Origin of the sequence: uncultured Clostridium sp. (assembly GCF_934754915.1) — a bacterium.
In the GTDB taxonomy this organism is placed as follows: domain Bacteria; phylum Bacillota; class Clostridia; order Clostridiales; family Clostridiaceae; genus Clostridium.
In genome coordinates, this window is sequence record NZ_CAKVKB010000001.1 from 1 (window position 1) to 57,671 (window position 57,671).

Below are 57,671 nucleotides of genomic sequence, written 5' to 3' on the forward strand. Positions count from 1 at the left end.
ATTGATATAAATAATCACAATTTTTCTTATTTGCAATTTTTGAAAAATTATCTTTTATTATATCTTTATCAACTATATTGGAACAATCTATTATAAAATCCTTACTCTCTATTGTATCTGTTTTTATTCTTCTTTTAAGTTCATTCCTATTAGCAGGTGTAAATACTATAACCTCATGTTCATCTATTACACTTTTGAATTCATTATATTTATTTTTAGCATTTTCTATTACATTATTTCTGTACTGTGACAATACTCTACTTCTATATGACAATTCCTCAATTTTAAATAATTCTGCAAGTTCTCCTTCTTTTGTTAACCTTGCAAGTGGTGGTTTATCTTGAAAAGGTATCTTTATATTTAATTTATTTGTAAAGTAATTAGCATCCATTCCTTCAGATTTTTCATACATTTGATTTATAACATTTTTCTTGCAACCCTTATTAGCTAATTCAGTAATCATTCTTTTATTAATAGTATATTTCATTATAAGCTCCCCCCTCGGCTTATATATTGCATTTTTTATAATCTTATACAATATATAGTATACTATATTGTAACTGTTTTTTCATTTAACTACATTAAATTATAACCTATTATTTCTCTATATATGTTACTAGCTCTTTTTAATATCTCTTTATTACTGTGTCTATGTCGTTTAACCAATACATTTTTCTTTTTTAATAATTCTAATATATCATTATCCCATTTTCCCCCTTCATAAACTAAACTTTTTAATATCAATGAATATATATTTTCCCAGCAATATAACTTAATGTTATATAGTATTAATGTAGAAAGTGACTTCCCATTTCTTTCCACTTCAATCACTCCATATTTATTTTCCATATAATCAGTTATTTGAGCCAGTACACATTGTCTTCTAATCATTTTTTGATTTGTAAATGAAAACCTTCTTCCTAATGGTAAGTTAACTACTCTTATATGAATATTTTTTATCCCTTTCATTACTTTTAATCTATTAAGAATTTCTATAAATTCCTTTAATTCTCCACTAACACTTCTTACATCTACATCTGAAACTTCTATTCCTCTCGTCTTATTAAATCCCCCCTTATCGACAAAAGTCCTCCTATCATCATCTTCCCTAACAAACTTTTTAGTATTTTCATCTTCTATTTCACGTTTATTGACATGTCCTATTTTTTCTTTCTTAATCTTAGGAATATTTAAATATTCCTGTACTACAAGTTCATCCTTAATACTTTCAGCTCCTTTTGTAGAGCCATCAGTTTCATTATCAATAGTTCTTTCTTTATTAATACTATTACTTAAATTAGCATAAGACCATTTCTTTGCCTCATTACTTCTTTCATATTTCTCAAAGCTAGGATGAAACACCCTAATTTCATTAAAACTAATTCTTTTTTCTCTAACTTTAATAATCTCCTGAACCAAGTAACCATATTTAGTTTTTCTAACTCTAGCTGTAAATTTAAAATTATGGATATTAAAATCAAACATCATTTTATGCTTAATTGATGTATTATATCCTATAGCACTAACCATATTTAATATATCTTTATTACCAATAATCCAAGCAAAATGATTGTAATAAACATCCTTTAAATTTGTAGTTCTATAATTACTATTAAAATATAAATTTAAAATTCTATTGTTAATTTCATATGTAAAATAATCTTCAAACGTATCACTATATAATATTGTATTTAACATAAAAGTATTAGGAGCAAGTACTGATCTTACTATCTCCACTACTGGTATAGAATAGAGTTTATTATTCTTATAAAAATTAAACGTTCTGGATTTACTTTTATAACTACTGCCTTTTATTCTCCAATCATTCTCATTATATTTAGGTACAACATTACTTAAATCTATGTCTATAGTTTCTATAACTCCATCTTTATCTATTACTTCCCCTGAATTTAAATCTCCATCAGTATAGTATTTATCAATAGATAAGAAATGTATATTAGCCCAATCCTGAACTATTCTTTTAGTTACTTTTTCATCATTAAAATATGTATCAATCATCCATTTATTATTAAATTTAAAAGGCTCACCTATCCAAATAAGTTGAGCCTTCTTCCCCTTTTCAAAGGGCCAGTTTTTTATTTTAAGTTGCATTCTCCCCATTGTATCCCCTCAGCTCTTTTTCACTTATATACTTAATTAACTTCTCCTTTAGTTTATTAAATTCATTAGTTCTTATAGCTGCAATTCTCTGTACTTGCCATAGCTTTAATTCTTTTTCATCCTTTATTAATTGGTCTATTACATATTCACATCTTCTTAACTGAAATTCTTCTGTACTTTCACATACCTTATCTAAGAATTCTTTAGTCTTAGGTAATTTACTAATTTTATTTTGTATATTAACTAATATTCCTAGTGGTTTAGCTAATGCTGAATTTGTTATTCTAACTGGCTTTTCCATAGCTTTTATCTCATTATATTTTTTAGTAAGTATATCTAAATACTCATTATCACGTTCTTCCCAGTTAACTCTTTTATTTCCTATATCAGCTTTAACTTTCTTAGGCAGGTTACTAAATAGCCACTGTTTATCATATCTATAAAGATAGGTATACTCCTTCTTAAGCTTTTCTCTTAATTCAGTTCTTTTCATATTTTTATTTTCTTTAATAGCAGTTAAAATATTATTTTTGTACTCTTCTAACTTACTAACATCACAATCTTCACGATTATAATCTGTTTTAACTATTTCAAGTTTTCTAATTCTTATACTAAAAAACTTTTCTATATCATCACATAGAAATCCAATAAGCAGTAAATGCCTTAATGGATGCGTTGCTCTTTTAGTATTTCTAGTAACAACCTTTAACCAATTATATTCATTATTAAAATCTATGCTACAATTAAGTTCTTTTAAAAAATCTTCCCCATAAAAATTGATAAAACTTTCATATAATTTTCTTTGTTTTATAGTACCTGTAGCTCTTGCAAAATCTTTAGTGTATAAAAGGTACTTATATCTTTTTGTTAGACTCTCTTTATTGAATTTATCTAAATTATTACTTAATAAATAATAAGCATCCTTTGCTAATCTTAAATGTTTTTCATAGTTGTTTATTTCAACATCATCTAATTCAAAACATAATAAGTCATTTTCAAATTTTATATATTCTATCCTGCTTGAATCCAACTTATTTATAGGATATTCCTTCAATATACATCCATGATGTGGGCATAGCATTATTCCCTGCAATTGATGTTCTCTGTGAATATAGGCTTCACCATAAATCTCAACTTCTTCTTTAGCACAAACAGGGCAATAATAGATACTGTGACTTTTACATATAGACCCAGCTATTATTCCAAGTTCAGTATAAATAGAACTGCTTCCTTTAAATTTCATATAATTTAATACTTCAACTCTTTTCCCCTTATCTATAAATGGTACATAGTAAGGAAAAATAGTATTCTCATTAATTATTTTTTCTGCTGTATATCTTCCTCCAAGCTCCTTTGCAAGATAATCTAATCTGCCACCCAGTTCAAATGTTGATACCATTGAACGCTTTCCAAAACATTCTTCTATGGTATCTTTAAAATCTGCATTTCCTGAATAAAAATGATATCTAGCTATAGCCGAATATATAAGTTCATCTTTGTAGGGATCAGTAAAAAAATCAATCAAAGCATTATCTCCTTTTCATTTAAATTACTGTCCCATCCCCTATTTTCACTTTAAAACTTCATCTTTATAAAATATCAATATAATTTTATGGTTCTATTTAAATCCTTGTTTTAACAATTCACTTTGAACTTTTAATTTTTTCTTTTCATTATTTCTAATTTGTCTATCACTAGTATCTAATTGAGTTAATGGCTTATTTGCTTTAATAGCTTCTAGTTCTAATTCTTTATATTTTCCACATCCTAAAACACTTTTTTTGCCATTAATATTTTCTACCACACTAAATTTTAAAATAAATTGGTCATTTTCTATATCTCCTTTAGTCAATCCAAAATAATTAGGATCCTCATATAGAGAATATAGATGCACACCACATCTTGATGCAATCCATACTGACTCACCTACATATAGACAAATTTTCTTTTTAGTTTTTTTATTTTCTAACTCAACCATATATACTCCTGCACCTACAGCACGTGAATCCATTCCATTATCAGTTTCAAAAAAATCTATTTGCATTTATTAATATCTCCTTTCCTCAATTCACATTTAAAAATTCATCCACAGGATTCTTAATATATCCTTCCTCTTTCAACAACTCATATGGATGAATGTTTCTTTCTCTGGATAACTTATAAATTTCTATTAAGCCACCAGTTATTTTTACCTTAGGTTTCTTTTCTTTTCTAAGTTTCATCTTTTCATTTAATGCCATTGCTTCTTTCAAAGCTTCCATTTTTAAATTGCTATAATCCTCATTTGCACTTGAACCACTAACAATCTTCTCACATATTTTTCTTATGTTATTAAGCTCTAAATACTGAAATATATCCATTTCAGTTAAATCAACTATTAAACTTTCTATAGTACTTTTTCGCTGCAGCTCTATATCTTTTCTTCTTTCCTTAAAAGATTCTTTAATTATTCCTGTAAGCTCAATATTCCTTGCATAAACATTAGCTACTTCTTCATAATCTATTGATATATCTTCATACTTAATAATTTCAGCTAAGTTATTATTTCTTAATGCTTTAATCATAGGCTGTATCATATGTAAATCCCTTTTAGCTGTTTCTCTAATAATAGATACTGTTAATTCTTCTTTGCCATCCTGCAAAGCTCTTTCCTGTGCTAATAAGAATAAATTAACTGCAACTGCTGTGATTCCCTGGCATTCATCATAAAAAGCTTCTTTCATCTTATCAGTTAATTCACATACATTTTTAAGTCCTTGAAATTCCCATATTGAGCGTAAAAAGAAATCCCATTCATCACTATCTCTCTGCATTCTATCCCATATAATAGAACCATCACTGCCTGCTCTTCTTGCCTGCCTAAAGTTACCGTTAAATACCTTCTGTGCTTTACTTGTTCCAATTAATACTGTTGGAATACCTACTGTATTAGTTAATGTCACAAAGAAATTAAGCATTTCTTCTTTATCATTTTTAGTATTTAAAAGATGCTGTATTTCATCTATTACTAAAACACCTATACCATATCTCCAAGCTAGTTTTGTCATATTAATCATCATTGTTGATGTTATACGATTTGCATAACCGAACTTTTCTAGATACCTGGTACCCAAAATATCATCAATAGCTTTAAAAAAGTTTTTACACAAAGTCGATAAGCTGCCATCATAAGGGCAGTCAATTTTAAGCCATACAATCTGTGTTCTAGTAAAGCTTTCTCCTTTATATTCAAAATGTTTTATAACCTGTGGATACATAAGAAGCAGTCTTTCAATAGCTGTGGTTTTTCCTATTCCTGAAATTCCAATAATAGATATACTATCAGCAGTAGTTCTTATATTTTCTAGCTCATTCTGCAATTCATTTTCCTTTAATGATGTATCATCTAATCTATTTAATACTCTTAATTTACCTAAAAAGCTTTTGTCTAATGGATTTCTTCCTAAATATCCTCGTCTAATAAGCGTTGATAACTTTCTTTCCAATTCAATATGTATAGGCAATGGCTGAAGAAAATTCTTAGTTCTTTTTATAATGTGATATCTTAAGTTCTCTGTTTTATTTCTATCTACATCAGTAATTACAGGTAAAACAGTAAATCTATCAATAACATCTTCTGCTGTAAAAATAGGTGGTAAAGCTTCAATAAAAGGGTTATATGAGTATTCTTCAAGTTCCTGATTCTTATAAACAGCTTCTTGAAACTCACCTTTTAATATTGTTGTCCTTTCTCTATTTATCACTCTTTTCACCTCGCTTCTTCTTAATCAAATCCATTAACTTGTTATGACCTGTTTCTTCAGTATCTTTTTTAGCCGTAGGTAACTCAATTACTTCTGCAACTCTATCTGCTTTTTCAATATCTTTTCCTAAACTAAAACCTTCATCCTGCCTATTAAGTTCTTTCTCAACAGCCCTGTTTTTCTTTATTCCCTTAAGTTTTTGATTTGGTGATTTATTATAATTAATATCTTTTGCTTTTTCCTTCTTTGCCTGCTTAACTATCTTATCTATCTCTTTTTCTAAATCAATATTATTCTGATTCTGTTCTCTTAAAGCTTTATCTTTTAATTCTGAATTCAATTCCTCATTAAAGATTATTTCTTCAAGAAGACAATCCTTATATTGAAGACTTGCATCTATTAAATAACATTCATCATAATCCAATCCATTATTGTATGGAATGTAAATCTTGCTCATATTTCTTGGATCATAAACTACCTCAATACTTCTTACTTTTAAATTCACAAACCATTGCTCTTTAAGTGCTTTATCAGAACTATAATATAATCCTTTAAATCTTATACCTGCTCTTGAAACACTTGCTCTGCCTTTAGGAAGTATATTAAGTCTTAAAACTTCTCTATCAACAGTTTTTAATCTTCCTTTTCTGTTTTTAATTCCCCAGTTCCATAAATTTATTGGTGAAGCTGTTATTTCATCAGCTATCATTTCCTTATCCATAGGGTATTTATCTATTATTTTGCTATTATGATGAAGTACTATATTTATATAGATTTTAGTAAACTCCTCTAATGTCAAAGTAGCGTCAAGTCTATAATCTCTATCTCCACGTTTTCTAAATTCTTTTTGAATTGCACCTGGTGTTTTATGTTTTATTTTTTCATTAGTAGTTCTAAAACTTCTCTCTACAATTCCCTTTAAATCGCCTCTATAAGGTGATGTATTTTCTATCTTTACATTTAAATTATTAATTAAATTTTCAACATTGTAACCTTCAAATTCTCCTCTATCTGCAATAATAATTTCAGGAAGATGTCTACATGGCCATTGTTCTTCACTTATTTCAATCCCATACTCTCTACAAAACTGAACCTTATCAGCAATCATATTATCTAGGGTCATCATTGCTCCAATCCATGATGGACCTTCAAGTCCAACATATATTCCTGTAACCATTCTTGAAAATACATCTATAATTGCATATACTACTGGTCTTCCTATAACTCTGTTTCGATTTAATGAACTTACTAAATAGATATCTGCTATAGTTGCATCTACTTGAAATCTCGTACCTGGTCCATCAGTTTCCTGAGTAGAATTACTTAAAAGCTGTCTATGCTTTAGATTGAATTCTTTCTCACTTTCTCTAAATATAATATCTTTTTTTAAGTTTTCCTTCTTTTTAAACCAATAATAAAATTGATCATATGTTGGTATTTTTGATTCATCCCATACTCTATGCTTAACTTCATTATCTTCTATATAACTATCTGAATAAAAATCCTTTAACATTAACGTATATGTTTCTTTTAATGAAACTTTTTTATTATTTCTATAATACTTATCTATTACAAAAGCAAACTGCTTTTTTACATCATCAGTTATATTGATTCCTTCAATTTTATTTCCTAAATAATCAGCTCTTCTAGGTTTACCCGTTTTTATACTATTCAGCTTTTTCTCCTTTCCCCTTCCCCCTGATTTATCATAATCAGGAATTAGAGCATTCTTATTCATACCTCTTTGCCAAAACCTGCTGAATAATCTTTTTACTTTATTCATTCCTTTACCTGATTCATCACATATTGATTTAAATGCTTTTGAACGTTTTGTTTTATTTAAAATATCATCTTTATAAGTTTCCCAATACTTTTCTATAAATCCCCAATCTTCATTTCTCTTACTTAATTGAACTTGTGATAACTCATCATCTTCAATAATTTTTATATAAGGATCTTTTATCCTTATCAATTTATTGCATTCAATCTCTTCTATAATCTTATTAATACTTTCTTTTCTTGGCATTGATGTTACTGCATCTATATTCACAATATAAACATAGTTTTCATCTAGCTCTACAATTCTAATTCTTTCACCATCGTCAACATCAACGTATTTAAAAACAGAATTAATAGAAATCATATAACTTCCACCTTCTTTATCTCATCTCTGCTTATTGATAAAATAGGAATATTTTTGTTTACGTCAATTTTCTTTGATATGTCTATTTCTATAATCTTATTTATAATTAAATATTTAAAAATACTTAATCCACATCCACTTTCAAGACTCATATCATTATCAAATTCCAAAGATATGGCTCTCACACTTCGTTTATCATCTACCATTCTTCTTATAAATTCATAAACTAAATCCTGAATTTCTAAAGAGTCTAGATGAGTAAATCCATCTACATTTTTTATATCCCTATAAGCTTGAATAAAGCTTATATTATGAGCAATTGTTTTATCTATTTCTTCTTCTGTGACTATAGCCCAGTCAATGTTTCTCTTCTTCCAAAATACACGCTCAATTTCAAATTTTTCGAGTATCCTTTTATCTAATAAATCATCTTTAGATTTTATAGTTCTTGCTACTTCTTTGACTCCATCTTTTGTAGATACTGTTATTAAAAAATCCGTAGTCATAACAATATCTTCACCTGTTTCAGAATTCTTTGGATGTCTTAATCCAAGTTCATCTGCAATAGAAATAGTATCTTCCTGTGGAAGCAACGGAAATTGTTCTCTTATGTCTTTAACATTATCTGAATACTCTAATATGTAAAAATAATTTCTTTCCATATCTGATAGAAGCTCATGCTGTCTATTTGTCTTTATTCCTCTTACTCTCGTAACCCTGCCTAATGAAGGCACATCCTGTATCTTAATCCATGGCTTATATTCACTACCAATACCAGAGCCATAACCTTCTTTAATCATCTTCTCAATATTCAGCTTTCGTTTCCTTTTTGCCATATTTTCACCTCTTACAACTAAAAAAAGCTAGACACTTCGTATTCAAAATGTCTAGCCTTCCAGAGTCTATATTTGTTAATACTAAACATCTAAAGTTAGTATTAACTATATATTAATTTTTAATTCAACTTTCTTTCAAAAGATCAATCTTTTTTTCAAATAATCAAACATTCTTTCAAACAATCAATCTTTCTTTCAAAATGACAATTATAAAAAGTTATTCTATTAAATTATTCAACAGTAACTGATTTTGCGAGATTTCTTGGCTTGTCAATATCGCATCCCTTAGCTTTAGCTATATAATAAGATATTAGCTGTAAGACTGCAACACTCAATACAGGTGCAAACATATCTAATGTTCTTGGAATATATATTACTTCATCTAGCACTTCATCTAATCCCTTAGTTCCTTCATAGCATATTCCTGTAACTTTTGCTCCTCTAGCTTTAATTTCAACAATATTGCTTACCATTTTTTCTTTTAAAGCTTCTTGAGTTAATAAAGTTATTACTTTTGTTCCATCTTCTATTAATGCAATTGGTCCATGTTTTAATTCTCCTCCAGCATATGCTTCTGAGTGAATATATGAGATTTCTTTAAGTTTCAATGAACCTTCTAAAGCAACTGCATAATCTAATCCTCTTCCTAAATAGAACATATCCTTTTCTTTATATAACTTTTCAGCAATAGCTTTTATCTTATCCTTATCTTCTAAAACTAATTCTACCTTGCCTGGTAAATCTAATAATTCTTCTTTTAATTTATTTAATCTATCACTCTTTAATTTGCCTAAAATCTTAGCAAATGTCATAGCAATCATATACATACCTATAATTTGAGTTGTATAAGCTTTAGTTGAAGCAACTGATATTTCTGGGCCAGCTAATGTGTATAGCACATGATCTGCTTCTCTTGAAACTGAACTTCCAACAACATTTGTTAATGCAACAATTGTTGCACCTATTGTCTTACAATTTCTTAATGCTGCTAATGTATCAGCAGTTTCACCAGACTGGCTTACAACTATAACTAATGATTTATCAGTTACTAGCGGATTTCTATATCTAAATTCTGATGCAATATCTACTTCAACTGGTATTCTTGCAAGAGACTCGATGACATTTTTACCTACAAGCCCTGCATGATAAGCAGTACCACATGCAACTATAAATACTCTATCTGTATTTTCTAAATCTTCTTTAGTAATCTTTAAATCATCTAAAATCATGCTTTTTTCCATTGAAATTCTTCCAGCCATAGTATCTCTTATAGCTTTTGGCTGTTCATGAATTTCCTTTAACATGAAATCTTCAAATCCACCCTTTTCTGCAGCATCTTCACTCCATGTTACATGATATATATCCTTAGTAATTTCTTTACCATCAGTATCATAAAGTTTAACTCCATCCTTATTAAGAACAGCTATTTCATGATTTTCTAAAAGATATACATCTCTTGTATAGCTTAATACCGCTGGAATATCTGATGCAATAAATGATTCGCCTTTACCTAATCCTACAATTAGAGGACATTCTTTTCTTACTGCTATTAATTTGTCTGGTTCTTCTTTGCAAACAACCCCTAATGCATAACTTCCTTCAATCTTCTTAAGAGCTTTTATAACAGCTTCAAATAAATCTCCTTCATAATAGTAATCAATTAGATTAGGTATAACCTCTGTATCAGTTTCAGATTTAAAAGTATATCCTTCACCTTTAAGCCAGTTTCTTAATGGTAAATAATTTTCAATTATACCATTATGAACTACAGCAATTGTTCCTTTACTATTTAAATGTGGATGTGAATTTAAATCTGAAGGAGAACCATGAGTTGCCCATCTTGTATGCCCAATTCCTATATTCCCTTCTATTGGATGTTCTTTTATATTGTTAGCAAGATTATCTAGTCTTCCTTTAAATTTTCTAACTTCAATCTTTCCATCATTAACAACAGCAATACCTGCTGAGTCATATCCTCTATATTCTAATTTTGACAACCCATTAATTACAAATGATGTTGCTTTTCCACTTCCTAAATAACCAACTATTCCGCACATATTAAATCTTCCTTCCTTAAAATAACTTATTTAATAATAAGCTTTCTCTATTTATTTTTTGTTCTAAGTTATACTTTTGTTACAATGCATAAAATCACAAATTTCTACAAAATCATAGAACATTTTATGCAAAAAAGGGTATAACAATCCTGTAACCTAAAAGCATTAACTTTAGAAGGTTTTAACACCAAACTGGATTTGTACTCTAAATCACTTTAAAGTTTTGCCAGTTGTTAACGGTAGTGCAATACCGTGGGGCACCCGCCGAAGTTTCGATAACTCCCCAACCTCGTCAACTTAAGTGAGACTCCAAATCTTCGATTTGGTTAGTCGAACTTACACAGCGTGCAAGTGAGACTCCAAATCTTTGATTTGGCTAGTCGAACTTACTCAGTAAACGCATGTGCACTGAGTTTCCTTTGGAAATTATCTAAATCTAATTTCCCAAAAGGATTCTCAAGCCAATTTATTTACCTTTAGCTTCCACTTTAAGTTCTGGCGCTTAAATTTTTAATTAAAAAATCATTTTGTTAATTACTAATCATCCCCTTTCAACTACATTTTATACCCTGCATATATTTTATCATATAAATGAATTTTGTCTATAATATATAATATTGTATTTTTCTTAAATCTCTACAGCTAAATAAAAAAGATATATATAATCCACAATTATTACAAATTTCAAAGAATTTATCCACAATTAATGGTTTATATATATCTAAATATGTTAATAATTTATGCTATGTTATATAGGTCAATATATTTATTTTATTGTATAGTAAGTTTAAGCCAAGGTTTTTGAATATTATCTTTATACTGATTATATGCTTCTATATCTGTTCTCAATTCTGATTCTAAATCTAAGTTATTCTTTACAGCTTCATCGTACTTATCTTTAGTAATTTGACCCAAATCATATTGAAGCTTAGTATTTTTTAATTTTTGATTGTTTAATTCAATATTCTTTTTATCTAATTCAATAGTGTTTTCAGTATTTATCAATAAAATATAATACTGTCTAAGTGCTTCTTTAAATGCTTTCTTTTCTTCATTTAAAGTTGTTTGATCTGATATATTTGACAACTTAGATCCTAAATATTTTGCATAATTTGAAAGTTTAGATATATAATCTGATAATGCAGTTTTATAACCAGCAGCATCAAATTTTCTGCTTTCTGTTCCATCATCATTTGTCACTGTACTATAATACTCATCCTTTTTAGGAGCCTTATCAGAACTAGTTATCTTTACATCATCTCTAAGCTCATCTAAATAGTCTTTTTCATTATCAATCTGCTCCTGTTTAAGAGATTCTTCTATATATTGTTCAACAATATCATCTAAATACTCTTCTACCGATCCATCTATTTCAAATTTATCATATTCAATATCTCTATTTAAAGTATACTTAGAAACATCAATTCCTGTTAAATTTTTAAATTTATACTGTAAAAGCTTTAAGCTATCTTCTGAAGTTTTTATTCCATTTTTCATTTTCTGTATATTTAAGTCAAAATCTTCTGTATCAATAGATGTAGCTAAGCCTAAGCTATTTTTCAATTTCATATCAGAATTTCTCTTATTTTGAATATCTAGATTCAATTTTAAACTTTCCAATTCTACTTGCTTTGTAACAATTTGATTATATGAATCTCTTACATTTGTCTTTAAAATGTCCTCTTGATAATCTCTTTTCTGTTTAAGAGCTTTTATAGATAAATCATTCTTTTCTTCAGTATAATCCTTCTCATAATCTTCTATCATATCATTATCTTCTGAAACGTTATTTATCTTTTCAGTGACATCATTTATTTTTTCAGTATAACTTATAGTTTTATCTAATAAACTTAAGGTTTCACTATTAGAAACAGCAGTTTCCATTGCATCTTCTAATGATAAAACTGGTTTATTACTTGCTTGATTTTTCTGTTGATTAATAGTAGCTAAATCAATGTATGTCACTTTAGTTTCAGCCATTGCTGGAATTATACTTCCACTAATTACACTAACCCCAATTGCAAAAGCAACAATCTTATTTAAATTTCTTCTCATTACTCCACCTCTTTACTATTACTCTTCATTTCTATTACATAATTTTACCACAAAATAATCTTATAATCAGTTAACCATGAAAAAACTCTTTCTCCATGGTTAACAATACTTCAATCTATTTTTTTAAGTTTGGTTTATTACTATCTTTTGATTTATCATCATTATTAATATCTTTAGATAATATATTTACATCCATTTTTTCTTTTTTAAATCCAATATGAGGTAACTTTATTTTACCAAATATCTTTCCAAACTTATCTGATAATACATTTTGTATTTTTTCAAATATTAAGTATACAGTTGGTATTAAAATTAATGTTACCATTGTTGATACTGAAAGACCACCAATTATTACAACTGCAAGTGGCTGCATCATGTCCCCACCTTCACCAAATGCCAATGCACTAGGAACCATACCAACTATTGTTGTCATTGTTGTCATCAATACTGGTCTTAATCTGGCTGCACATCCTTTTGCAACTATTTCTTCAAGACTTCCTTGAACTTTAGCTTCTCTAAGCTGACCAATATAGTCAATTAAAACTATACCATTATTAACAACTATACCAACCAATAATATTGCTCCAAGCATACCAACTACATTTAATGTTATTCTTGAAATCAATAATGCAAGGACAACTCCAACAAATGCAAATGGTATACTGAACATGATTATAAATGGCTTACTAAATGACTCAAATTGAGCTACCATTACCATATAAACAAGTATTATAGCTATAAGCATTGCTATAGCAAGGCTGCTCATTGATTCAGACATCATTTCAGCTGTACCACCAACATCAATGCTATAATCTCTAGGCATATCAACTTGATTAACTGCTTGAGTTAATAATGCAGAAGCTGTATTAGTATCCATTCCATCAGCCTTAGCTGTAATAGAAATTGAATAGTCTCCATCTGTTCTAGATATAGATTTTAATCCATCAGCCATTGTTATATCCGCAAATGCACTTAATGGAACTTCTTGTCCAGTTGCTGATTTAATCTTTATCTGCTTAATATCGTCTATGCTGTCTATACTTGATTCTTTAAATTTTAAATTAACATCATAATCATAATCATCTATTGTTACTGTAACAGCATCTGTACCACTTATTGCTGTACGTAATGTTGAAGCTATTGATGCTGTATTAATTCCATATAATGTAGCTTTTCTCTTATCTACTTTAAATTGTGCTTCTTCATTAGAATCTGCAAGAGATGTCTCTACATTTCTGAATCCTGATAATTGTTCAACATTAGCTTTTGCTTGATTAGCTATTTCTTCTAATACATCCAAGTCTGGTCCTTTAATATCAACTTGAACATCTCCAGTTCCACCCATAGACATACTACTGCTTTGACTTACATTTATCTCACAGTCTGGAACTTCTTTTAGTCTTTCAACAACATCCTGTTCAACTTCATCAGTTGTTCTCTTTCTTTCTTTTGAAGATACTAAATCAAGACTTATACTTGCAGAATTTGAAGATCCAGAACTATATACTGAACCAGAACCAATCTGAGTAATCATTGTTTCAACTTCAGGAATATCTGAAACTTTTTCTTCTGCCATAGATACATAATAATCACTTGGTTCTAAATCTAATCCTTCTGGCAATGTTATTGATATACTTATCATACCTTCATCACCACTAGACATAAAGTCCATACCTATTGCTCCTGTTGCTACAACAACCATAGAAAGAATAAACATTCCAATACTTATAAGTACAACAACAATTTTATGTTTTAAAGCTAACACTATAACATTTTTGTAAAATTCGCTTATCTTATCAAATATAGGTGATGGCTTTTCCTCCATTTTAGAGCCATTCTTCCCACCACTTAATTTAGCAAATATACTTGGAACAAGAGTAACTGCAACAATAAGAGATAGAGTTAATGCAAAGATAAGTGTTTTTGCTAATGAACCAAACATTATTTTTGTAAATCCTTCTGTAAACAATATTGGCAAGAATATTGCTACTGTTGTCAATGTTGATGCCATTACTGCTGTTGACACTGTATTAGTTCCTTTAATAGCAGCATCTTGTATTGACAAACTAGGATCTTTCCTGTATTTAAATATGTTTTCAATAACAACTGTTGCGTTATCAACAACCATACCAACTGCAATTACAAGTGAACTCAATGTAACCATATTCAGTGTTTCGCCTGTAAAATAAAGCAATGCTATAGCACCAATTATTGATGTAGGTATTGAGACTGCAACAACAAACGATGCTCTTCCACTCTTTAAGAAAAGTAATATTACACCAAAAGCTATCGCAGCACTTAATGCTAAATTCTTCATTACGTCTTTTATAGAATCATTTATATATTCACTTGTATCATTAACTACTTTTAAATTAAATTGTGGATTTTCTTTATTAAGTTCTTCTATTTGTTTATTTACTGCTTTCATAACTTGTACAGTATTTGCATCTTGTTGTTTTTGAATATCCATAACCAAACTATCCTGGCCATTATATCTATAGATTGATTCTTTATCTACATTTCCATATTCAACTGTACAAACCTTATCTAAGCTGACAGTATCGCCATTAGATACTGGTACCTGAATTGATTTAATATCCTCTAAAGATTCTACCTTATCAACACTTCTTATAACAATTTTATCATCTCCCTGAGTTATAGAACCATATGGATAACTCTTATTTGTAGCTGATAAAAGTCCTTTTATTGTATCTAATGTAACACCATAATTTGATAAAACCGCAGGATCAGCAATAACATTTATTTGTGTTTTATCTCCTCCGTTTATATCTGCTGATGTGGTACCATCTACTGCTTCGAGTTTAACTTTAACAGTCTCTTCTGCATATTTCATAATATCATCTGAAGTACCTTCACCATTTACAACTACTTGAGCAATTGCCTGAGAATTCATATCCATCTTTAAAATACTTGGACTATCAACATCATCAGGCAAAGTCATTTTTACTGTATCAACTTTACTTCTAATATCATTTAATTTTTCATCTACATCTATTCCATATTCAAATTGCGCAACAACCAATGACACACCTTCACTTGACCTCGATACTGTTGTCTTAACATTTGAAATAGATGAAAGGCTCTTTTCTATAGGTTCTGAAATTTGGTCGTCAATATCCTGTGGGCTGGCTCCTGCCCATTGTGTCATTACCATTGCTACTGGTATATCTATATCAGGCATTAAATTTGCTGGCATCTTGCTATATCCAATTCCACCAAACATAATTACCACTAAGAATACCATTATTATGGTAAGAGGACGTTTGACTGAAGTTCCTGTTACACCCATTACTTTAGTCCTCCTTTACTACAGGGAAAAGTTTTGTATTGTCTGAAATTAATGATAATCCTCCAATAACAATTGTGTCATCAGCATCTACTCCACTCTTTATTTCAACAGTACTTTCTGTTTCAATTCCTGTTTCAACTTCCTGCTTAACAGCCCTGTTGTCATCTCCTACTATATAGACATATTTTGTATCATCTTCTTCTACTATAGCTTTCTTTGGTACAGTTACTACATCATCTTCCTTTTCTATGCTCACATTAACTTCAGCTGACATTCCTGCTTTAAATTGTCCATCAGAATTATCTATAACAACTTCAACTTTATATAGTGAGCTTGAAGAATCTGCAACTTCTGGAACATTAGTTACTGTTCCTTCAACTGTCTGTCCATCTAACACTACATCTACTGTTTGACCTTGACTAAATTTTCCAATATCTGATTGTGTAATATTTAAGTCAATTTGTAACAGATTTGTGCTTGAAATTACAAAAGCTGGTTGTCCCTGACTAACCATTTCATTTACGTTAAAATTCTTTTTTGTAATAACCCCATCAACTGGAGATTTTAAAGTCAACTTGTCCCTATTAGACATTGCATTATCTAATGCAACTTGAGCTGAATTTATAGCAGCCTTTGCTGATTCTCTGTTTCCAACTCCTATATCGTATGCTTTCTGAGCTGAATCTAAAGCTGCTTTTGCCTGCTCAACACTCTTTTGTGATTGATCTAAACCTGCTTGTGCCTGTTTATAAGCATCTTCTGAAACTGCACCTGCTTGATAAAGCTGTTCAGTATTATCAAACTGTCTTTTTGTTTCTTCATATCCAGAAACTGCCTTATCATAAGAAGTTTTTGCATTAGTGAGTCCAGTTTCTAATTGGTTTTCTGAATTAGCAACTGATACATCACTATCATTATAAGCAGCCTGTGCTGATTCTAATGCTGCTTGTGCAGTCTTTATCCCATTTTCAACATCTGTTCCTTTTACTCTCAGTAATGTCTGTCCCTTAGAAACACTATCTCCTAGTTCAACATCCATTTCTTCAATAGTTCCAGCCATTTCAACTGTAACAGCTGTTTCATCTTTTATTTTTGTAGTTCCTGAAAAAGTATTGGTATTCTCAATTTCTCCACCCTTAGCTGCCTGAACTGAAACTGCTATAGCTTTTTCTTCTTGAACTGGCTCAGCTTTTCCACAGCCTATTAATGAAATTGTACTTACTGTTAATAATAACGCAATTAAATATTTTTTCATCTTCTCCTCCTTGATTTTATATTGAAATATAATCGAATATATCCATTTACTATAACCTAAATAATATTATAGTAATATAAATATTCTTTTTCCTTATCATTTTCTTAAATTAAACTTAAATAGTTCGACCTTTTCATCAAATATACAAAAATAAGTATTATACTTATCTTTGTATATTTTTTCATATCATTGAATAAGCATGTATTTAATTATAATTTTATAACTATTCTAAGTCAATAACCTTCTTATTGTTTTAAGGTTAATTTTAGATTATAATAATTAATGAAATTTTGAGAATGAAAGGAACTGAAATAATGACAGACTATAAGCTTTCAAAAACTGCTGATTTAATGTTAAGCCTTCTTTCCTTAATGAGAAATGATTTGTTTCTAGATAACAATTTAATAAAAAATTTTCCTTTATGTGAACAGGAATTCAAAAAGAACATGTCATCGTTACCATTGCCTCCATCTCACATAAAAGTTATTCTTTATCTTGAAAAAGAAAAATCATCTCCTATTTCATACATTGCCAAAAAATTAAATATATCAAAATCAAATATGACTCCTATAATAGATAAGCTTATAGAATTAGATCTTGTAAATAGATATTCAGATAATAAAGACAGACGTATTTTGCGTGTGGAACTTACACCTAAAGCCAAAAAATTATTTGAAGCTTTTAAATCTTCTGCTAAGAAAAGTCTTAAAAATAAACTTTCAACTTTATCAGATGAAGATTTAACTTCTTTATCAGAGTCACTATCAACACTTATATTAATTTTGCAGAAATTAAATTAACTATAATTTCTGTAAACAAAAAGACAATATGAACACACTGCTCATATTGCCTTTTTACTAAATCTCTAATTCCATTTCAATACCATAATGATCTGATATTATTTCCTTATTGTTCCCATTAAATATTACATCTGCTTTTCTAACATTTAAAGATTTGTTACTTAATATAAGATCCAACCTAAGATTTTCCTTATTTTTTTCCCAGCCATCTATTTTTCCTTTAGCTGTAATGCACAATTTATCATCATTATTTCCCAGTAAATATAAATCAGTTAAATTGTTATTTATAAGATAGTCATATCCTTCATTTTTTATAAATGCATTATTATTAAAATCACCCATAAGAATTGTAATTCTGTCATTATCAATAGAACTTATTAATTTATCAGCTTGATATTTAAATGGTTCATCTTCATCATTCCACCATCCAAGATGGCATGAATAAAAATCAATTACTTTATCAGATATTTCTATTGAGCTTTTAACAATTTTCCTAGTCTTCCAGTAAGTTCTATCCTGGCCTTTTGTAACAAAAAACGATTTGTTATCTAAAAATTTATGTCTGCTCATTATTGTAAGTCCTTCTTCATATATATCATATCCTATATGAGAAAAGTCCCAATAAAATTCATAATTTTCATTACATAATTTATTTAATTCCTTTTTTAGTAATACTGCAAAGTTATCTTCTCTTATATTATTTTCTATTATTTTGCTTTTTGTTGATTGACTTATTTCTTGGAGAGCTATAACATCATATTTCTTTTCACTTATAACTTTTGCCAAATATTTAATTTTTTCTAACTGATTTTCTTCCTGCCATGAATGGCAGTTTAAAGTTAAAAGTTTCATTACACTACACTCCTAAAATATCCTGTATTTGTGATTTTATAACATCTGCTTTAGGTCCATATATAGCCTGAATACCTTTATCCTTCACCACTAATCCCATTGCTCCATTTTGTTTCCATTCTTTTTCATCTGCAACTAAAGATTTATCTTTTACAGTAACTCTCAAACGAGTCATACATGCATCAACATCAACTATATTTTCTTTCTCACCTAATAATGAAATTATCTTCACAGCTAATTCATTACCTGAAGTCTTAACTGTTGAAGCACTATTTGTTTCTTCTTCATCTTCAACATAATTACCTCTACGTCCAGGAGTAGCTAAATTGAATTTTTTTATCAAGAAATTAAATACAACAAAATATAAACCAAAGAATATAACTGCAACAATTGCAAAATTAACAATATCCATTATTATTCCTGCTTTTGCAAACATAGGAATACGAGTTAATAATTCAACAAAACCAAATGCATGAACTCTTACATGTATTATATCAGCAACTGCAAAACCGATACCAGTAAGAACAGCATATACACCATATAAAACAGGAGATACAAACATAAACATAAATTCAAGAGGTTCTGTAACTCCAGTTAGGAATACAGCAAGACCTGCAGATAAAAACATTGATTTATATTTTTTCTTTTTATCTTCATCAACATTTTTGTACATTGCTAATGCTGCACCAATTAATGAAGCACTTGAAAGTATAACCTGACCAAATTTAAATCTTGCTGGTGTAACTGTTGCTAATAAATTATTATATGCTGCAGTATCTCCTGCATCCTTTAAGTTTATTAAATCAGATATCCATGCGTACCATAATGGATCCTGACCTGCAATTGCATTTCCTGCATTTGTTCCAGTTAATACTGTATACACTCCACCTAATTCAGTATAATTTACTGGAATTGTAAGCATATGATGTAACCCAAAAGGTAATAATAAACGTTCTAAACATCCATATACAAATGGAGATAAAATCGGTGCTGTATCTTTAGATTCTGCAAGCCACATACCAAATGAATTTAATGCTGATTGAGCAAATGGCCATATTATTGAAAGAATTACAGCTGAAACAACAGAACCTGCAATCACAACAAACGGTACAAAACGTTTTCCATTGAAAAATGATAATGCATCTGGAAGTTTATCAAAATTATAATACTTGTTATATAGTGATGCACCTAGAAAACCTGAAATAATACCTACAAACACACCCATATTTAAAGCAGGACTTCCAAGAACTGATATAAAGTAATCACCAACTGCTATAGTTTGACCAAATATTGTTTTAACTGTCGCGCTTGAATCATTTAGCATATCTGATGTAACTCCAAATATAGATCCAGTAGTAAGATTTATAAGTATAAATGCTATAAGTGCTGCAAATGCTCCACCAGCACGTTCTTTTGCCCACGAACCACCAATAGCTACTGCAAATAAAATATGAAGATTATTAATAATTCCCCATCCTAATTGTTCTACAACATTAGAAATCATATGAACAAGAGCTGCATCTCCACACATTCCAATTAGTTTTCCAATACAAATCATAAGACCAGCTGCTGGCATTACTGCTACAACAACCATTAAAGCTTTTCCAAATTTCTGCCAAAATTCAAATGAAAATAATTTTCCTTTTGCGTTTCCCATAATACATACCTCCGATTATTTTTTAGTATATCGTATATATTTTATTTCATTAACTAGACTTCATTATAAAAATAAAGTCTAGTTTTTATGCTTTTTATTATTAGAATTTAATTTTTTATTTTATATAATCTGCATTCCCATGGATTTAAAATAAAATCTTTAATTTGACCATGTTTGTCTATATTATAATTTGAAATTATCAAATTATTAAAATCAAGTACTGCACCATCATAATTGTATTCAGCATTTTCATCTGATAAATTACATATTACTATATACTTTTCGTCATCTAGTATTCTCATATATGAATATATCTGCTCATTGTCTTTCAATATAAGCTCATATTTTCCATATATTAAAGTCTCACTTGACTTCTTTAATTTTATTAATTGCTTATAAAAATTCAAAACTGAATTATCATCATTTAATTCATTTTCAACATTTATTTCTGTATAATTTCTATTTACATGAATCCAAGATTCTCCATCTGAAAATCCAGCATTTTTGGAATTATTCCACTGCATTGGTGTACGTGCATTATCTCTTGATATGCCCCATATATGTTCTAATGCATTTTTTTTTGAATAACCACTTGAAATTAATTCATTATATATATTTTTGCATTTCACATCATCATATTCTTCTATGGAATCAAACTTAACATTAGTCATTCCAATCTCTTGTCCTTGATATATAAACGGTGTTCCTTGCTGCATAAAATACATTAAAGCAAATGCTTTTGCACATTCTATTCTATAGTTATTATCATTTCCAAGAGTAGATATAACTCGTGATATATCATGATTTTCAATAAAAAGGGCATTCCATCCTATTCCATGTAGATTTTCCTGCCACCTACTCAAAGCTTCCTTAAGTTTTATTATATTAGATTTTTCATTTTTCTCATTTGACTCCCACAAATCAAGATGCTCAAATTGAAATACCATGTTAAAGCTTCCATTTTCCTCTCCTACCCATAAATCAGCATCAACATCAGCTTTAACTCCATTTGCTTCACCAACTGTCATAATATCATATTTAGAAAATGTCTCTTGTTTTAACTCATTTAAGAATTTATGTATTCCTGCATAATTCATATGTTTATCAAAAGATTCAACATATTCCTTATTATATGAATTTGGTAAATCCTCAAAAGTCTGATCTTTCTTTATATGACTTATAGCATCTACTCTAAATCCATCAACTCCTTTGTCAAGCCACCAGTTTATCATTTTATAAACAGCTTTTCTCATTTCAGGATTTTCCCAATTTAAATCAGGTTGTTTTTTAGTAAATAAATGAAGATAATATTCATCAGTTAAATCGTCATATTCCCATGCAGATCCTTTGAAAATACTTTCCCAATTATTGGGTTCAGCTCCATTTCTACCTTTTTTCCATATATACCAATCCCTCTTAGGATTGTCTTTTGAAGACCTTGATTCAATAAACCATTCATGTTCATCACTAGTATGATTAATAACAAGATCTATTATCAACTTCATTCCTCTACTATGAACTTCTTGCAAGAGTTTATCAAAGTCTCTCATAGTCCCAAACTCTTCAAGAATCCCATGATAATCACTTATATCATATCCATTATCATCATTAGGTGATTTATACATTGGGCATACCCATATAACATCTATTCCTAAATCTTTTAAGTAATCTAATTTAGATATGATTCCATTTAAATCACCAATACCATCTCCATTGGAATCTTTAAAGCTTCTAGGATAAATCTGATATCCTACAGCCTCTTTCCACCAAACTTTTTTCATTTTTTATATATTCTCCTTCGTTCGCAATCGCTTGCATTTCTTTTTAAAAAAATATTAAATTTTATAATATATTTAATAAACTAATATTAATTTTATGGTATTATTACTCCTACAAAATTAGTATATCACTTTAAGAAAACTTTTACAATGATTTATTTGATACATTTATTTTTCTCACGTCTTATTTTATACATATTTTCTTTAAAATACTCCTAAATATCAACATTTCCGCAAGCGATTGCACTTATGGGTAACTTGAGGTAAGTTTTACTACCTCAATGATTCCCTTTCTACTAATTCAGATTCAATGATATAATGATTATTTTCTACATTATTATTTTCTAAATACTCTATCAAAACTTTAGCTGCATAATATCCTAGTTCATAAGCATTTATATCAACAGAAGCTAATGGTGGATTTTGAAATTGTGCTAATGGAGTATTGTTGAATGCAACAACAGAAATATCTGAAATTCCTTTGCTTTTTAATGCTTTTAAAACTCCAAAAGCAAGAAGATCATCCTGAACTAAAATTGCTGTAGGATTGCATTTTTCAATAAGTTCTAATGCTCCTTCAAATCCTTCTTCTTCAGTAAATTCATCTTTTATAATTATATTTTTTGTGGCACAAGATAATCCATTAATTTCACATGATACTTTATATCCCTTTAATCTATCCTTCGTAACTGTCAATTCCTCTTTTGCTCCTAAAAACGCAATTTCTTTATGGCCTTTCTTTATTAACGTATCCATAAGATTATAAGTAGCTTTAAAATTGTCATTATCAACCCATAACATACTTTCCGGTTCTTCTGGACGCCCTACAACAACAAATGGAAAATTTGTATTATTTAAATATTCTATGCTCTTATCATCAGTTCTTAGTCTTAAAAGACATACTCCTGCTATAAGATTGCTTGTTATAAAATCCTTTATAGAATTAAGTTCTTCCCTTTCGTCATCGTTAAATGCATAAGTAATATAGTATTTCTTTCTCTTTGCATAACTGCTCATTCCCTGCATAGCTTTAAGAAAAAAGGGATTAAAAGACAAATCTTGAGCTTCATTTGGAAGAACTACACCGATTATTCTTGTTTTCTTATTAGCCAAACTTCTTGCAATAGCATTTGGTTTATAATTCAATTGCTTAATCACTTCTCTTACTTTTTCTTTTGTTTTTTCACTAATCTGAGGACTATCCGATATTACTCTGGATACAGTAGATGTTGAAACATTAGCTGCTTTAGCAACTTCTTTAATCGTAATCTTCATTTTCATCTCCTAAATATAACAATAAAATTATATACTATATTAAAACTCTGTTTAGTTCTTATTGAAAATAAACAGAGTTTTAATATTAATACATAGAATCACTTTAAATTTATAATATATGCTTCAACAACAAAACTCAAGTATAAGGACATTTTGAAATTCATTTTATTATTCTCTATTCCATTTATAATATATAAATTATCTATTTAACCAAAACTGATGCATCAAAAGCCAAACTTTCATCTATACGCTTTAAAATTCCATACATTGAATGTTATCCACCTATACTTGTTTTGATTTAAGTCTTCCATATAGTTCTGTCATATTATAAATACGTTTCGCAAGTTCATCTGTAAATACTCCATTTTTAGCTCTCCACTTCCAATTACCACCTAAAGTAGATGGCATATTTGTTCTTGCCTCATTACCTAAATTCAAAAAATCCTGCATCTGTGCAATTGAAACATTAGCTACACTGCTCCATATTCCACGTATTAATCCCCAATTATATCCTTCTTCTTCATTAAGATTTAAATATTTTATTGCCTTTTCAACTTGATCTTTGGGTGCAGTTGTTTCAATCCATCCTCTTACTGTATCATTGTCATGAGTTCCTGTATAAGCTATAAAATTCCTTTCATAATTATGTGGCAAAAATGCATTATTCGCATCTGAATCAAATGCAAAAGTTAATATTTTCATTCCCGGGAAATTATTATTATCCCTAAGTTTTATAGTTTCTTCAGTTAATGTGCCAAGATCTTCTGCAATTATATTAACATCACCAAGAGATTTTCTTATAGCGTCAAATATCTTCATTCCTGGTCCCTTAACCCATTTTCCATTTTCTGCTGTAGCGTCTCCATATGGTATTGAATAATATGATTCAAAACCTTTAAAATGATCAATTCTCAACCAATCATATATTTTTAAACTCTCTTTAATTCTGCTTATCCACCATTTATATTCTGTTCTATCCATGTACTCCCAATCATATATAGGATTTCCCCACAACTGTCCTGTTTCTGAAAATATATCTGGAGGACATCCTGCTACTTTCAATGGTTTTAATGTTTCTTTGTCAATTAAAAATGCTTCTGGATTGCTCCATACATCAGCACTGTCTGCGGAAACATATATAGGTATATCTCCTATTATTTCTACTCCTAAATTATTGACATAACTTTTAAGTTCATTCCACTCATTAAAAAACTCATATTGAACAAAATTCCAAAATTCTATTTCGTCGCTTAATTCCTTTCTATACTTTTTAATCGCTTCAGGTTTTCTTAGTTTTATGTCTTCATCCCATTCCTGCCAACTTTTCAACTGAAATTTTTGTTTTACTGACATATACAATGAATAATCTTCAAGCCAAAAAGAATTTTCACTTTTGAAATTTTCAAATTTTACATCTTTTTTAATTTTAAAATTGAAAAAGGCTTTTCTTAAAATTTTCATTTTTTCAGTAAATATTAATGCATAATCAATTTCTTCATCATTATTCCCCAATTTTATATTTGAGTAATCTTCAAATTTCAATAAACCTTTTTCTTTTAAAATATCAAAATCAATAAAATATGGATTACCTGCAAATGCTGAAAAAGATTGATATGGTGAATCACCAAAACTTGTTGGTCCTAACGGAAGTATCTGCCAATACCTTTGTCCTGATTTTTTTAAAAAATCTGCAAATCTATATGCCTCCTTACCAAAAGTACCTATCCCATATTTTCCAGGTAACGATGCAATATGCATTATTATCCCACTACTTCTATCCATAATACTATTCTCCTTCCTTTTTATCATATAGTCTAAGCAACCGCTTGCATGGATTGATATAACTACTCAGATCACATGTATCAAAGTAGTTATATCAGTTTTGTCTTTAATATTAAATATTGAATTTTAAAACAATTTAATAGCCATCCTACTTATCCTTAAACTTATTTTTTTACATATATTTTAGTATATTACTTTATTGATCCTTGTACAATACCTGCAATTATATGTTTTTGAACAAAGAAGTAGAAAATAACTATTGGAATTATTGCCATTATCAAGGCTGCCATTGCAAGTTCCCATTGTTTTGAAAATGCTCCAAAGAAATTATTCATAGCAAGTGGAATTGTATTGAGCTTTCCATTTACAGTTAAAAACGGCAATAAGAAGTCGTTCCAAATCCAAATACTATTTAATACAGCAACTGTTACTGTAGTTGGTTTTAATAAAGGCAATACTATCTTTGTGTATACCTGCCATTTTGTACATCCATCTATTATTGCAGCTTCTTCAATTTCTTCTGGAATACCTTTAATAAATCCATGATATAAGAATATACTCATGCTTGCTCCAAATCCTAAATACATGAATATCAAACCATAATGTGTTCCTAGCATATCAAATGCACCAAATTTCATTTTACCCATCCATTTAACAAGTGGAATCATAACTGCTTGGAACGGAACTATCATCCCTGCTGTAAAAATATAAAAAACAACTTTACTTTTTGTAGATTTATCACGAACCAAAACCCATGCTGCCATTGATGAAAATAATAATATTACAATTACAGAACCAACTGTAATGATTATAGAATTTGTAAATGCTGATGCTACTCCCATTCTATCCATTGCATCTGCATAATTCTTAAAATTCCATACGCTTGGCAGTCCAGTTGTATCAGCAAAAATTTCCCTTCTTGTTTTAAATGAATTTATAAACATTAAATAAAAAGGTGTCATATAAAGAATGAGTAAAAGCCATGCAAACACTTCTAAAATCTTAGATTTAGTGGTATAACTGTCTAAAGTTTTTAATTTTTTTCCTGATTTTGCAATAGTATTTTCTTTTTTTCGTGCTGAAATTTTAATCTCTGCCATTATGCTTCTACCTCCTTCTTCTTATTGAAATAAACTTGAGTCAATGAAATTGCAGTTACTAAAATGAAGAATATAATCGCTTTAGCTTGCCCTATTCCCATATTATTAACCACAAAGGCTTCCTTATAAATATTTAAAGCTAACATTTCTGTAGATTTTGATGGACTTAATGAAAAATTCAAATCAAACATCTTAAATGAATTGGCTAATGTTAAGAATAAACATATTGTTATACCTTGTCTAACCATAGGAATTGTAATATGTCTAAATGTTTGAATACCATTAGCTCCATCTATATGTGCTGCTTCAATAAGATCATTTGGTACATTTTCTAACGCAGATACATAAATAACCATTATATATCCTGCATACTGCCATGTTGATACTATAAGCATAGCTATAACAGCTGTACTTGGTTCTTGTAACATAGATGTTGAAAGAAGTTTACTTCCCATTTTTTCACCTATTCCTACAAATACAGAATTAAACATGAATTGCCATATAAATCCTAAAATTAAACCTCCAATTAAGTTAGGCATAAAAAATCCTGTTCTTAAGAAATTTTTTGTCTTTAAATTTCTTGTCACTACATATGCTAATGCAAATCCAATAACATTTATTGTAACAACACTTCCAAATGTATAAATTAGAGTTATTTTAAAAGAATAAATAAATTGAGAATCTGTAAATATATATATATAATTTTTTAATCCAACAAAATCATACTGAGGATTAGCACCATTCCAATTTGTAAATGTGTAATATATACCAATCAAAAATGGGATAGCAACAACCATAATAAAGGCAAATAAACAAGGTCCTACAAACATCCAGAAATTTCTATTATCTCTACTTGTTTTAGTCATACTGAATTTCCTCCTTTTAGTTTAAGACAGATGTCTATAGAATGTGACATTCTACAGACATCTGATTCTCATTATTGATCACTTAATTTTCTTATTGCTGTAATAAATTATTGAGCTTCTTTTGGAGATGCATCTTGAAGATTCTGCAACATTTCTTTCTTAGCTGCATCTCCCATATCTGTATCTAAGAATTTAGAGAATACAGGCCCTATTTTATCCATTGTGAATCCATCAGGGAAATTAGTAAATGCCCATTTTAATGTCTTTCCTGCATTATTATATTCAGTAATTGATTTATTTAAAGGATTTGTGCTTTCAACTTTAAAATTAGTAAATGCAGGGATCATATTCATATCATTTACTAAAGCTTCCTGACCACTTTGACTATCAACCATCCATTTTAAAAATTCTTTTGCCTCTGCATTAACTGAGGAATCTTTATTTACTACCCAATACATAGGAACTCCAACAGGAATAGATCCGCTTACTTTCTCATCATTATTTATACACATTGGAACAAATCCCATATTAAAATCTGCACCTAGTGATTGTAAATCTGAAGCAATCCAGTTGCCTTGTTGAATGAATGCAGTTTTTTCTAGTGCAAAATTACCGACTTGATTACTATAATCAATAGTTTCTAGAGTTTTTCCTCCTCCGTATTTACACATTAATTCAACTAAATTCATCCAATCATTAAATTGCTGATTATTAACTAAATCTGCTTTTCCAGCTATATAATCCTTAGCAAATTGATCTGGATCATCCTGGGCTGCAAATGGAATATTAAATGTATGATTTCCTGTCACCCAAGTTTCTTTAGTTGTATATGACACAACATTATCCAATCCTAATTCATCTTTCTTACTGTCTAAGGTTTCAAAAGCTGTTTTTAAAGCATCAAATGTTGTAAGTTTTTCGGGATCGATTCCAGCTTTGTCTAAAATATCTTTATTATACATTAATCCATAGCCTTCAGTAGCAGCAGGCATACCATAAACCTTACCGTCAATAGTTACAGTATCTAATGTTCCTTTTACAGCATTAGGAACCCATGACTGATCACTCAAATCATCAATTTTATGCTGCCATACATTATAATCTCCTCTTCCTTGAATCATAAATATATCTGGTTCAGTTCCTTTTGCAAATTCTGCTTTTAATGATGCTCCATAATCAGCACCACCACCAACTGATGTAACTTCTACTTTTACTCCTGTTTCTTCTTCATACTTTTTAGCTAAATTTTGTAATGCATCATTTATTTCAACTTTTAATTGATATATCTTTATTGTCTTTCCACTACCATCAGAAGCTCCTTCTGATGAACCCGATGTAGCCGTACCTCCACACCCAACTAATGTTCCACATGCTAATGTAGCTGTCAAAACTGTTGCTAATAACTTTTTCTTTTTCATGATTAATACCCCTTTCATTCTCCAAAGTTTAAATATTATAATTATAAATTTATTTAAAATATAAAATAACTAGCCTAACTTTATCGCAAACGATTGCAATAAATTGCAAAAAACAAATTGCCATATGATACGCAATTCTAATAATCAAAGCAATTCCTACATTTATTTTTTATACCATTTATTTCTATGTTTAAAGTATATCAATTAAAGTAATCTTTTACAAAGTGCTTTTGAATTTGTTTTCAAGGCTAAAAGCTTATTTATCTTTAATTCTTTTGTTTTTTCTCGCTTTTACAACCGTTTTCATATTTTTCAATTATTTTCAATTATTTTATGCAATCATTTGCGTTTTTAATCAAATTAATCTTTTCTTTTCTTGAATAAGTTTTTATTTCATATTCTCTCTTCATAGCCTCTCGTTTTTCATCAAATTTTTCATAGTATACTAATTTAACCGGTCTTCTTGCTCTTGTATATTTTGCTCCCTTACCACTTGAATGTTGTTTTATTCTTCTTTCCAAATCATTTGTCCATCCTGTGTAAAATGTACCATCTGAACATTCAACTATATATACATAATTCATAAAAAATCCTACTTTCATAAAAATATTTCTTATTAACTCTAAAAAAATCAATTATATTTTATCACAAAATTTTACTAATCCACTGTCTATACAACAAAAAATCGCAGGTCACTAACTGCCTGCGATTTTCTTCATGCTATCATAATATATGTTTTAACAATACATATATAGTTAAAACATATATATTAAACTTTTCAAATCCTAATTATCAATTAAAATAGATATTATTCTGTCATTATCTGATCAATAGGTGCACCTGGTGCTACCATTGGAAATACCTTTTTGTCTGTATCTATCACATAATCAATTAACACTGGACCATCAGAATATTCTAATGCTTCTTTTATGACTTTCTCAACTTCATCAGGTTTAGTTATTCTAAAACCTTTTCCTCCAAATGCCTCTGCCAATTTTACATAGTCAGTTGGTCTGTCTAAAGTTGTTTCAGAATATCTTTCTCCATAAAATAAAGTCTGCCATTGTCTAACCATTCCAAGACAATTATTATTCATTACAATTTCAATCATTGGAAGCTTATTTTTAACTGCTGTAACAAACTCATTACAATTCATTCCAAAACTTCCATCTCCAGCAATATTAATAACTTGTCTGTCTGGTCTTCCAACTTGTGCTCCTATTGCTGCTCCAAGACCATATCCCATTGTTCCAAGACCACCTGAAGTTATGAAAGTTCTATGATTTTTGAATTTAAAATACTGCGCTGCCCACATTTGATGTTGTCCAACTTCTGTTGAAATAACAAAGTTTTCCTTTGTATTCAAATCATTTAATACTTTAAATAATAATTCAGGGTTTGTACAGCTATAATCAATTTTTTCATCTACCTTTAATGCATTTATTTTATCAAGCCATTCTTGATTTTTCTTACTCTCAACTAAAGGTATTAGCTTTTCTAACACAACTTTTAAATCTCCAATAATAGATGCATCAACTTTTATATTTTTATTTACTTCTGCTGGATCCACATCTATATGAATTATTTTAGCATTTCTTATATGATCTTGCTTTCCTACAACTCTGTCACTGAATCTTGCACCTAAAGCTATTAATAAATCACATTTAGTCGCTGCAATATTAGATGCTTTTGTTCCATGCATTCCAATCATGCCAGTATATAATTCATTATCATTAGGAAATTCAGATTTAGCCATTAATGAAGTTGAAACTGGTGAAGAAATTTTTTTAGAGAATTCTATAAGTTCTTCAGTAGCTCCTGATATTCCTACTCCTCCACCTGCATAAATAAATGGTCTTTCAGATTCATTAATTAATTTAACAACTTCCTCAATGTCAGAATCCTTAATTTTATCTGAACTTCTCACAATTTCTTTTGGAACAATTTTGACATACTCTGCCTTATTTGCAGTAACATCCTTTGGAATATCTATAAGTACTGGACCTGGTCTTCCAGATTGTGCAATGTAAAATGCTTCTTTTATTACATCCTGAAGTTCACTTACATCTCTTACAATATAATTATGTTTTGTTATAGGCATAGTTATTCCTTTTATATCTACTTCCTGGAAACTATCTTTTCCTAAAAGAGGAGTTGTAACATTACCTGTTATAGCCACTATAGGTACAGAATCCATATATGCTGTTGCAATACCTGTTACAAGATTAGTTGCCCCTGGTCCTGATGTTGCAATACATACACCTACTTTTCCTGTTGCTCTTGCATACCCATCTGCTGCATGAGCCGCATTTTGTTCATGACAAGTTAAAACGTGATGAAGCTGATCTCTATATTTATAAATTTCATCATAAATATTAAGTACAGCTCCACCTGGATATCCAAATATAGTCTCGACATTTTCATCAATTAAAGACTTTATTAAAATTTCAGCCCCCGTCAATAACATTTTATTCACTCCTTTGCTCATAAAATGATCTTAATTCATCACTTTTATTCAACTATTTAATGAATATATAAAAATATTTTCTACGAAATTTTAGGAATAGAAAATATCATTCCTAAAATTCTGTAGAAATATTACTTATTATTCATTGTCTATTTTTAATCTGTAAATATTAATTATTTAAGAATTGCTCCTTCAGATGCAGAACTTACAAGTTTTGCATATCTTGATAAATAACCTTCTTTAACCTTTGGTTCAAGTGGTTTGAAGTTCTTTCTTCTTTCAGCTAATTCCTCGTCACTTAATTTTACTTCAAGCTTGTTATTGTTTATATCGATTGAAATAATATCTCCATCTCTTAATAATCCAATTGGACCACCTGCTGCTGCTTCTGGAGAAACATGTCCTATAGATGCTCCTCTTGTAGCTCCACTAAATCTTCCATCAGTAATTAATGCTACTGAATCATCTAACTTCATTCCAGCAATTGCTGCTGTTGCCTGAAGCATTTCTCTCATACCAGGACCACCTTTTGGACCTTCATATCTTATTACAATAACATCTCCAGCTTTTATCTTTTTATCAAATATTGCTGCATTTGCTTCTTCTTCAGAATCAAAAACTTTTGCAGGACCTTCATGCACTAACATTTGAGGTAATACAGCAGCTCTCTTAACAACTGCTCCATCTGGTGCTAGATTACCTCTAAGTATTGCAATTCCACCTGTTTCACTATATGGATTATCTATTGGTCTTATTACTTCATAATCTTTAACAGATGCACCCTTTATATTTTCTCCTAATGTCTTTCCAGTAGCTGTAATACAATCTAAATTAAGCTCTACCTTCTTACTTAATTCGCTTAATACAGCTTGAATTCCACCTGCTGCATATAATCTTTCAATATGAACATCAGATGCTGGAGCTAATTTACAAAGATCTGGTGTCTTAGCTGATAATTCATTAATTATATCTAAATTCATATCAACTTTTGCCTCATTAGCTATTGCTGTAATATGAAGAACACTATTAGTTGAGCATCCAAGAGCCATATCTGCTCTAAGTGCATTCATTATACTCTTTTCATTTACTATATCTCTTGGTTTGATATCTTTTTCAAGAAGATTCATTACTGCCATACCAGCTTGTTTTGCAAGTCTTATTCTTTCAGAATAAACTGCTGGAATAGTTCCATTTCCAGGTAATGCTAATCCTAAAACTTCACATAAGCAGTTCATTGAATTTGCTGTAAACATACCTGAACATGATCCACATGTTGGGCATGCGCATTTTTCTATATCACATAATTCTTGTTCATCAATTAATCCATTTTCATAAGAACCTACTGCTTCAAACATTGTTGAAAGCGAGATAGCTTTTCCCTTATGAGTTCCTGCAAGCATTGGCCCACCACTTACAACTACTGATGGTATATTAACTCTCAATGAAGCCATTACCATACCAGGAACAATCTTATCACAGTTAGGAATTAAAACTAAAGCATCAAACGCATGTGCTTTTGCTAAGCATTCAATTGAATCTGCTATAAGTTCTCTTGTTACTAGAGAGTACTTCATTCCTTCATGTCCCATAGCTATTCCATCACATACTCCGATAGCTGGAACTACAAGTGGAGTACCTCCTGCAAGTGTTACACCTTTTTTAACAGCTTCAGTTATTTTATCAAGATTCATATGACCTGGAATTATATCACTTTGAGCTGATACAACACCAATTATTGGTCTGTTTATTTCTTCGTCAGTCAATCCTAAAGCTCTAAGAAGAGATCTTTGAGCTGCCTTGCCAGGCCCTTTTTTTATTACATCACTTTTCATAAGTTCTTACTTCCCTTCAATAATTTTTTTACAAACAAGGTCTCCCATTTCAGTTGTTCCAACTTTAGTCTTACCTTCACTCATTATATCACTAGTTCTGTATCCATCTTCAAGAACTGCTAATACAGCCTTTTCTATAGACTTAGCTTCTTCTTCTAAATTGAAACTGTATCTAAGCATCATAGCTGCTGATAATATTGTTGCTAATGGATTTGCAATTCCCATTCCAGCAATATCAGGAGCACTACCATGAATAGGTTCATACATACCTAAAGTACCATCACCAAGTGATGCTGATGGTAACATTCCAATTGAACCTGTGACCATACTTGCTTCATCTGATAAAATATCTCCAAACATATTTGTAGTAACAATTACATCAAATTGAGTTGGATCTTTAACTATTTGCATTGATGCATTATCAATGTACATATAATTTACTGAAACTTCTGGATAGTCTTTAGACATTTCACCAATAACTTTTCTCCAAAGTCTTGAACTTTCAAGTACATTTGCTTTGTCAACACAAGTTAATTTTTTGTTTCTTTTCATTGCTGTTTCAAAAGCTATTTTTAAAATTCTTGTTATTTCAGTTACATTATATCTTTCAGTATCATAAGCTGATTCTACACCATCAACTATTTCTTTTCCTCTTTCACCAAAATAAATACCGCCTGTTAATTCTCTTACAATAGCAATATCTATACCATTACCAACAATACTGTCTTTAAGTGGTGATGCATTCTTTAATGGTGCATACAATGTTGCTGGTCTCAAATTACAATAAAGATTTAATCCAGCTCTTAATCCTAATAAAGCCTGTTCAGGTCTTACTTTTGCATCTGGATTATCCCACTTAGGTCCACCAACTGCTCCAAGTAATACTGCGTCATTTTTTTTACATATTTCTAATGTTTCTTTTGGAAGTGCTTCTCCTGTCTTATCAATTGAACATCCACCTGCAATTGCATATTCATATTCAAATCTATGTCCAAATTTATCACCAATTGTTTTTAATACTTTTACTGCTTCTGCAACTATATCTGGACCAATTCCATCTCCTGGTACTACTGCTACATTACATTTCATTATTTTAACCTCCAATTTAACTGTAAATACTTTTCTTATACTATTTGTTGTTTCTTATATATCCGATTAATCCATCATTATCAATGATTTTTTGCATGAATTCTGGAAAACCTTCACCTTGATATTGTTGATTCTTAGTAAGGTTTTTTATTAATCCAGTTTTAAAATCTACTTCTAATTCATCACCAGCATCAATATTTTTAACAGCTTCATCACATTCTAAGATTGGCAAACCAATGTTTATTGAATTTCTATAAAATATTCTTGCAAATGTTGATGCAATAACACAGCTTACACCTGCTGTTTTAATTGCTAAAGGAGCATGTTCTCTTGAAGAACCACATCCAAAATTTTTATTTGCAACAATTATATCTCCTGGCTGAACTTTCTTTACAAATTCAATATCTATATCTTCCATACAATGTGCAGCAAGTTCTTTAGGATCTGATGTATTTAAATATCTTGCTGGAATTATTACATCTGTATCTACATTATCTCCATATTTGAATACTCTACCTTTTACGCTCATTACTAAATACCTCCTACACTAATTCTGGATCAGTTATCTTTCCTGTTATTGCAGATGCTGCTGCAACTGCTGGACTTGCAAGATAAACTTCTGATTCAACATGACCCATTCTTCCTACAAAGTTTCTGTTTGTTGTTGATACACATCTCTCGCCCTTAGCCAATATTCCCATATGTCCTCCAAGACAAGGTCCACATGTTGGAGTAGATACTGCTGCTCCAGCTTCAATTAAGTCCTTAATTATTCCTTCTTCTATTGCTTGAAGATAAACTTTTTGAGTTCCAGGAATAACGATACATCTTACTGATTTATCAACTTTTTTACCTTTAAGAACATCTCTTGCAACTCTTAAATCTGAAATTCTTCCATTAGTACATGATCCTATAACAACCTGATCGATTTTTACTTCACCAGTATTGTCAATAGTTCTTGTATTATCTGGTAAATGAGGGAATGAAACAGTTGGTCTTAAAGTACTTAAATCTATTTCATAAACTTCATCATATTCAGCATCTTCATCAGCCTCATATTTCTTCCATTCTCTTGTTGCGTGTTCTTTTAAATATTCTACTGTCTTATCATCTACAGGGAATATTCCATTCTTTCCACCTGCTTCAATAGCCATGTTAGCCATTGTAAATCTATCATCCATAGAAAGGTATTGTAATCCATCTCCTACAAATTCCATTGATTTATATAATGCACCATCAACACCAATCATTCCAATTATGTGTAATATGATATCCTTACCACTTACCCATTTTGCTGGCTTATTTTTAAGAACAAATTTTAATGCTGATGGAACTTTAAACCAACATTTACCTGTTGCCATACCAGCTGCCATATCAGTTGAACCAATACCTGTTGAGAAAGCACCAAGTGCTCCATAAGTACAAGTATGAGAATCAGCACCTATCACAACATCACCAGCTACAGCTAGTCCCTTTTCTGGCACTAAGCAGTGTTCTATTCCCATTTCTCCAACTTCAAAAAAGTTTTCTATTTCCATCTTGTTTGCAAATTCTCTTATGTATTTTACTTGTTCAGCCGCCTTTATATCTTTGTTAGGAGTGAAGTGATCTGGAACTATAGCAATTTTGCTTTTGCTGAAAACTTTATCCTTTCCAAATTTCTTAAATTCATTTACTGCTACTGGAGTAGTTATATCATTTCCTAATACTAAATCAAGATTAGCCTCAATTAATTGTCCAGCTTTTACAGATTCTAATCCTGCATGAGCAGCTAAAATCTTTTGTGTCATTGTCATACCCATTTTCTAATCATCTCCTCAAAATATGCCTTTATCTTTCTTTCAATATTATATTTTATTTGTCTATCAATTCTACCAATATGCTGTTCAATCAGCTTGCACACTATTTTTTAATGTAGACCAAAATACTTCTATTCGATTATTTAATATATCCCCTATATGTTTATTTAATCCCCTATGTATATTATAATTACTTTTTGCCATTGCTTTATTTATCTAAAGTGCCCTCTTTTAAATATTGATTATTGCTTATACATTAAAATTTTATCTTTACAATGTATTCTTTATAGTCTGTTCTCCTCTTTGAAGTGCTGTAACCCCAGTTCTTGCAACTTCTTCTATTCCGTATTCTTTCATTAAGTTAATCAATGCTGATATTTTATCTTCGTCCCCAGTCAATTCAATTGTTAAAGTATCAGTTGAAATATCAATTATCTTACTTCTGAATATTTTTACAGTTTCATTTATTGCTGACCTATTTTCAGCATTTGCTCTTACCTTAATTAAAACTAACTCTCTATATACAGATTCATTAGCTTTAAAATTTACAACTCTTATTACATCTTCCAGCTTATCTAATTGCTTTTTTACCTGTTCAAGTACATCATCATCAGCTCTAAGTGTAATTGTCATTCTTGAAACAAGAGGATCTTCTGTACTTCCAACAGTAAGACTGTCGATATTATATCCTCTTCTAGAAAATAAACCGCTTACTCGGCTTAAAACTCCTGATGAATTTTTTACCAAAACAGATAATACATGCTTTTCCATTGCCTATCCCCCTTAAAAATAGTTAAAAAAATCCACCCTTAATGATATGAATCATAAGAGGTGGGATAATATTCCGCCTTATAATATCACTAGGTTCTAACAAACCCTTGCATATAACGGATGCACACCGGATATCTTTTACTTAAGAAAACTCTCTTTCTGGATTCTGCTCAGGAGTGATAATTAAAAAGCTAAAGTATCGATTTACACCACCCATCGACTCTCTTAAACTTATTCTGCTAAATAAATGTCTCCTTCTCAGCATTTACAAACTTTAAGGACATATTCAATTTTCCTGTTGTACTAAATTTTACTCTTCTGTTTTACCATTGTCAACATTATATTATATTTTTTACCATTCTTATTTTTTACTTTAGTTTGTCAAATATTTTTTTAACACTTTATCAGCAAAACCAATATTATTTTAATATTTTATCAGTATATTCTTTATGCATTTGACATATTATTGTTATTTTTACTTTCATTTTTGAATTTAAAATAGATTATTATAATCAATCCATTTCTCCATAACTCTCCATAATTTCGATTGGTTCTATATCTGACATTAGTTCATCCAAATTATTATCATACATATTAAAATCAATTTCAGCTTCATATAAATTTTCAATAATATAACTTTTTTCTTCTTCAAAAATAGTGCTTTCATTCACTTTATCTATAACATCATCTATACTATATAATTGAAAATTTCCATTTTCTACACCATAATCTGTGCATATATTAATTCTCGCATCACTTCCTGCACTGTTTTCAGTTATATCATTGTCGCCTTCTTCATGAATTTTTTCTTTGATTAAATCTTCATAAAATCTATTTATATAAGACTTTGCAGATTCTATATCATTAAATCCTATACAATCTCCATTAGGTAGTACCAGTAAAAATTCATTGTATGTTTCCTTATACATAAATAAAATGTCACCTCCCATATGTTGTTTTCATCAAATTTATATATCCCCTGCTAACCAAATTGTTATACACTAATTTAAAATTATTAATAAAAAACACACTTTATATATATATATATAATAATTATCATATACACAAAGTGTGTTTAATATTTATATTAATAAAAATATTTCTAACTATTTATACTTAGAATTAAGCATATTTTCTTTGGATTAAATCAGCCAATCCTTGAGCCATTCTATCTATCTCTTCTTGATTTTCACCTTCAAGCATTACTCTTACTAATGGTTCAGTTCCAGAAGGTCTTATAAACACTCTTCCAACACCATTTAATGTTTCTTCAATTTTCTTAATTTCACTTTGAATTTCTTCATCAGTTAAATATAGATTTTTCTTTTCATTTGGTATTGTTGCATTAGCTAAAACCTGAGGAAGTTCTTTCATTATAGAACATAGTTCTGATAATTTTTGTTCTTTCTTTTTAACTATTGATGCAATTTGAAGCGCAGTAACTAAACCATCACCTGTTGTATTACAGTCTAAGAATATAACATGGCCAGATTGTTCTCCACCTAATACATAGTTTTCTTTAACCATTTCTTCAAGAACGTATCTATCTCCAACGCCTGTCTTTACAACATTAATACCTTCTCTTTTTGCTGCAATATCTAATCCAAGATTACTCATTACTGTTACTACTAACGTATCTTCTTTAAGTTTTCCAATTTCCTTAAGATACTTAGCACACAATATTAATATAAAATCTCCGTTAATAAGATTTCCCTTTTCATCAACAGCTAAACATCTATCTGCATCGCCATCAAATGCAAATCCTAAATCACAGCCCTTTTTAACTACATATTCCATTAGTTCTTCAGGATGTGTTGAACCACAATTTTCATTTATATTTGTTCCATCTGGATTATCATTTATTACAAATACATCTGCACCTAATTCTCTAAATGCTTTTACTGAAGATTTATAAGATGCACCATTTGCACAATCAAGTGCTATTTTTAATCCCTTTAATGTATAAGGAATAGTTTCTTTTGCAAATTCTATATAATCATCTAAAGCTGATACTTCAACTGTTCTCTTTCCTATCTCTGTTCCTGTAGGACTTGGAACTCCTTCAAAATCGCTTTCAATAACTCTTTGAATCTCATCTTCTAATTCATCAGATAATTTATATCCCTTGTCATTAAAAAATTTTATTCCATTATATTCAACTGGATTATGTGATGCAGAAATCATGACACCTGCATCAGCTCCATATTTTCTTGTTAAATATGCAACTGCTGGTGTTGGTACAACTCCTAATACTACTGCTTCTGCTCCAACTGATAATATACCTGCTATCAATGCAGATTCTAACATATCTCCTGATATTCTTGTATCTTTTGCAACTAATATTTTAGGTTTATGAGCTCCTTCTGTTAATACATATGCTCCAGCTCTTCCAAGATTATATGCAATTTGTGCTGTTAACTCTGTATTTGCAACTCCTCTTACTCCATCAGTTCCAAACATTCTACCCATAATTTTACCTCACTTTTTTCATTCTGTTATCATCTCTAAATACTACAATTAACAGGATTCCAAGATCAAAAATATCAATAACCAATTGTAGTTTTCAATAAGTTTTATTTTTGAATAAAGATGATTTATATATTTAATGTTTGTTATAATACTATACTATTTTAGTCATTCATTTTAAGATATTGTTTTTTTCTAATTTCTACAAAAATTCACCTTTACATAGTATAATCTTTTTCTAAAAAATTTACAATCAAAATATGTATATAAATCTTAATCGATCTCATTCATTTCATTTTGTAACTTATTTAAAACTATATTATATCCGTCACTTCCGTAATTTAAGCATCTATTTACTCTGCTTATTGTTGCTGTACTTGCACCTGTTATTTCTGCTATTTCAGAATAAGTCTTTTTTTTGTTTAAAAGAGTAGCTACATGCAACCTTTGTGCCAATGCTTTTACTTCGTTTATAGTTGCTACATCTTCAAAAAATTTATAACATTCTTCTATATCATCAAGTTTTAATATTGCCTTAAAGAATAAATCTAGTTCTTTGCTCTTTATTTTTGATTCCAACGAACTCATCCTTATCACCTCTTATTATTCATTCTCTTTTATTCAATTATAACTATCATTATTCTACTTTACAACTTTAATCTACTGTAGTGATAAATTTAAAATAAAAATACATTAATATCTTAGATTTAATTCTAAAAATACTAATGTATTAAGTTATAATTAACAATGCACAGTTTATTACTAATTACTTTTATTATTAGTATAAGTCTAATATAACAATATTGTTTAAACTACTCTTCTTTTATATCAACATCCTGCTCAGTTTTTCTCATTTCATCAAAACCTTTTAATCTTAAATCAGAATACACATTTTTTGTTGGTATAAGCCATACTTCCCCTGATCCTCTGTATACATTAACAAAACCTTCTCCATTAGTAAAAGAACTAGTTATTGATTTTGAAGATTTTTCAACAGTAAACTCTATATTTCCAGTTCTTAAAATTGCAAAATTTCCATCAACCTTTAATGTATCATTAATTAATACACATTTAAATATTTCGCTTTCAGGCACTGGAATTTCTAATACCACTATACCACTTCCGCTTATTTTAGTCTGACATAATCCTTCATCTCCAAAGATAGCTGCTGAAATATTCTTATTCATAGACATGCCGACTTCTACGCTACTTTCACATGCAAAAAATGTTCCATCATCTACTATTATTTCATCGTCTTCAAGTTCAATCAATGCAAAATTGCTAAATGAAGGCTCTAAAAATATCTCTCCATTTCCACTATATGTAGGTTTAAATACTGTTTCTCCTGTAAGCTTACTTGATAATAACTTTTTACCCAGTCCAAATACTCCTCCAGTTTTATTATTTATTTTTATATTACCCTTCATATAACTCAAAACGCCTGGTTCAAGTATTACACTACTGTCATCCAGCACTATTCTAATCTGCTTTAGCTTTATACCACTTTTTCTTATTATATTTAATCCTAATGCAGTTTCTACATCTGTAGCACCCTCCAAACTATCATATTCTAATATTTGAAATACTGAATCATTTTCCATTTCAGCTATCTTATTTAGTTTATTAGTAAAATTTATTGAACTTCTCATTGTTAGCTCCTTTTTAATGCTTATTGCCTTACTTTATATTGATATTATAAAATTATTTTAACATACTCTTTTTCATAATATTATTGACTTAAAAATAAAAGGCTAAACCAAATAAACTTAATATTACTCAGTTTAGCCAATTTCATATCAATTCAAAATATAAATATATTCCCTTCTAATCTATATTTTTAGAATTTATAAATTCTTCTGCTATTTCATCATGATATCCATCTGTATTAGATATAGTTGCACAATAATAAACTCCATTTTCGTTCCAATAATAAAATGAATCACTTTGTTCTTTTTCTGATTCATCAATATTATATTTAGATTTAACACTCAATATAGTCTTTCCATTTATATTTATTTCTTCAGTCTCACTGCTGTCATATCTGTCTTTATTTTTCATATTTATTCCTAAAACAGAACTCATTGCATATTATATAATATAAACACTCTATTTTAAGCAAAAAATTACAGCAGGCAATTATGTCTGCTGTAATTTGAATTAGAATAACTAATTATTTAAAATATAATTCATAATAGGGTCTTCCTTGTTTATATAATCATCTATAGATATATCAATTTCTTTATCTGGTATGAAAGCATCACCTTCATCACTGAATAAAGTACAACGTTTAGTTGAATATGCTATATCAATCCTTGAATTTGGAAGTTTAAAATGGCTTACTTGTCCATAATGATTAGGCTTTCCACTTGTAGGTTCTCCAATAAAAAAAGCATTTGTCCCTTCCTTAAGCAAACATGCATCTATTATAGCTGCTGAAAATGTCTGGCGACCTATTACTACAAACAGTCTATTAGAAGTATTTATATTTCTTTCTTTAAGCCCATCTATAAATGGATTTAAATATCCATCACTTCCTCCTGAATTATTTCTCATATCAATTACAAGCTTATCAACATTGTTTTCATCTATAAATTCAAGTATCTGTTCAATTATATCTTCTATATTTCCACAATCTTCATCATTTGTGCATGAATTATATTTAAAATATAAAGTCTCTTTTTCTTCTATATACTTATACCAATAACTCATTTCACTATTCTGCCTATACAATGGAATTGTTTCATCACCATTATCAGTAACAATCCAACTAACGCTATTATCTTCACTGCTCAAATCAACTGAGTTAATTTTAATGTCAAATTCTTCATTATTAAAATTTTCAAAAGTAAATACAGAGTCTTCTGCGTTATTTGATATATTTACACCTTTTAAGATATCTGGCCTCATCAAAAGTGAAGGAAGCATCTTTTTTATGTTCCATTCATTTTCTTTTGCTATCAACGGTGTTAATAATTCTTCAACCTTATAAATATCTATCCCATTTATTTTTTTCAATCTACAATTCATTGCCTCACTATACTCTTCAGTAGTGTTTATCAAGTATATATCGTTATTGAAATAATAAAACTGCAAAGGATATCTTTTTTCATAATTTCTATAAGCTTTAGTATGAGCATCACTAACATCTGCTACTATTTTATAAATTCCTGCAACAACCTCTTCATCATTTAATTTACTAACATTATTCTTTAATTCATCTATCTGCCCATTAAAATCATCTTCACTCATATTAAAAAATAAATCCACATGTTTCTTCGGCAAAGCTTTTTGCAAATAACTTAAATCTTTCTGCCACTTTTCATCTCTGCTTCCTCCTAAATACTGAGTTCCACATCCAACAATATTTAATATCATACATATTATAATTAATAATATATTTATTCTTACTGCCCTCTTCATGATATAATCCTTTCAATTTGATTTAGTTAATCTATCTAATTTACTGACTATAATTTTATTATGAAAATAACCTAGCTTATATCCATTTTTTTATGCCCATAAAATGCAGCTGCCATAAATACAATAAATACAAAAATTGAAACCACAGCAATAGAACCAATATTGTTATTCCCCTTATTATAGGTATTTTCAAATATATACAAAGAACCTAATAATGGATTATATTTAACATATATCGAATTACTTCCACTTGTTATTACTTGAATACATAAAGAAAAAACTCCATATATAATTGGAAAAATAATATTCTTTTTTAAATTAACTAAAAAAATTGGTATGGGTACTAAAGCCATCTGAAATAACAACGCTTTTACATTTACTTTTAAATCTTTTAGTATTAAGTTACTATCTAAACTTCCAAATAACTTATAATACCCTAGATATACTGTAATACATTGAATACAACAAGTTATAAACATAATAAAATATATGACTATCAATTTTCCCATAAATATTTTTGTTCTATCACATGAATATGAATATAGAGAATTAGCTGTTTTATCTCCATACTCTCGTGCAAAAATATACCCAGATATAATTGAAAACAATATTCCATACATAAACATATGACTTAAGCCTTCTGTATTATATACATAACTTTCAAAAGTTCTATTTTTTTGTGATAATATTACAATTGCTATATCTAAAATTAAAGGCATAGTTAATCCACCAATAAATATTAAAAATAATATATTAGATTTCTTTAATTTTAATATTTCAGAATATATTACACTAAGCACTTTTTTATCTCCTTTCTTAATTAATATCATATTTTTTTAAATAAAAAATAAATGCTGAAACTGATATAATAAATATACCTAAAGCACACAACAATACTGCTATGTAATCAATTGGATCTCCCTTATAAAAATAATAAAATGGTAATGCAGGTATTGAAAACGGACAAAACTGCATATAAATTCCACCAATGCTCATAAACATAGATGCTATTGCTCCAATAACGCCATATACTGTTGGGAAAATAATATTTTTACTTATGCATCCTATTAGAGCTGGTAATGGAATCAATATTACCTGCAAACCCAAAGATATTACCGTCATCTTCAACTGAACATACATAATATCTATTACAGATAAACCATGAGATAATATTACAATCACAGCAAATATACTAAAAAAATTAATTGTGTATACTATCATAATCAACATTAAGATTGTAATAAATTTTCCTAAAACTATTTTAAATTTACTTATTGGATATGAATACAGTGAATTTAATGTTTTGTTTGTATATTCTCTTGAAAAAACATATCCAGCAACTATTGAAAACATAATTATATTTAAAAACTGAAGCTGGAATATATTTGTATTTGCAATAAGATTAAGGCATGAATCTTTATTTATAGCTTCATAACCATTATCAATTATTCCTGCTGCCAGCATCATTCCTGGAATAAATATTCCTCCTAATAAAATTAAAGCAGCCAAATATGATTTCCTTAATTTTAAAAGCTCTGAATATATTATATTTATCATCTTTTTATCTCCTCTTTATGATATTTTAAATCCACGGCTTTTTTCTTTTCCTATAAGTTTTAAAAAATAATCCTCCAGACTATCTGCATTTAAACATATTTCCTTAACTTCAATATTGTTTGAAACCATAATCCTATTCACTTCTGAAATATAATTAAGATTTTCATAAATTCTAATGTTATTTTTTTCGTGTACTTCATAATCTTTTATATTCAACTTTTCTTCTAAAATAATTGATGCTTTTCTGTCGTCATTTACTTTCAAATTTATATACTGTCTATTCCTTTTTTTAAGTTCATCATAATCAATTTCTTCAAGCATGATACCCTTATTTATTATCCCAACTTTAGTTGCAATTTGTTGAACTTCACTTAATATATGCGTTGATATTAAAAATGTAATTCCTTGACTTTTATTTAAATCAAGAATAAGTTCTCTTATTTCTTTAATTCCTCTTGGATCAAGTCCATTAGTGGGCTCATCCAAAATTAAAAATTCAGGATGATGAAGAATTGCTCTTGATATGCCAAGTCTCTGCTTCATTCCAAGAGAAAATTCCTTCACTTTTTTATTCTTTACATCATCTATTCCTGTAATTTTTAATGCGTTTATAACACTTTCCTTATCCTGTACTCCCATCATTCTTCTATGTATTTCTAAATTTTCACCTGCTGTTAAATTAGGATAAAATCCTGGATATTCAATCATGCTTCCTATTCTTTTTAATAAATCTCTATTCTTTTCTGAATATTTTTGTCCAAAAATCTCAATTTCACCTTTTGTACTCTTTACAAGTCCCATTATCATCCTTATTGTAGTGGTCTTTCCTGCTCCATTTTCACCAAGAAATCCATATATCTCTCCACATTTTATATTCATATTCAAATCCTGAACTGCGCAAAAATTCTTAAATTGTTTTGTAAGATTATATGTTTTTAAAATATTATCCATATTTTAAATCTCCTTTTATTTCATTCTAATCTTTATTAATACATCACAAAAAGACTATGATTTAAATATACCTCATAGTCTTTACAATAAATTTAACCATATCTTACATATTTCTTAACTTTATCTATTAATAATAATGATTTGGTAGTTTTATTAAAAATGAAGTCTTTTTAAATGGAGTACTTTTCACCACAATGCTTCCTTCAAGACTTTCTACTAATTTTTTTACTATAGTTAATCCAAGTCCACTGCTTTTCATTGCTGCACTTCTAGATTTCTCAGCCGTATACAATCTGTCAAATATGTGATTAATATCATCAGCTGCAATTCCACTTCCATTATCCCAAACTTCTATATATACATACATTGAATCACTAGATAAGTTAATACCTATTTTACTTGCCCCTGTTCCATGCTTTAATGAATTGTTAATTAAATTATTCAAAATTCTATTCATTATTTTTTCATCACATAATAGATAAATATCCTTTTCTCCAATATTTATCTCAGGCTCAATATTTAATTTTTGTATTTCTGAAAAAAAGGAAATTATATTTTGTCTTATAATTTCTGATAAATTAATATTCTTAAAATTTAAATTTATATCATTTGAATCCAGTTTTGAAACCTGAAAAAATTCTTCCATTAAGTCATAAAGAAAATTCCCTTTGTCATATATAATCTTTAAATACTCTTTTTTCTTAGTTTGATCTAAATTATCTCTTTCAAAAATAAGTTCCATATATCCAAGCATAGATGTTAATGGAGTTCTTAAATCATGAGATATATTTGATATCATTCTTTTTTGTGATTCTTCATGATATATATTTTCTTTGTTTACTACTTGAAATTTTTCTATTATCCCATTTATTTTCAATGTTAATTCATTTAAAAATCCTATTTTATTTTGAAATCTTATCCTTTGATTTAAATTCCCATTTATCACATCATCAAGAACCAGACACATATATTTAATTTTTCTTCTTAATGAATATAAAAAGCATATAAGTATAATAATTAAAATTAATAATATACAATTTATTATGTCCATATTAATCTCCAAGTCTGTATCCTATTCCCCAGACAGTTTTAATATATCTAGGCGCACTATCATTATCTTCAATTTTATTTCTAAGTCTTTTGATATGTACCATTACAGTATTATCATCACTTATAAATTCATCCTTCCATACACTTTGAAATATCTGCTCTTTTGTAAACACTCTATTTGGATTAGATAAAAAAAGCTTTAATATATCAAATTCTTTTGGCCTTAGATTCAATTCAATATTGTTTTTATATGCTTTATAATTTCTACTATCAACTTTTAAATCACCATAAATAAAAACATCTTCATAATTATCAGAAGTATTATTATAATCATTATATCGTCTTAATTGAGCTTTTACTCTTGCAATTAATTCTTTTATGAAAAATGGCTTGACCATATAATCATCAGCTCCCATACTAAGTCCTACAACTCTGTCACATTCATCATCTTTAGCTGACAATATAATTACAGGAATTTTGCTTTTTTCTCTTATCTGTCTTAGAACTTCTATTCCATCAACATATGGTATCATTAAATCTAAAATTACTAAATTTATATTTTCATCATATTTAGAAAGCGCCTCTTTTCCATCATATGCCTGAATTGTATTGTACATTTCATTTTTTAATGATTCACATAATAAATTATTAATTTCTTTATCATCTTCAACTACTAGTATATTTGTCATCAAAATTCCTCCAACTTTCATATATTTTTATACTTACTACTTAAATTCATGTAAATAAATGTCACAAAAAAATATCACAATATTCACTTTTTATTTTTGAATATCGTGATATTAAATATTTAGATTTATCTATTCAATGCTATACTTATAATCTTTCCAACTTGTCATAACTGATTTCTTTAATCTATTCATTATAACACACTCTCCTCTGCATAATATTAATTTTATAGATGTACAGAAGCTAAACGGTTCTTGGAATGAATACGTAAAAATTTTCACGCTTTCACTTCCCTTTCACGTTATAATTTAAACTAATTATAGCACAATTGTAATTAGTTTACTAATATATTGCATATTTTCATATATATAGCATCTAATAATAATTATGAAAGCTTAAATGAACTTACCATTTCATCCATATTTTCAGAAGAATACTCCAATGCATTAGTTGCATTCTTTAATTGTCTAATCTCTAAAAGAATTCCTTTGACTATATTTAAGGATTCTTCACTCATATTTGAGTTATTTTCTGTAGTTTTATTAATCTTATCTGCCATAGCACTTACATTATTCATAACTTCACTGACATCATTATTTTGATTTTCTGTAATCTTTGTTATTGATTTCATAGATTCAGATATAAGATTCACGTCTTCATTAACTACATTAAATAATTCCATAGATTGAGATACCTTTTTCATTGAAATATCAACTTTAGAGTTTATTTCTTCTGCATATTCAAATGCAGATTCTGTATGTCTCTGAATAGAATTTATAACAGCATCAACAGATTTTGTAGCTTGCTGACTTTCAGTTGCTAATTTTGAAATTTCCTGTGCAACAACTGAAAATCCTTTACCTTCTTCTCCAGCTTTTGCAGCTTCTATACTTGCATTTAATGCTAACAGCTGTGTCTGCTCACTAATATCATTGATCATATTTATAACATTTGTAATTTCTTTAGAATTCCTTTGTAAATCTTCAATAGCAGACACTGTTTTCTTTATTACAACATTTAAATCCTTCATATTCTTTAATACATCATCAGATGATTTATTAGCATTTATAGAATTATCATTTGTATCCTGAATAACAGATGATATCTCTAATATCAAACTGTTCATTTCCTGAATTGACGCAGTTATATGTGAAAATTTATCTCTAGTTTTCTGAAATACAGAATTCTGTTCCTTTGAATTTTCAAGAAGACTCACTACTGTACCCTCAATATTCGCCATACCTTCTTTAACTTCATTGGTTATTTCAGATACAATACCTACTGAATTCTTATTTGTCTTAAATGATTTTTTTATTCTTATTAACATTGTCATTTGATTATTTATAAACTTATTAAACCATCTTGATAATTCTCCAATTTCATCATTTGACATCTTGCTTACTCTTTTAGTAAGATTTCCTTCACCCTCAGCTATATCTTGTAATATATCAAGTGTCTTGATTAAAGGATTCTTAACATATTTATTGCAAATTATTATGGATGCAGTTGATATTATGAGCCAATCAATAATTGATACAGCTATACTTATATCAGGCATTATACTTCTTACAATTTCTGTTCCACCAAGTAAAACAGCGCATAATATTGATATGTATCCCGGAATTTTTAGACTTATACCTTTAAAATCATAAATTTCATCAATATCTCCTTCACACATCATACCCCAAACTTCATCACAATGAGGTGGTGTGATTAATGTACCCTTTCCTCCAACCATTATATGTCTGTAATCGGGATAACCTGGCCAGCAGTCTAAATTTTCACCATTTTTTATAGTATTAGCAACACCTTGATGTAGTGAATTTGTTGCTGGATCTTTAAATATGATTTCAAATTCAGTATGTTTTTTAATTTTAACTTTACCCCATTTTTTTGTATTTACACCATCTTTAAGATTTTCTCCAAATGTAAAGGTATCATCTTCAAAACGACTTCTTGATATAGCTGTTCCTGGTTCTATGCCTCTATTAGATTTAACCATGAACAAATAATTATCTCCTGAATTTTTATATATATGACTATCTTCATCCTGAATTACATTACTCATATCATCATTTAATACTCTGCAACATAATATTCTCAATTCACCTTGATGATTTTTACACACATTCGAAAACATAAGAGTGACTTCATCAAAAAATTTTTTTCCCTTTATATCTGTATCTAAAGTATTCTCATCAATATATGGTCCATACATTAATTGCCGGCCTTCCTTTCCAGCCTTAAAATTAGGAAGATAACTCATATCTAAACCTATATGAGTTATGCATGATGACAATACCACTTTTCCATCACTATCTAATATAAATATTTCACAAAACTCTTCATATTCTTTGACTAATCCAGCTAAATATTTATTTACAATGTCTTCATTATCCTCTAATGATAATAGTGAATCTTTGATATTATCTACTTGAGCCCATTTATCACAAAACCAGTTATCTAATGCTTTTTTTCTTCCATTAGATATTCCTTCAAAAGTTCTCATTGAAGTTTTAGATATTTTCTTATTTAACAAGTATTTCATTTTTAAATTCATAGTATAATCCCCCCTAAAAAATAAAAATACCACTAATAAAAATTTATATCTGATAAATTTTTATCAATGGTACTGCCTTAGTGCCAATATATTTATTTTTTTAATAATTATACTATTTAAACCTAAAATTGTAAATATATTTCAAATATTTTATATAATAATTAAATCGGATTATTTATCTTATTTCTATTCATGTATATTCCAATTCGTAATATTTAACTGACAATCTATAATAAACTTTATTATTTAAAATATATATTAATATTAAAGTATAATAAGGCTGATATTATAATATACCAATCTTATTATATGAACTAAAATTATAAGTTAAAATAAAAATTCATTTTCCCAGTCAAAATTTCCAGAATCTTCATAAGTCTGAGGCCAATGGCTACACCAATCTGGCACCTGAAATTTTTCAACTTTTTCTATACTTGGTGTATATGGTTTTAAATCTAAAATAATGCTATCATTCATTGCATCAATATAAGTAATATATATTTTTCCTAAATCATAATCAATATGTGTAATTTCAGTAACTGAAAAAGCTAATGGATTTGGTCTTTCAGGTGATCTTGTACAAAAAACTCCAAGTTTCTCAGGCGCTTTTTTATAAGGCTTGCTTACCTCTAAAGTTTTTCTATCTTTAGGATTGTCACATCTATCAAACCACCATAATACATCAATGTGAGAAAATTCATCTAGATGTTTTAATCCATCTATATATTCATGATTTATTTGAAGAAACATTTCTTCTCCTTCAACTTTTATTCTTCCAATTTCTTTTAATTCCATAATTTATTACCTCCTGAATATGTTTTTTACAGAATGATAATAACCCCTAACACAATGTGAGAGTCAACAATTTATTATATTAATGGAATTTGTATTTCTGTAAGATATTCTTCCGGCGATACATTATCACCAGCTCCTATATGACATATTTGTCTTGAAGGTCTATCAGCCATTTTTTCATTATATTTTTCGATATAATATGCAAGCATTTCATATGCTTTTGCCAAATTAGAATATGGCCCATATACCATTGCATATGCCATTTTTTCCACAGCTTCAACTTCTCTATAGATGAAATCCCCTTTATTCTTTCCAATTTCACTCACAATCACTCCTACTTCAACATCCACATTCTTTTCCTTGTGTTCAATATCATGATATAATGCTACATTACTATAAACATCCTGCCTTACAGAAATATTTTCTGACTCTATGAAATCATAAAGTTTATCCCACAAAACTCCTTCGTGAAAATAAGTTGGAATCTTAGCTCTAGTTGATAACATTAAAAATTTATCTGTCTTCTTAAAATTTAAGTTGCATTGTATTTTAAAATTATTATTTTTCAATTCAGATAAAGTCTTCTCTATTTTTTCAATTCTTTTATTTTCTAACTCTATTTCCCTTTTAATTTCAATTTTTTTATTTTCAAGCTCCTTAACAATATCTATCTCATCATTATCTATAATATTCTTTATTTCTGCAATTGAAAATTTAGCATCCCTTAATAAAATAATTTTTTGAAGCAATGGTATTTGCTTTGCAGAATACATTCTGTATCCTGTAAATTCATTAACCTTCTCTGGTTTAAATATTCCTATTTCATCATAATATCTCAACATTCTGATTGACACCTGAGTAAGCTTAGAAAATTCACCTATTTTAAACATACAATCCTCCAGCATAATAGAAAAAGACTGTTGCAAAATACAACAGTCCTAATCTTTATATTATAATAACATTTTAATTTTATCAATTTAAAATTAGTTGTTTATTAACTTATCACTTTCATTGTTCCAGCTGTAAAGTTTTCTGATTTCTTCACCAACTTTTTCTGATTGATGTTCAGAAGCTAACTTTCTCATTGCTTTGAAGTGAGCTTGTCCTCCAGCTGCTGACATGTCTAATAAGAAGTCTTTTGCAAATGTACCATCTTGGATATCCTTAAGAATCTTCTTCATAGTCTTCTTAGTTTCTTCAGTAATAAGTTTTGGTCCAGTTATGTAGTCACCATATTCAGCTGTATTAGAAATTGAGTATCTCATTCCAGCAAAACCTGATTGATATATAAGGTCTACTATTAACTTCATTTCATGTATACATTCGAAGTAAGCATTTCTTGGATCATATCCAGCTTCTACTAATGTTTCAAATCCAGCTTGCATTAATGCACAAACACCACCACAAAGAACTGCTTGTTCACCAAATAAATCAGTTTCAGTTTCAGTTCTGAATGTTGTTTCAAGAACACCAGCATTTGCTCCACCAATTGCTGCTGCATAAGCAAGAGCCATTTGTAAAGCCTTACCAGTAGCATCTTGATGTACTGCTACAAGACAAGGAACTCCTTTTCCAGCTTGATATTCGCTTCTTACAGTATGTCCTGGTCCCTTTGGAGCGATCATAGTTACATCTACATCTTTAGGTGGAATTATTTGATTGAAGTGAATGTTGAATCCATGAGCAAACATTAACATGTTACCTGGTTCTAAGTTTGGTTCGATATCTTTCTTATACATTGCTGCTTGTAATTCATCATTTATAAGAATCATGATTACATCAGCTTTTTTAGCAGCTTCTGCTGCAGTGTATACTTCAAATCCTTGAGCTTCAGCTTTAGCCCATGATTTACTTCCTTTATATAGACCAATGATAACATTACAGCCTGATTCCTTTGCATTTAATGCATGAGCATGTCCTTGGCTTCCGTAACCAATAACAGCTATTGTTTTACCATTTAATAATGATAAATCACAATCTTGTTGATAAAAAATTCTTGCTTGATTCATTGTGTACAACCCCCAAAAAAAAATAATATTTTTTTAAATTTGCATTGCCTTCAATTATAATACATAATTACAGGTTCTGTAACTTTAAAGTCATTGCTTAAAACTTAAAATAAAGCGCAAATTACTAATAATTTAATAACCTTATTTTAAAATCTTTAACGATTATTTATGTTTTCGTTATTGTTTTTAGTATAGCAATAACGGTTGTTTTTGTCAATCCATACTTATTTTAAAACTATTAGGAAATTTATAAAAATTTAAACTATTCAAAGAATTATCTTTGAATAGTCTAGATTTATTACAAATTATTTTACTTTGCCAATTCTCCACAAATTATTCCTCTTCCATTTCCTCCTAAATAGAATCTTCCGTAAACTCTCTTGTCTCCTGTTATTGTTGAATCTGCTGCTCCATACTGGTGATTATCATCATTAATTCTAATCCATGTATTTCCTTTATCATCAGACCTATATATTCCACCAATCCCATTTATTTTAGCATTAGTATATAGACTCATATAATCTGAACCTGGAGCTGCTTTTCCAAACCCTATAATTGATGCAGTATCAACATTGTCTAATTTGTTGAAAGTTTTTCCACTATCTGTTGAATGCCATATTCCGCCACAGGCAAACCATATGTCTCCTTCAACTCCTGGCATAGCACTTATATCTATTGTTCCTAATGGAAGACCAGTTACTGTCTTTTCGAAATTTTCTCCTCCATCTACACTTACATAGCAGCTTTCTTCTACTACTGCATAAAATTTATCAGGATTAACTCTATCTGATGCTATCTTAGCTCTGGAAGGTATTCCATTAGATGGATACCAATTCTCGCCATCATCATGAGTATATGATACTGGTGCTGCTAATAATACAATAGCATTTCTTCTTCTCATAATCATTATATTTACCTCCATATTCAAACAAATCACTCATAATCCTCTTATTTCTACAATTAATTGCATTTTATCATGATTTTTTAAAACATATAACCATAAAAAATAGATATAAAAGGTTATATATTTAGAGGTTTTTAGCAAACTATATGTTATTTTGTAGAAAAACAATTTTTAATATATATTTATTAAAATTATCTGCAGATTTTTTATTAATATAGTTAATCTCATAAAGTCTTTAGTGATATAAGTATTTGCCCACCACCCACATAGCAAGTAGTTTTATGTTTTGCATTCACTCAACAGACTAAAATTCATAATAAAAAAATAAGTCATTGAAATATAATTAATTACATTTCAACAACTCATTTTTAAAATAGTTGATTTTTATATTTTTTAATAAACTTTCGCCTTTTCTTCTCCATCAAGAACCCTTATAGCTCCTTGTGCTAAAGCTAATAATTCATCTTCACCTGGATATACAGTAACTGGAGCAATCCATTCAACATTTGCTTTTAAGTCTGGTACAAGTGTTGGTGAATATGCAATACCACCTGTTAATATTATTTGATCTACTTTACCATTTAATGCAGCTGACATTTCTCCAATTGCTTTTGTGATTTGATATAAAAATGCTTTATATATCTTTTCACATTCTTTATCTCCAGCTTCCATTTTATCGATAGTTCCTTTAACATCATTAGTGTTTAAGTAACCAACAAATCCACCTTTACCTACTACTTTGCTGTATACTTCAGCTTCACTATATTTTCCACTGAAACACATCTTTATTAAATCACCAGCTGGAACTGATCCTGCTCTTTCTGGTGAGAATGGTCCATCTCCATCAAGTGCATTGTTAACATCTACAACTTTACCATGATTATGAGCTCCAACTGAAACTCCTCCACCCATGTGAACAACAACAAGATTTAAATTTTCATATCCTTTTCCGGATTCCTTACCATATCTCTTTGCAACTGCCTTTTGATTTAATGCATGGAATTTACTCTTTCTTGGAATATCAGGTGTACCAGATAATCTTGCAACATCTGCAAGTTCGTCAGTAACAACTGGGTCAACTATGAATGAAGGTACTCCAATTTCATCAGCAATTGATCTAGCTAATATACCTCCTAAGTTAGAAGCATGTGGTCCTTGTACTCCAACTTTTAAATCTTCAACCATGGCATCATTAACTGCATAAGTACCACCTTCAACTGGTTTAAGCATTCCACCTCTACCAACAACAGCACTTAAAGTTTTTATATCAAAATTCTTTTCTCCTAATACTTTAAGGATAACATCTTTTCTAAATTGGAACTGATCAAAAATTGTATCGAATTGTTTTAATTCTTCGTTAGTATGTCTTAATGTTTCTTCAAATAATTCTTTTTCATTTTCATATACACCAATTTTGGTTGATGTTGAACCTGGATTAATTATTAATAATTTATAAGCCATTTCTATATCCTCCAATTATCTTCTATATTAATCTTCAATGATTATATTTACTATTTGTTTTTTGCTGCAACTAATGCTGCTAAAGCAATTGAATTAACTTTTGTTTCAAATGTATCTGCTCTTGAAGTAAGAATTGCTGGTGCTGATGTTCCTACTAAAAGACATCCATTTTTAACTGGTGCAAAATAAGTTAATGTTTTGTACATTACATTTCCTGTTTCAATATTTGGCATCATTAAGATATCAGCCTGACCTGCAACTTCACCTTTAACACCCTTATGTTTTGCAGCTTCTAAAGATATTGCATTATCTAAAGCAAATGGTCCATCAACAACACATCCCTTGAATTGTCTTCTATCACTCATTTTAGCAAGTAATGCTGCATCTACAGTAGAAGGCATGTTAGGATTTACAACTTCAACTGGACATACAACACCAACTTTTGGAGTTTCAATACCACATGCATGCGCAACTGAAACTGCATTGTTTATTATTGTAACTTTATCTTTTAATTCTGGATATGTGTTAAATGCAACGTCAGTAATAAAGAATAATCTATCCCATCCTTCTATTTCAAATACTGATACGTGAGACATTACCTTACCAGTTCTAAGACCTACTTCTTTATTTAATACACTTCTTAAGAATGTAGCTGTATCTATTAAACCTTTCATTAACATATCAGCATTTCCGCTTGATACAAGTTTAACTGCTTCTAAAGTTGCCTTCTTAGGATCTTTAACATCCATGATTTCAAATTTGCTTAAATCCATGTCTATTTTATTTGCTATTTCTTGAATCTTTTCCTTATCTCCAACTAATACTGCATTAGCTATACCTTTTGCATTAGCTTCTTTTACTGCTTCTAAAACAGGTTCATCTTGAGCTACTGCAACAGCAACCTTTTTTGTTTCAATTTCTTTTAATCTTGAAAATAAGTCATCAAAATTTTTACTCATTATTTTGCACCTCTCCATTTAATTAATTGCTTATGTTTGTTAAAATTGTGTCAATCAATTATATGACATTAATTTCTTTATAACACTATTGTACCAAAAAATAACTCAAGTTGCTAAATTTTCTGAAAATTTATTTCAATATTTATTTATTTTTTATAAAATTATCTATATTAATAATGTTATTTTATTACATTAAATCCTTATTTTAATCTTTTTTGCTTTCTTAATTTAAAATTTTCAATTTCATGCAACTTTTCTGTCTAATTCTATAAAAAATGGGACTGCTGTACAAGAATTAAATCGTTAATCTCAATACAACATTCCCAATAAATTTTACAATTATTTTTCAAGAGTTTTATATTTATTTATTATGTGTTCAGCTACTTTTATTCCATCAACTGCTGCCGAAATTATCCCTCCTGCAAATCCTGCACCTTCACCTGTAGGGTATAATCCTTCAACATTTACACTTTCTAATGTAGCATTTCTATGTATCCTCACTGGAGCTGATGTTCTTGTTTCAATTCCAGTAAGAACTGCATCATCATCTCCATAACCTTTTATTTTTTTATCAAAATTTTGAATCGCCTCTTTAAGTGCCTCTATTACATAAGATGGAAGACATTCTTTTAGTTCTTTAAACACATATCCAGCTGTATAACTTGGAGTAACTCTCCCAAGTTTAGTTGATACTCTATCCTTCATAAAATCACCAACAAGCTGTACTGGTGCCTTATAATCTCCTCCTCCTAATTTAAATGCAAGACTTTCATAATGTCTTTGAAATTCCATTCCTCTAAGCGGTGAATCACCATCAAAATCTTCAGGATTAACAGTAACTACTAATGCTGAATTTGCATTAGCCAGATTTCTTGCATGATAACTCATTCCATTAGATACAAGTCTTCCTTCTTCAGATGCCGCTGCAACCACTACTCCTCCAGGACACATACAGAATGAATAAACACCTCTTTTTAATTTTTCACTTTGATATGTAAGTCTATAATCTGCTGCATGCAATTTAGGATGTTTATAATTTTCTCCATATTGACTTAAATTTATAATTTCTTGAGGATGCTCAATTCTCACACCAATGGCAAATGCTTTTGCCTCCATGGAAATTCCCTGTTCATTAAGCATTTCATATGTATCTCTTGAACTATGTCCTATAGCTAAAACAAGAGCTTCACATGATTTCTTTTCTCCATTAACAATTATGCTCTTTAGTTTACCATTTTCATATTCTATTTTTTCTACTTTAGATGAAAAATTTACTTCTCCTCCAAGCCTTTTGATTTCTTCTCTAATATTTTTCACAACACCTTTTAAAAGGTCTGTTCCCACATGTGCCTTAGTTTCATATTTTATCTCTTTAGGGGCACCACCTTTTATTAACTCATCAAGAACAAATGCACATCTAAAATCTTTTATTCTTGTAGTTAACTTTCCATCAGAAAAAGCACCTGCTCCTCCCTCACCAAATTGAACATTTGATTCAAGGTTCAATTTCCCAGTCTTCCAAAACTTATCCACAGTTTCTGTTCTTTTATCAACATCTTCCCCACGTTCATACACAATTGGTTTATAACCTTCTCTTGCTAAAGTTAACGCTGCAAAAATTCCTGCTGGTCCAAATCCAACAACAACCGGCCTTGAATTCAATTCTAATTCACCTTTAGGAATTTCTTCTCTTTCTTTTATATTTTCAATTTTAACATCTTTATCATGAATCCTTGAAACAATCTTTTTTTCTTTATTACATAATACATCCACACAATATGTAAACTTAATATCATTTTTCTTTCTGGCATCTATACTTTTCTTTACAATAATTATTTTATCTATT

General features: G+C 29.1%; 47 protein-coding genes (1 of these 47 running past the window's edge). 1 reads left to right on the plus strand and 46 read right to left on the minus strand.

Features of this window, described 5'->3' with window-relative positions; translation table 11 throughout:
- The 11 genes from Q0F58_RS00005 to Q0F58_RS00055 form a co-directional block, all read right to left on the minus strand.
- Positions 1 to 487, minus strand: a 487-nt coding sequence (locus Q0F58_RS00005) for a hypothetical protein (protein WP_294370799.1), incomplete at its 3' end; no start/stop codon positions are given.
- An 89-nt stretch (positions 488 to 576) separates the two neighbouring features.
- A complete protein-coding gene (locus tag Q0F58_RS00010; RefSeq protein ID WP_294370802.1) occupies positions 577 to 2,121 on the minus strand; it encodes a Tn7-like element transposition protein TnsE in 1,545 nt (514 codons plus the stop codon).
- On the minus strand, positions 2,102 to 3,646 hold the full coding sequence (locus Q0F58_RS00015; protein ID WP_294370804.1) for a TnsD family Tn7-like transposition protein: 1,545 nt from the start codon (positions 3,644 to 3,646) through the stop codon (positions 2,102 to 2,104). Before Q0F58_RS00015 ends, Q0F58_RS00010 begins: the two co-directional genes overlap by 20 nt.
- Positions 3,647 to 3,739: 93 nt before the next feature.
- Positions 3,740 to 4,165 (minus strand): hypothetical protein, encoded by a 426-nt coding sequence (locus Q0F58_RS00020; RefSeq protein WP_294370805.1) that lies wholly within the window; start codon positions 4,163 to 4,165, stop codon positions 3,740 to 3,742.
- A gap of 19 nt (positions 4,166 to 4,184) precedes the next feature.
- Complete coding sequence (locus tag Q0F58_RS00025; protein WP_294370807.1) at positions 4,185 to 5,864, minus strand: AAA family ATPase; 1,680 nt, start codon at positions 5,862 to 5,864, stop codon at positions 4,185 to 4,187.
- Positions 5,854 to 8,007 carry a transposase family protein gene (locus tag Q0F58_RS00030; RefSeq protein WP_294370809.1) on the minus strand — a complete coding sequence of 718 codons (2,154 nt, stop codon included), beginning with the start codon at positions 8,005 to 8,007 and terminating at the stop codon, positions 5,854 to 5,856. Before Q0F58_RS00030 ends, Q0F58_RS00025 begins: the two co-directional genes overlap by 11 nt.
- Positions 8,004 to 8,843, minus strand: coding sequence for a TnsA endonuclease N-terminal domain-containing protein (locus Q0F58_RS00035; RefSeq protein ID WP_294370811.1), 840 nt, complete (start codon positions 8,841 to 8,843; stop codon positions 8,004 to 8,006). Before Q0F58_RS00035 ends, Q0F58_RS00030 begins: the two co-directional genes overlap by 4 nt.
- Before the next feature lie 230 nt (positions 8,844 to 9,073).
- Positions 9,074 to 10,900 carry a glutamine--fructose-6-phosphate transaminase (isomerizing) gene (gene glmS / locus Q0F58_RS00040; RefSeq protein WP_294370813.1) on the minus strand — a complete coding sequence of 609 codons (1,827 nt, stop codon included), beginning with the start codon at positions 10,898 to 10,900 and terminating at the stop codon, positions 9,074 to 9,076.
- A gap of 771 nt (positions 10,901 to 11,671) precedes the next feature.
- Positions 11,672 to 12,955 (minus strand): TolC family protein, encoded by a 1,284-nt coding sequence (locus Q0F58_RS00045; protein WP_294370815.1) that lies wholly within the window; start codon positions 12,953 to 12,955, stop codon positions 11,672 to 11,674.
- A gap of 115 nt (positions 12,956 to 13,070) precedes the next feature.
- Entirely contained in the window at positions 13,071 to 16,265 is a 3,195-nt protein-coding gene (locus tag Q0F58_RS00050) for an efflux RND transporter permease subunit (protein ID WP_294370817.1), read from the minus strand.
- Positions 16,266 to 16,269: 4 nt separating this feature from the next.
- Positions 16,270 to 17,520 (minus strand): efflux RND transporter periplasmic adaptor subunit, encoded by a 1,251-nt coding sequence (locus tag Q0F58_RS00055; protein ID WP_294370820.1) that lies wholly within the window; start codon positions 17,518 to 17,520, stop codon positions 16,270 to 16,272.
- 314 nt (positions 17,521 to 17,834) lie between these two features.
- Between Q0F58_RS00055 and Q0F58_RS00060 the strand changes: the two genes are divergently transcribed.
- Complete coding sequence (locus Q0F58_RS00060; RefSeq protein WP_294370822.1) at positions 17,835 to 18,320, plus strand: MarR family winged helix-turn-helix transcriptional regulator; 486 nt, start codon at positions 17,835 to 17,837, stop codon at positions 18,318 to 18,320.
- 57 nt (positions 18,321 to 18,377) lie between these two features.
- Here the strand turns inward: Q0F58_RS00060 and Q0F58_RS00065 are convergent, their stop codons facing one another.
- The 35 genes from Q0F58_RS00065 to Q0F58_RS00235 form a co-directional block, all read right to left on the minus strand.
- Positions 18,378 to 19,172 carry an endonuclease/exonuclease/phosphatase family protein gene (locus Q0F58_RS00065; protein WP_294370824.1) on the minus strand — a complete coding sequence of 265 codons (795 nt, stop codon included), beginning with the start codon at positions 19,170 to 19,172 and terminating at the stop codon, positions 18,378 to 18,380.
- 4 nt (positions 19,173 to 19,176) lie between these two features.
- Entirely contained in the window at positions 19,177 to 20,829 is a 1,653-nt protein-coding gene (locus tag Q0F58_RS00070) for a PTS transporter subunit IIBC (RefSeq protein ID WP_294370828.1), read from the minus strand.
- 107 nt (positions 20,830 to 20,936) lie between these two features.
- Positions 20,937 to 22,610: an alpha-glucosidase gene (locus Q0F58_RS00075; RefSeq protein WP_294370830.1), complete on the minus strand. Its 1,674-nt coding sequence runs from the start codon at positions 22,608 to 22,610 to the stop codon at positions 20,937 to 20,939.
- A 270-nt stretch (positions 22,611 to 22,880) separates the two neighbouring features.
- Complete coding sequence (locus Q0F58_RS00080) at positions 22,881 to 23,882, minus strand: LacI family DNA-binding transcriptional regulator (protein ID WP_294370833.1); 1,002 nt, start codon at positions 23,880 to 23,882, stop codon at positions 22,881 to 22,883.
- 282 nt (positions 23,883 to 24,164) lie between these two features.
- The gene (gene malQ / locus Q0F58_RS00085; protein ID WP_294370836.1) at positions 24,165 to 25,664 is read right to left on the minus strand and encodes a 4-alpha-glucanotransferase; all 1,500 of its coding nucleotides are present in this window, start codon (positions 25,662 to 25,664) and stop codon (positions 24,165 to 24,167) included.
- Positions 25,665 to 25,855: 191 nt separating this feature from the next.
- Positions 25,856 to 26,764 (minus strand): carbohydrate ABC transporter permease, encoded by a 909-nt coding sequence (locus tag Q0F58_RS00090; protein ID WP_294370839.1) that lies wholly within the window; start codon positions 26,762 to 26,764, stop codon positions 25,856 to 25,858.
- On the minus strand, positions 26,764 to 27,630 hold the full coding sequence (locus Q0F58_RS00095) for a carbohydrate ABC transporter permease (RefSeq protein WP_294370843.1): 867 nt from the start codon (positions 27,628 to 27,630) through the stop codon (positions 26,764 to 26,766). The genes Q0F58_RS00090 and Q0F58_RS00095 overlap by 1 nt, the downstream gene beginning before the upstream one ends.
- Positions 27,631 to 27,737: 107 nt before the next feature.
- A complete protein-coding gene (locus tag Q0F58_RS00100) occupies positions 27,738 to 29,048 on the minus strand; it encodes an ABC transporter substrate-binding protein (RefSeq protein ID WP_294370847.1) in 1,311 nt (436 codons plus the stop codon).
- Positions 29,049 to 29,374: 326 nt separating this feature from the next.
- Positions 29,375 to 29,632, minus strand: coding sequence for a GIY-YIG nuclease family protein (locus Q0F58_RS00105; protein WP_294370850.1), 258 nt, complete (start codon positions 29,630 to 29,632; stop codon positions 29,375 to 29,377).
- A gap of 224 nt (positions 29,633 to 29,856) precedes the next feature.
- Positions 29,857 to 31,515 (minus strand): biosynthetic-type acetolactate synthase large subunit, encoded by a 1,659-nt coding sequence (gene ilvB, locus Q0F58_RS00110; RefSeq protein WP_294370851.1) that lies wholly within the window; start codon positions 31,513 to 31,515, stop codon positions 29,857 to 29,859.
- Positions 31,516 to 31,688: 173 nt separating this feature from the next.
- Complete coding sequence (gene ilvD, locus Q0F58_RS00115) at positions 31,689 to 33,347, minus strand: dihydroxy-acid dehydratase (protein WP_294370853.1); 1,659 nt, start codon at positions 33,345 to 33,347, stop codon at positions 31,689 to 31,691.
- A 6-nt stretch (positions 33,348 to 33,353) separates the two neighbouring features.
- The gene (gene leuB / locus Q0F58_RS00120) at positions 33,354 to 34,436 is read right to left on the minus strand and encodes a 3-isopropylmalate dehydrogenase (protein ID WP_294370855.1); all 1,083 of its coding nucleotides are present in this window, start codon (positions 34,434 to 34,436) and stop codon (positions 33,354 to 33,356) included.
- A gap of 40 nt (positions 34,437 to 34,476) precedes the next feature.
- Positions 34,477 to 34,965, minus strand: a complete 489-nt coding sequence (leuD, locus tag Q0F58_RS00125) for a 3-isopropylmalate dehydratase small subunit (RefSeq protein WP_294370857.1) — start codon at positions 34,963 to 34,965, stop codon at positions 34,477 to 34,479.
- 13 nt (positions 34,966 to 34,978) lie between these two features.
- Entirely contained in the window at positions 34,979 to 36,238 is a 1,260-nt protein-coding gene (gene leuC, locus Q0F58_RS00130; RefSeq protein ID WP_294370860.1) for a 3-isopropylmalate dehydratase large subunit, read from the minus strand.
- Positions 36,239 to 36,505: 267 nt separating this feature from the next.
- On the minus strand, positions 36,506 to 37,006 hold the full coding sequence (gene ilvN, locus Q0F58_RS00135) for an acetolactate synthase small subunit (RefSeq protein ID WP_294370861.1): 501 nt from the start codon (positions 37,004 to 37,006) through the stop codon (positions 36,506 to 36,508).
- Positions 37,007 to 37,518: 512 nt separating this feature from the next.
- Positions 37,519 to 37,935, minus strand: coding sequence for a hypothetical protein (locus tag Q0F58_RS00140; protein ID WP_294370863.1), 417 nt, complete (start codon positions 37,933 to 37,935; stop codon positions 37,519 to 37,521).
- 193 nt (positions 37,936 to 38,128) lie between these two features.
- Entirely contained in the window at positions 38,129 to 39,475 is a 1,347-nt protein-coding gene (gene glmM, locus Q0F58_RS00145) for a phosphoglucosamine mutase (protein ID WP_294370865.1), read from the minus strand.
- Between the two features lie 270 nt (positions 39,476 to 39,745).
- On the minus strand, positions 39,746 to 40,060 hold the full coding sequence (locus Q0F58_RS00150) for a YerC/YecD family TrpR-related protein (protein WP_294370868.1): 315 nt from the start codon (positions 40,058 to 40,060) through the stop codon (positions 39,746 to 39,748).
- Between the two features lie 224 nt (positions 40,061 to 40,284).
- Positions 40,285 to 41,121 carry an AIM24 family protein gene (locus Q0F58_RS00155; RefSeq protein ID WP_294370871.1) on the minus strand — a complete coding sequence of 279 codons (837 nt, stop codon included), beginning with the start codon at positions 41,119 to 41,121 and terminating at the stop codon, positions 40,285 to 40,287.
- Between the two features lie 175 nt (positions 41,122 to 41,296).
- Positions 41,297 to 41,530: a hypothetical protein gene (locus Q0F58_RS00160; RefSeq protein ID WP_294370872.1), complete on the minus strand. Its 234-nt coding sequence runs from the start codon at positions 41,528 to 41,530 to the stop codon at positions 41,297 to 41,299.
- Positions 41,531 to 41,638: 108 nt separating this feature from the next.
- Positions 41,639 to 42,892, minus strand: coding sequence for a S41 family peptidase (locus Q0F58_RS00165; RefSeq protein WP_294370874.1), 1,254 nt, complete (start codon positions 42,890 to 42,892; stop codon positions 41,639 to 41,641).
- 71 nt (positions 42,893 to 42,963) lie between these two features.
- Complete coding sequence (locus Q0F58_RS00170) at positions 42,964 to 43,692, minus strand: ABC transporter permease (RefSeq protein WP_294370875.1); 729 nt, start codon at positions 43,690 to 43,692, stop codon at positions 42,964 to 42,966.
- A 16-nt stretch (positions 43,693 to 43,708) separates the two neighbouring features.
- A complete protein-coding gene (locus tag Q0F58_RS00175) occupies positions 43,709 to 44,449 on the minus strand; it encodes an ABC transporter permease (protein WP_294370876.1) in 741 nt (246 codons plus the stop codon).
- Between the two features lie 15 nt (positions 44,450 to 44,464).
- Positions 44,465 to 45,400 (minus strand): ABC transporter ATP-binding protein, encoded by a 936-nt coding sequence (locus Q0F58_RS00180; protein WP_294370878.1) that lies wholly within the window; start codon positions 45,398 to 45,400, stop codon positions 44,465 to 44,467.
- A gap of 127 nt (positions 45,401 to 45,527) precedes the next feature.
- A complete protein-coding gene (locus Q0F58_RS00185; RefSeq protein ID WP_294370880.1) occupies positions 45,528 to 46,451 on the minus strand; it encodes a sensor histidine kinase KdpD in 924 nt (307 codons plus the stop codon).
- Position 46,452: 1 nt separating this feature from the next.
- Positions 46,453 to 47,139 (minus strand): response regulator transcription factor, encoded by a 687-nt coding sequence (locus Q0F58_RS00190; protein WP_294370882.1) that lies wholly within the window; start codon positions 47,137 to 47,139, stop codon positions 46,453 to 46,455.
- Between the two features lie 129 nt (positions 47,140 to 47,268).
- Positions 47,269 to 47,418, minus strand: a complete 150-nt coding sequence (locus Q0F58_RS00195) for a hypothetical protein (RefSeq protein ID WP_294370885.1) — start codon at positions 47,416 to 47,418, stop codon at positions 47,269 to 47,271.
- A gap of 104 nt (positions 47,419 to 47,522) precedes the next feature.
- Complete coding sequence (locus Q0F58_RS00200) at positions 47,523 to 49,697, minus strand: methyl-accepting chemotaxis protein (protein ID WP_294370886.1); 2,175 nt, start codon at positions 49,695 to 49,697, stop codon at positions 47,523 to 47,525.
- Positions 49,698 to 50,024: 327 nt separating this feature from the next.
- A complete protein-coding gene (gene tsaA, locus Q0F58_RS00205) occupies positions 50,025 to 50,492 on the minus strand; it encodes a tRNA (N6-threonylcarbamoyladenosine(37)-N6)-methyltransferase TrmO (protein ID WP_294370888.1) in 468 nt (155 codons plus the stop codon).
- A 74-nt stretch (positions 50,493 to 50,566) separates the two neighbouring features.
- Positions 50,567 to 51,382: a MerR family transcriptional regulator gene (locus Q0F58_RS00210; RefSeq protein WP_294370890.1), complete on the minus strand. Its 816-nt coding sequence runs from the start codon at positions 51,380 to 51,382 to the stop codon at positions 50,567 to 50,569.
- A gap of 93 nt (positions 51,383 to 51,475) precedes the next feature.
- Positions 51,476 to 52,501 (minus strand): ketol-acid reductoisomerase, encoded by a 1,026-nt coding sequence (gene ilvC / locus Q0F58_RS00215; protein ID WP_294370893.1) that lies wholly within the window; start codon positions 52,499 to 52,501, stop codon positions 51,476 to 51,478.
- 310 nt (positions 52,502 to 52,811) lie between these two features.
- A complete protein-coding gene (locus Q0F58_RS00220) occupies positions 52,812 to 53,408 on the minus strand; it encodes a hypothetical protein (RefSeq protein ID WP_294370895.1) in 597 nt (198 codons plus the stop codon).
- A gap of 390 nt (positions 53,409 to 53,798) precedes the next feature.
- A complete protein-coding gene (gene buk, locus Q0F58_RS00225) occupies positions 53,799 to 54,866 on the minus strand; it encodes a butyrate kinase (protein ID WP_294370897.1) in 1,068 nt (355 codons plus the stop codon).
- Between the two features lie 50 nt (positions 54,867 to 54,916).
- A complete protein-coding gene (gene ptb, locus Q0F58_RS00230) occupies positions 54,917 to 55,825 on the minus strand; it encodes a phosphate butyryltransferase (protein WP_294370899.1) in 909 nt (302 codons plus the stop codon).
- 339 nt (positions 55,826 to 56,164) lie between these two features.
- On the minus strand, positions 56,165 to 57,671 hold the 3' portion of the coding sequence (locus tag Q0F58_RS00235) for an NAD(P)/FAD-dependent oxidoreductase (protein ID WP_294370901.1). It continues 98 nt past the right edge of the window; the window shows 1,507 of its 1,605 coding nt (coding positions 99–1,605); the start codon falls outside the window, past its right edge; it ends in the stop codon at positions 56,165 to 56,167.

Bases quoted from the DNA above. Each gene is read 5' to 3' on its own strand.
- Q0F58_RS00010 (WP_294370802.1), bottom strand. From the start codon at position 2,121: ATGGGGAGAATGCAACTTAAAATAAAAAACTGGCCCTTTGAAAAGGGG.
- Q0F58_RS00020 (WP_294370805.1), bottom strand. From the start codon at position 4,165: ATGCAAATAGATTTTTTTGAAACTGATAATGGAATGGATTCACGTGCT.
- Q0F58_RS00030 (WP_294370809.1), bottom strand. From the start codon at position 8,007: ATGATTTCTATTAATTCTGTTTTTAAATACGTTGATGTTGACGATGGT.
- Q0F58_RS00035 (WP_294370811.1), bottom strand. From the start codon at position 8,843: ATGGCAAAAAGGAAACGAAAGCTGAATATTGAGAAGATGATTAAAGAA.
- glmS (WP_294370813.1), bottom strand. From the start codon at position 10,900: ATGTGCGGAATAGTTGGTTATTTAGGAAGTGGAAAAGCAACATCATTT.
- Q0F58_RS00045 (WP_294370815.1), bottom strand. From the start codon at position 12,955: ATGAGAAGAAATTTAAATAAGATTGTTGCTTTTGCAATTGGGGTTAGT.
- Q0F58_RS00050 (WP_294370817.1), bottom strand. From the start codon at position 16,265: ATGGGTGTAACAGGAACTTCAGTCAAACGTCCTCTTACCATAATAATG.
- Q0F58_RS00055 (WP_294370820.1), bottom strand. From the start codon at position 17,520: ATGAAAAAATATTTAATTGCGTTATTATTAACAGTAAGTACAATTTCA.
- Q0F58_RS00060 (WP_294370822.1), top strand. From the start codon at position 17,835: ATGACAGACTATAAGCTTTCAAAAACTGCTGATTTAATGTTAAGCCTT.
- Q0F58_RS00065 (WP_294370824.1), bottom strand. From the start codon at position 19,172: ATGAAACTTTTAACTTTAAACTGCCATTCATGGCAGGAAGAAAATCAG.
- Q0F58_RS00070 (WP_294370828.1), bottom strand. From the start codon at position 20,829: ATGGGAAACGCAAAAGGAAAATTATTTTCATTTGAATTTTGGCAGAAA.
- Q0F58_RS00075 (WP_294370830.1), bottom strand. From the start codon at position 22,610: ATGAAAAAAGTTTGGTGGAAAGAGGCTGTAGGATATCAGATTTATCCT.
- Q0F58_RS00080 (WP_294370833.1), bottom strand. From the start codon at position 23,882: ATGAAGATTACGATTAAAGAAGTTGCTAAAGCAGCTAATGTTTCAACA.
- malQ (WP_294370836.1), bottom strand. From the start codon at position 25,664: ATGGATAGAAGTAGTGGGATAATAATGCATATTGCATCGTTACCTGGA.
- Q0F58_RS00090 (WP_294370839.1), bottom strand. From the start codon at position 26,764: ATGGCAGAGATTAAAATTTCAGCACGAAAAAAAGAAAATACTATTGCA.
- Q0F58_RS00095 (WP_294370843.1), bottom strand. From the start codon at position 27,630: ATGACTAAAACAAGTAGAGATAATAGAAATTTCTGGATGTTTGTAGGA.
- Q0F58_RS00100 (WP_294370847.1), bottom strand. From the start codon at position 29,048: ATGAAAAAGAAAAAGTTATTAGCAACAGTTTTGACAGCTACATTAGCA.
- Q0F58_RS00105 (WP_294370850.1), bottom strand. From the start codon at position 29,632: ATGAATTATGTATATATAGTTGAATGTTCAGATGGTACATTTTACACA.
- ilvB (WP_294370851.1), bottom strand. From the start codon at position 31,515: ATGTTATTGACGGGGGCTGAAATTTTAATAAAGTCTTTAATTGATGAA.
- ilvD (WP_294370853.1), bottom strand. From the start codon at position 33,347: ATGAAAAGTGATGTAATAAAAAAAGGGCCTGGCAAGGCAGCTCAAAGA.
- leuB (WP_294370855.1), bottom strand. From the start codon at position 34,436: ATGAAATGTAATGTAGCAGTAGTACCAGGAGATGGAATTGGTCCAGAT.
- leuD (WP_294370857.1), bottom strand. From the start codon at position 34,965: ATGAGCGTAAAAGGTAGAGTATTCAAATATGGAGATAATGTAGATACA.
- leuC (WP_294370860.1), bottom strand. From the start codon at position 36,238: ATGGGTATGACAATGACACAAAAGATTTTAGCTGCTCATGCAGGATTA.
- ilvN (WP_294370861.1), bottom strand. From the start codon at position 37,006: ATGGAAAAGCATGTATTATCTGTTTTGGTAAAAAATTCATCAGGAGTT.
- Q0F58_RS00140 (WP_294370863.1), bottom strand. From the start codon at position 37,935: ATGTATAAGGAAACATACAATGAATTTTTACTGGTACTACCTAATGGA.
- glmM (WP_294370865.1), bottom strand. From the start codon at position 39,475: ATGGGTAGAATGTTTGGAACTGATGGAGTAAGAGGAGTTGCAAATACA.
- Q0F58_RS00150 (WP_294370868.1), bottom strand. From the start codon at position 40,060: ATGAGTTCGTTGGAATCAAAAATAAAGAGCAAAGAACTAGATTTATTC.
- Q0F58_RS00155 (WP_294370871.1), bottom strand. From the start codon at position 41,121: ATGAGAAGTTCAATAAATTTTACTAATAAACTAAATAAGATAGCTGAA.
- Q0F58_RS00160 (WP_294370872.1), bottom strand. From the start codon at position 41,530: ATGAAAAATAAAGACAGATATGACAGCAGTGAGACTGAAGAAATAAAT.
- Q0F58_RS00165 (WP_294370874.1), bottom strand. From the start codon at position 42,892: ATGAAGAGGGCAGTAAGAATAAATATATTATTAATTATAATATGTATG.
- Q0F58_RS00175 (WP_294370876.1), bottom strand. From the start codon at position 44,449: ATGATAAATATAATATATTCAGAGCTTTTAAAATTAAGGAAATCATAT.
- Q0F58_RS00180 (WP_294370878.1), bottom strand. From the start codon at position 45,400: ATGGATAATATTTTAAAAACATATAATCTTACAAAACAATTTAAGAAT.
- Q0F58_RS00185 (WP_294370880.1), bottom strand. From the start codon at position 46,451: ATGGACATAATAAATTGTATATTATTAATTTTAATTATTATACTTATA.
- Q0F58_RS00190 (WP_294370882.1), bottom strand. From the start codon at position 47,139: ATGACAAATATACTAGTAGTTGAAGATGATAAAGAAATTAATAATTTA.
- Q0F58_RS00200 (WP_294370886.1), bottom strand. From the start codon at position 49,697: ATGAATTTAAAAATGAAATACTTGTTAAATAAGAAAATATCTAAAACT.
- tsaA (WP_294370888.1), bottom strand. From the start codon at position 50,492: ATGGAATTAAAAGAAATTGGAAGAATAAAAGTTGAAGGAGAAGAAATG.
- Q0F58_RS00210 (WP_294370890.1), bottom strand. From the start codon at position 51,382: ATGTTTAAAATAGGTGAATTTTCTAAGCTTACTCAGGTGTCAATCAGA.
- ilvC (WP_294370893.1), bottom strand. From the start codon at position 52,501: ATGAATCAAGCAAGAATTTTTTATCAACAAGATTGTGATTTATCATTA.
- Q0F58_RS00220 (WP_294370895.1), bottom strand. From the start codon at position 53,408: ATGATTATGAGAAGAAGAAATGCTATTGTATTATTAGCAGCACCAGTA.
- buk (WP_294370897.1), bottom strand. From the start codon at position 54,866: ATGGCTTATAAATTATTAATAATTAATCCAGGTTCAACATCAACCAAA.
- ptb (WP_294370899.1), bottom strand. From the start codon at position 55,825: ATGAGTAAAAATTTTGATGACTTATTTTCAAGATTAAAAGAAATTGAA.